This is a genomic window from Variovorax sp. ISS6 (assembly GCF_056523145.1).
Genome location: NZ_JAWRZC010000001.1, coordinates 5405985 through 5459457 on the forward strand (window position 1 = coordinate 5405985; position 53473 = coordinate 5459457).

Here is a 53473-nt window from a genome sequence, read left to right on the forward strand (position 1 = left end):
CGGCCCGTCTCGCCGACAAGCTGCGCGACGGCAGCGTCGGTGCCTGGGGCCGCGTCATCATGCCGCGCCAGCGCCACATGAGCCTCGACGAATCGCGCCGGCTCGCGCAGTGGGTGCTGTCGCAGCCCTCCCCGCCCTGAATGTCCGCACCACCATGACCGATGCACTGCTGATCTGCGACGCGCTGCCCGAATCCCGCGACGCGGTGAAGTTCGAGGCGCCGGGCCGCGGGCCTGCCTTCGTCGTGCGCTGGCAGGGCCGGGTCCATGGCTACCTCAACCAGTGCGCGCACGTGGGCGGCCCGATCGATTTCGAGGGCCAGGTGCTCGAGCGCTCGGGCCGCTACCTGATGTGCGCGCGGCACGGCGCGATCTACGAGCCCGACACGGGCTTGTGCGTGGGCGGCCCCTGCAAGGGTGCGCGCCTGGTTCCCCTGGCGGTGGAAGAGTCGGCCGACGGCAAGGTCTGGCTGCGCGCGGCCTGAGCCGGAGCGGGCGCCCCGGCATCGAGGATCTAATGCGCGGCCACGCCGCGTTCGCCCCCCGACCCGTCGGCGCCGGCCCAGAAGTTGTCCGGGACGCCGCGCGGCTGCCGCTCCTCGATCTCGACCGTGACGCTGACCGAGATGTCGGCCGCCTGTTCGCGGCGCTTCAGAAAGCTTTCGAACTGGTCGAGGTAGTGATGTTCTTCATTCACGGATCGGGCCTCCATCTGGTTTTCGATACCGGAGGTTTTAATCCGTCGCAGCGTGTCGCCAAAGGTTGCGGATGCCGCCGCCGCGTGCAGGACAAGAGGCCATCGCCGCCGCCGTGCCGCGCTGGCAAGGCCTACGACCTTCCGTAGTTGTCAGGCCGCCTTCGCCGCGCGCGCGCCGGTCAGCGTCGGCATCTCGGTCGCGCTCGAGTTCACGTTCACGCTGCGGTCGAGCCGCAGGTAGCGCGAGGCGAAGCGGCAGGTCACGGTATCGCGGAAGGCCGATTCGACGAAGGTCCAGCTCATCACGAAGGTGCGCTCGTCGAGCCATTCGCCGCTCGCGACCACGCGCATCACCGCGGGCTGGTACTCGTGGTGCAGGCGGTTGCCGGTCATGGTGGTGTCGCCCTCGATCGGCTTCTTCAATCCCACCTGCACCGTGTGCGTGCCGCGTTCGTCCTCGAGCGTGAAGCTGCAGGCCTCGGCGCCGAAGTCCAGGCGCGCGGCCTTGATCCTGTCGGGGTTGTCGGGAAACTCGTAGCGCTGGCCCGACACGGCCGCGGCCACCGGCGACGCGGTCGGCCGCACCGGCGGCAGCAGGCGCAGGCCCGCCATGCGCCGGCGCAGCGCGGCGCTGGCCCGGCCGCCATCGGCGGGCGCGTTCTCGAACGCGGCCGGGAAGTGCTTGTAGAGCAGCCCCGCGTTGAAGCCGGCCTTCGGCGGCAGCGCCGCGTTGATCGCGAGCACCGCGTCGTGCGCGGGAAACACCACCGCGTACTGGCCGAACAGCCCGTCGGCGTTGTAGGCGCCGTTCGGGCCCAGCCACCACTGGTAGCCGTACTTGTCCTTGGTGTGCGGCTGGTGCACCGCGTCGACCCATTCCTTCGTGAGCACCTGCCTGCCGTTCCACAGGCCGTTCTGCGCATGCAGGATGCCGAGCTTGAGCGAATCGACGGTCTTCCAGCTCAGGCCGTTGGCGCCCGGCGAGATGCCCTCGGGCCCGACCTCCCATTCGTAGCCCGTGATGCCCAGCGGATCGAAGAAGCGCGGCTTCAGGTAGTCGGCCACCGGCTGGCCCGTGGTCCTGGTGACGATGGCCGACAGCATGTAGGTGGCGGCGCTGGTGTAGACGAACTGCGTGCCGGGCGGATTCACCACCGGGATCTTGAAGAACTCGGCGATCCAGCTGGTGCGGATCTGCCGCCACACCGAGCCCGAGGTCATGGCGGCGTGGCCGGTGCGCATGGTCAGCAGGTCGCGCACCGTCATCGCCGCGAGGTTCGGGCTCACCACCGGCGGCAGGTGCTCGGGGAAGAAGGACACCACCTTGTCGTCGAGCCCGAAGCGCCCCTCGGCCACCGCCATGCCGACCGCGCAGACGGTCACGCTCTTGGTCAGCGAATGCGTCATGTGGCGCCGCTGCGGGCCGTAGGGCTCCCACCAGCCCTCGGCCAGCACCTGGCCGCGGCGCCACAGCATGAAGCCGTGCAGCTCGAAGGCGCCGCGCTCGGCCTCGTCGAGGAAGGCCAGGATCGCCGACGACGACACGCCCTGCGCCTCGGGCACGCCGCGCGGCAGGCCATCGGCGGGCACGGGCGCGGCCAGCCCGGTGGCGGCCCAGCCGAGGCCGGGCACCGAGGCCATCGCCATGCCGCCGAGCGACAGGCGCAGCGCGCCGCGGCGCGAGAGCGCGGGGAGAGAAGAAGAGGAAGAAAGTGCGGGCATGGCGGTGGTCTCGGATGCTGTCGTTGTTCTTCTTCCGAGTGTGGTCCGCGCAACTGTCATTCGCCTGTCGGCTCCGCCAGGGGAAACCCGTCGGAGGTTCCTACTACACGCGTCGCGCACGCGACAGTGCCACTTTGGTCCGACGGGAAAACGCTAGGCGCCCTGCCCCGTTTCGTTCCTACAGTCCACGGGCCGGCATCGGCGCAATCGAAGAAGAAGCAGGAAAGGACGCGGGGCGATGGAGTTCGACTACGTGATCGTCGGAGGCGGCTCCGGGGGCGCCACGCTCGCCGCGCGGCTCAGCGAGGATGCGCGCGTGCGCGTGTGCCTGATCGAGGCCGGCGGCGACGGCCGCGGCATCCTGGTGCGCGCGCCGGCCGCCACGGTGGCGATGCTGCCGGGCCGCCCGCCGATCAACAACTACGCGCTGCGCACCGAGCCGCAGCCGGGCCTGGACGGGCGCCGCGGCTACCAGCCGCGCGGGCGCTGCCTCGGCGGTTCGAGCGCGATCAACGCCATGCTCTACGTGCGCGGCCACCGCGAGGACTACGACGACTGGGAGCGCGCCGGCTGCGGCGGCTGGTCCTTCGGCGACGTGCTGCCCTGGTTCCGCCGCGCCGAGGGCAACCAGCGCGGCGCGAGCCCGCTGCACGGCGCCGACGGTCCGCTGCAGGTGGCCGACCAGCAGACGCCGCGCGCCATCAGCGAGGACTTCGTGCGCGCCGCGGTGCAGTCGGGCGTGCCCTTCAACGACGACTTCAACGGCATCGAGCAGGAAGGCGCGGGCCTCTACCAGGTCACGCAGTTCCATGGCGGCGCGAGGAACGGCGAGCGCTGCTCGGCCGCGGCCGCCTACCTGCACCCGGCGATGACGCGCCCCAACCTCGCGGTGCTCACGCACACGCAGGCGCTGCGCGTGGTGATCGAGCATGGCCGCGCCGTGGGCGTGGAGGTGCGCCGCGGCGGCAACGTCGAGCGCATCCATGCGCGGCGCGAGGTGGCGCTGTGCGGCGGCGCCTTCCATTCGCCGCAGCTGCTGATGCTCTCGGGCATCGGCGATCCCGCGCAGCTGCAGCAGCACGGCATCGCGGTGCAGCAGGCGCTGCCCGGCGTGGGGCGCAACCTGCAGGACCACCTCGACTTCATCCTCGCCTACCGCTCGAAGCACCGCGACCTGTTCGGCATCGGCCTCGGCGCGAGCTGGACCCTGCTGCGCCAGGCGCTCCTGTGGCGCAGGACCGGCACCGGCCTGGTCGCCACGCCCTTCGCCGAGGGCGGCGCCTTCGTCAAGTCCTCGCCCGAGCTGCGCCGGCCCGACCTGCAGCTGCACTTCGTGATCGCCATCACCGACGACCATGCGCGCAAGCTGCATGCGGGCTACGGCTTCTCGTGCCACGTCTGCGTGCTGCGGCCGAAGAGCCGCGGCGAGGTGCGGCTGGCCGATGCCAACCCGGCCTCGGCGCCGCGCATCGATCCGCGCTTCCTGTCCGACCCCGAGGACCTCGCGCTGCTGCTGCAGGGCGTGAAGAAGACGCGCGAGATCATGGAGGCGGCGCCGCTCGCGAAGTACCGTCAGCGCGAGCTCTACACGGCCGATGCGCGCGGCGACGAGGACCTGGTGCGCCAGATCCGCGCGCGCGCCGACACCATCTACCACCCGGTCGGCACCTGCCGCATGGGCGCGCCCAACGACGCGGGGGCGGTGGTCGACCCACGGCTGCGCGTGCGCGGCATCGAGGGCCTGCGCGTGGTCGATGCCTCGGTGATGCCGACCTTGATCGGCGGCAACACCAACGCGCCCACGGTGATGATCGCCGAGCGCGCGGCCGACTGGATGCGCGGGCCTGCGCGCTTCGCGGCCGAAGCCGACCCGGCTACGCGGGGACAGGCGCCTTCGACGAGCCCCGCACCTGCAACTGCCCCGGCAGCAGCAACTGCCGCGGCGGGCTTTCGAGCCCCCGCAGCCGGTCGATCAGGCAGCTAGCGGCGGCGCGGCCGATGTCGTCGGTGGGCTGGGCGACGGTGCTGAGGCCCGGGCCGATCAGCGAGGCCCATTCGGGATCGTCGAAGCCGACGAAGCCGAGGTCGGCGCCGAACTGCCAGCCCAGCCGCGCCATCGCCTGCGCCACGCGCAGCGTGACGACCGCGTTGCCCGCCACCACGGCGGCGCGTCGGCCGCGCCTGGCGCGCTTGCGCAGCGCCGCGAGCGCATCGTCGAGCGCCTGCTGTTCGCCCTCCACGCTCTCGAACACCTCGCCGGCCATGCGCGGGCCGTTCGCGGTCACGCAGGCGCCGAAGGCCGCGGTCCGCTCGCGCCGCGAGCTCACGCCCGCGAGCGGCTCGGTCACGTAGAGCAGCTCGCGAAAGCCGCCTTCGACCAGGTGGTCGCAGGTGGCCTTCATCGCGGCCTCGTTGTCGAGCGAGACGAAGTCGGTGTGCATGCCCGCGTGGCGCCGGTCGACCAGCACCGCGGGCTTGCCGTGCAGCGCGACCGCGTCGAACACGCCGCTGCCGCGGCCCAGGGTGTTGAGGATGAAGCCGTCGACCTGGTAGCCCGCGAGCGCGTCGATGGCCTCGCGCTCGCGTTCGCTCTCGTTGCCGAGGTTGAACAGCATCACGAGGTAGCCGGCGTCCTGGCAGGCCTTCTCGGCGCCGCGCAGCACCGCCACCGAATAGGGGTTGGTGATGTCGGCCACGATCAGGCCGATGAGGCGCGAGCGGCCGTGGCTCAGCGCCTGCGCCATCGGGCTCGGCGAATAGGCGAGCTGCGCGATCGCGGCCTCGACGCGCGCCGCGATGTCGGGGCTCAGCAGCCGCTCGCGGTGGTTGAGGAAGCGCGAGACCGTGGCCTTGGAGACGCCCGCGGCCTGCGCCACGTCGGCGATGGTGGCGCGGCCCGTGGGTTTCATGCGCTGGCCGTGTCGTAGGGCGCGGTCGGCCTCTCCCCGGCCAGCACCTGCAGCAGGTTGGTGGTCGCGAGCTCGGCCATCGCATGCCGGGTCTCGTGCGTGGCCGAGCCGATGTGCGGCAGCGGCGTCACGCGCGGATGGGTGCGCAGCGGCGAATCGGCCGGCAGCGGCTCCTTGGCGAACACGTCGAGGCCGGCCGCGCGCAGCATGCCCTTGTCGAGCGCGTCGAGCAGCGCCTGCTCGTTCACGGTCGCGCCGCGGCCGCCGTTGATGAAGGCGGCGCCGGGCTTCATGCGCGCGAAGAAGGCGGCGTCGGCCATGCCGCGCGTGGCCTCGGTCAGCGACAGCATCGCGAGCACGATGTCGGCGCGCGCCAGCAGCTCGTCGAGCGGCGTGTGCGTGGCCCGGCCCTGCAGCTCGGGCGCCTGCGCGGCCAGGTCGACCGCGCGGCGCGCGTGGTAGAGCACCGGCATGCCGAAGCCCAGGGCGGCGCGGCGCGCTACCGCCTGGCCGATGCGGCCGAAGCCGAGGATGCCGAGCGTCTTGCCGTGCACGTCGGTGCCGAACAGGTCCTCGCCGATGTTCTTCGTCCAGCGGCCCTCGCGCACCAGGGTCGAGAGCTCGACCACGCGGCGCTGCGTGGCCATGAGGATCGCGAACATGGTGTCGGCCACGGTCTCGGTCAGCACGTCGGGCGTGTGGCACAGCACGATGTTGCGGCGGCGCAGCTCGGTCAGCGGGTAGTTGTCGACACCGACCGAGACGCTCGAGATCACCTCGAGCCGGGGCGCCGCGTCGAGCATCGAGGCATTGAAGTTGACGCTCGAGCCGATCAGGCCCTGCGCCGCGGGCAGCGCGGCCGCGAAGGCCTCGGGCGACTGGCGCGCGTCGGCCACGACGACCTCGTGCGCGGCCTGCAGGCGCGCGAGCTGGTCCTCGGGCAGGGTGCGGAAGACGAGGACGTTCTTGCGGGTGGAGGAAGACGAAGAGGAAGCCATGGCGTTCACAGCCCCGCCGCTTCGAGTTCGGCCCGCGTCGGCAGGCCCTCGGTGTCGCCGAGCACCTGCACCGCGCGCGCGCCGATCCAGGCGCCGCGGCGCACCGCCTCGGGCACGCTGCGGCCCTCGAGCAGCGCGCTGACCACGCCGGCCGCGAAGCCGTCGCCCGCGCCCACGGTGTCGATCACTTCCTTCACCGGGAAGCCCGCGACGCGGCCGGTGCCGGCCACGTCGCTGTCGTAGTAGGCGCCCTCGGCGCCGAGCTTGACCACCACCAGCTTCGCGCCGCGCTCGCGGTAGAAGCGCGCCACGTCCTCGGGCTGGTCGTGGCCGGTGAGCAGCAGGCCCTCCTCGATGCCGGGCAGCACCCAGTCGGCGCGCGCGGCCAGCTCGTTGATCCAGTGGCGCATGGTCTCCTTCGAGGACCACAGCGTCGGGCGCAGGTTGGTGTCGAAGGAGATGGTGCGGCCCGCGGCGCGCATCACGTCCATCGAACGCAGCGCGGCCTGCAGGCTGGTCTCGGAGATGGCCGCGAACACGCCGGTGGCATGCAGGTGGCGCGCCGAGCGCAGCCAGGGCTCGTCGATGTCGGCCGGGCCCATGTGGCTCGCGGCCGAGCCCTTGCGGTGGTATTCGATCGGCGGGTCGCTGCCGTCGGTGACGCGGCCCTTGAACTGGAAGCCGGTGCGCTGGGTGGCGTCGGCGATCACATGCGAGCAGTCGATGCCCTCGGCGCGCATCGCGTTGAGCAGCGCGCGGCCCATCGAGTCGGTGCCGAGCCGGCTGGCCCAGCCCACCTTCAGGCCCAGGCGCGACAGGCCGATGGCCACGTTGGTCTCGGCGCCGGCGGTGCGCTTGTGGAAGGACTGCGCATCCTCGATCGGCCCCGGCCGGTCGGCCACGAGCAGCAGCATGGCCTCGCCGAACAGGGCGACGTCGAAGGCGGTGGGTTCTGTCATCGGTGTGAGTGGTTTCGCTACGCGCGCGCGGCGCGGATGAAGTCGATCTGCGTGCGGACGACGGCCTCGAGGTCGTCGCCCACGAGCGGGTATTCGATGGCATGCGGCACGTCGGCCGGCAGCGCGCGCAGCACGGCGCGCCAGGGTGCCACCGAGTCGCCGAGCGGCACCGCCACCCACTTGTGCGGCAGGCGCTGCGCGCCCTTGCAGTGCACGTAGCGCACGCGCGGGCCGAGCGCCTGCGCGGCCTGCAGCGGGCATTCGCCGACCCAGTGCCAGTTGCCCATGTCGAAGGTCATGCCCAGCGACACGCCCGCGCGGTCGGCGGCTTCGAAGAAGGCCTGCAGCGCGGGCACGCTGCCGGCGCGCACGCTCTGGTCGTTTTCGATCACGAGCTCGACGCGGGTTTCGGCGAGTTCGACCTTGAGGCCCCAGAGCGAGCCGTGCGAGGACGGCTGGAAGTCGCCGATCGACATCTTCAGCCGCTTCGCGCCCACGCGCGTGGCGGCCGCGATGCCGCGCTTGAGCGCGGCGCTGTCGAGCCAGCCGCCCTGGGCCCACAGGCCCTCGGGGCTGGAGTAGACCGAGGCCAGGCCGTTGAGCACAGGCAGTTCGGCCTCGGCGTCGCGCAGCATCTCGCCGCGCACCTCCACCGAATCGGCGCCCGCGCGCTTCGACAGCTGCGAGCACCAGAGCTGGCCATGGCGTCCCACCTCGGCCGCGCCGAAGGAGGACAGGGAAATCAGGACCTCGAAGGACATCAGTGGGCCTGGTGCGAGCTGAGGATCTGGCCCAGGAACTGCCGGGTCTTCTCGTTCTGGGGGTTGCCGAAGAACTCCTCGGGCGGCGCCTGCTCCACGATCCTGCCCTCGGCCATGAAGATCACGCGGTCGGCCACGCTGCGCGCGAAGCCCATCTCGTGCGTCACGCACAGCATGGTCATGCCGTCCTCGGCCAGGCCGATCATGGTGTCGAGCACTTCCTTCACCATCTCGGGGTCGAGTGCGGAGGTGGGCTCGTCGAACAGCATGATCTTGGGCGTCATGCACAGCGCGCGCGCGATCGCCACGCGCTGCTGCTGGCCGCCCGAGAGCTGGCTAGGGTACTTGTTGGCCTGCTCGGGAATGCGCACGCGCGTGAGGTACTTCATCGCCACCTCCTCGGCCTGCGCCTGCGTCATGCCGCGCGAGCGCATCGGCGCCAGCGTGCAGTTCTGCAGGATCGTGAGGTGCGGGAACAGGTTGAACTGCTGGAACACCATGCCGACCTCGGCCCGCACCGCGTCGACGTTCTTGCCGCCGGCCGTGAGATCGATGCCGTCGACCTCGATGCGGCCCTTCTGCACCGTCTCGAGCCGGTTGATGCAGCGGATCAGCGTCGACTTGCCCGAGCCCGAGGGCCCGCAGATCACGATGCGCTCGCCCGCGCGCACGCTGAGGTCGATGCCGGTCAGCACCTGGAAGTCGCCGTACCACTTGTTGACGGCTTCCATGCGGATGATGGGGTCGGTCATGGAATGTTCACTCGTTGGAATCAGGGAAGGAAATCGGGTTGACCGGACGCGAAGGACGCGAAGGTTTCGCAAAGGTCGCGAAAGACCGCCAGGAAAAATTTTCAGGTTTTCCTTTTGCGTCCTTCGCGAAACCTTCGCGTCCTCTGCGTCCGGCTGTCCGCTCCCGCATTACTGCATCTTGGGCAGGTCGGCCTGCAGCCACTTCTGGTAGAGCTTGTTGAGCTCGCCGTTGGCGGTGTTCTTCGCCACGAAGTCGTTGACGGCCTTGGTCAGCTCGTCCTGGCCCGGGCGCAGCGCGATGCCCATCGACTGCTGCACCAGCGTGAACTTGTTTTCGTAGGTGCCGGCGGGCACGCGCTTGGCGATCTGGGCCGCCACGGTCACCGAGCAGCCGATGGCGTCGACCTGGCCCGAGATCAGTGCCTGCATGGCCGAGGCGTCGTCGTCGAAGCGGCGGATCTCGGTGCCTTCGGGCGCGGCCTTGGTCACGGCCACGTCCTGGGTCGACGCACGGGCCACGCCCACGCGCAGGCCCTTGAGGTCGCCGGCGGCCTTGATCGGGGTCTTGGTCGCGCCGTACAGCACGATGGTGGCGGCCGCGTAGGGCTGCGAGAACTGCACCTGCTTCGCGCGCTCGGGCGTGATGGCCAGCGAGGCGACCAGCAGGTCGACCTTGTTGGTCAGCAGGAAGGGAATGCGGTTCGGGCCGGTCACCGGCACGATGTTGGCCTTCACGCCCCAGTCCTTGGCCAGGAGCTTGGCCACGTCGGCGTCGTAGCCGTCGGGCTGGTTCTTCGCATCGGTGGTGCCGTAGGGCGGGAAGTCGACCAGCATGCCGATGGTGATCTCGCCCTTCTTCTTGATGTCGGCCACGCTCTGCGCCGAGGCGAAGGGGGCGAACACGGTGAGGGCGGCGCCGAGGCCGAGGGCTGCGATCGCCGCGCGGCGGGTGGTGGTGCGGGTCATGGGATGTGTCTCCTGAAAAAGAAAGGAAGCGACGGAAAAAACGAAAGCGACGGGGAAGATGGCGAACGGGGAAATCAGCGGGCCAGCGCGCGTGCGCGCTTGCGCTCCATGCGCGCGGCCAAAAGCGACAGCGGCCAGCAGATGACGAAGTAGATGGCGGCCACCACCGAGAACACGATGAGCGGCTGAAAGGTGGCGTTGTTGACGATCTGGCCGGCGCGCGTGACCTCGACGAAGCCGATGATGGCCGCGAGCGAGGTGCCCTTGATGATCTGCACCAGGTAGCCCACGGTAGGCGCGAGCGCGATCCTGAAGGCCTGCGGCAGCACCACGTCGCGCATGCGCGCGCTGTAGTTGAGGCTCAGCGCCTGCGCCGCCTCCCACTGGCCGCGCGGGATGGCCTCGATGCAGCCGCGCCAGATCTCGCCGAGGAAGGCCGCGCTGTTGAGCACCAGCGCCACGCCCGCGGCGACCCAGGGGTTGATGTCCAGCCCCAGCACCGGCGCGCCGAAGAACACCAGGAACAGCTGCAGCAAGAGCGGCGTGCCCTGGAAGATCTGGATGAAGGTGGTCGAGACGCCGCGTGCCCACGCCGATTCGGACGTGCGCATGAGCGCGATCGCGAGCCCCAGGATCGCGCCGCCCACGAAGGCGATGGCCGACAGCGCGAGCGTCCACTGGGCCGCTTCGAGGATGAACAGGAATTCGGGAAAGCCGAAGGTGCGCATGGTGTGGTGGTCTCCGTCGGTCGACGCTTACCGGCGGTCCGGGTAGTTGAGCGTGCGCTTGTAGATCAGCTTGAACATCGCCGAGAAGGCGAGCGCCAGCGCGAGGTAGATGGCCGCGACCACGATGTAGATCTCGAAGCTGCGGAAGGTCTGCGACTGCAGGTTGGCGGCCACCGAGGTCAGGTCGTCGGCCGAGATCACCGAGACCACCGCCGAGCTCAGCATCAGCAGGATGAACTGGCTGGTGAGCGCCGGGTAGATGGCCTTGAGCGCGGGCTTGATGATGATGAAGCGGAAGATCTCCCAGGACTTGAGGTTGAGCGCGCGGCCCGCCTCGATCTGGCCCTTGGGAATGGATTCGATGCCGGCGCGGATGATCTCGGTGGCGTAGGCGCCGAGGTTCACCACCATCGCCACCAGCGCGGCCGTCTGCGGCGACCAGCGCAGGCCGATGGCCGGCAGCGCGAAAAAGAAGAAGAACAGCTGTACCAGGAACGGCGTGTTGCGGATCACCTCGATGTAGGCGTTGATCACGAAGCGCAGCCAGCCCGGCCCCGAGGTCTTGCCCCAGGCGCAGAAGATGGCCACCACCAGCCCGAGCACGGTGGCGACCAGCGACAGCTGGACGGTGATCCACGTGCCCTTGAGCAGCAGCGGCCAGGCGGCGAAGACGGCGTCGAATTGAAACTGGTAGTTCATGGTCCGGCTGCGGCGCGGGTGCACGCGCACAGTGGAAAAGCAATGCTTGCAGCTTATATGAAACCGGTTTCACGATGACCGAGGGATTACCCTAGTCGGTCTTTGCGGGGGGCCGCTGCCTACACTTCCGCGATGCTCACACCCCTGGCCGACCCCACGACCGCGCAGCTGGACGACATGGCCGAAGACCCCGGCGCCAGGCTCGCCGAGACCTCCGCCCATGCCCCCGCCGTGAAGCACCTGCGCCAGGCCCTGCTGTGGCCCGTGCGGCTGATGCCGGCGCGCGATGCGAAGTCCGCGCACCAGGCGCCGTGGCACCTGCTGCGCGAGATGGGCGAGGCCTCGCCCTGGCGCGAGGAGATCGACGAATACACCGGCGACAGCAGCCGCTTCCACCAGCGCCACTACAACGAGTTCGTGAGCTTCCTGCCTTATGTGCAGCGCTTCCTTTACGGCGAGGGCCGCTCGCGCGCGCAGGCCGGCGGACCCGAATCCGGCAGCGACGGCGATTCGCCGATGCGCATCTTCCGCCGCCACGACATCGCCGCGGTGCGCGTGGTCACGCGCGCCGGCGAGGCACCGATCACGCTCGAGGTGGTGCACTGCGACCTCTACTTCTTCTTCGACGTCGACGTGGTGCTGCTGAACCTCGAGGTCGGCGCGAACGACCTGAGCCTGGCGCAGGCGCAGGAGCTGCTCTACCGCTTCGGCCGCGCCTATCCCGCGGGCTGGGATGCCGAGGGCGGCGCGCTGCACTGCATGGCCAGCGTCGAATGGCTGGCGGCCGACGGCCGCATGCTCGCCAGCTCCGACGCGCAGCACAGCGAGGCCTTCATCTCGCACGTGGCGCAGCATCGCGCGCCGCGCATCGCCGCCCACTGGGCCTACCTGATGCAGCCGCTGGTGAGCGACCATTCGGAGGACCAGGGCGCGCTGCGCTACCGGCAGATCGAGTACTACCGCATGCCGGTGATGGCCTACCTGTCGCTCGACGATCCGAAGCGGCTCACGCGCAACGACTTCGTCCGCCTCGGCCTGGTCACGGGCGCGGGCGAGGCCGAGGCGGCGCTCGCGGGACGCCAGGCTCACCTGCCCTATGCCGACCACCACCTGGCCGACTTCGAGAGCCGCTACTGCTACGACCGCTTCTGGGTCGATGCCGGCGCGGCCCCCAACACGCGCTACCTGTGCAACGGCCATGCGCTGATCGTGGTGGGCGATGCGCGCTCCGAGTTCTTCTGCTGCCGCGACCGCGGCGTGCTCGCGCAGTTCCGCCACCAGCACTTCCTGCTGTTCCTGATCGCACACTTCCAGAAGGCCTCGCTGCTGATGTTCTCGGACCAGCTGGTGGAGGCGCTCAAGCGCCTGGACATCCGCAGCACGCCGAGCGTGAAGCGCTTCAAGCGCGCGATCCGCGCCAGCTTCGAACGCTTCCTGCGCTTCACGCACCGCTACTGGTTCCACGAGATCTCCGAGCAGGCGCAGGTGCGCGCGCTGTCGCACCTGTGCGCCACCCACCTCGGGCTCGATCCGCTCTACGACGAGGTCAAGGAGCGCATCGCCGACATGAACACCTACCTCGACGCCGACAGCCTGCGGCGCCAGGCCAACACCGTGGTGCGGCTCACCGTCGTGACGCTGTTCGGGCTGATCGGCACCATCACCACCGGCTTCCTCGGCATGAACCTGCTGGCCGAAGCCGAGGCGCCGCTGTGGCGCAAGGCGGTCTGGTTCGGCGTAGTGCTGGTGTTCACGACCTGGCTCACGGTCTACACCATGGTCAAGTCGCAGCGGCTGTCGGACTTCATCGACGTGCTGTCGAACGACCGCATGAGCTTCCGGGAGAAGCTCGGGGCGCTGGTGCGGGTGTGGCGGCCGGGGGCGGATTGAAAGCGGGATCGGGCAGCCGAACTTCCGGACGCAGAGGACGCGAAGAATTCGCGAAGAACGCGAAAGGAAACCAGAAGACCTTTTTGAATTCTTTCGCGCCCTTCGCGTAACCTTCGCGTCCTCTGCGTCCGGCTGTCCGCTTTCCTTTCAGCCGTCGAAGGACACATCGGCGCTGTCGACCGCGCGGATCGGCACGCCGAAGCTCGTGATGTCCGCGAGCGTGGCGTTGTGGTGCGCGCGGATCCGCGCGCCCGTGGCATGCGGCTTGTCGTGCGAGGTGTGGGCGTCGGCCGCGAGCGTCACCTCGTAGCCCAGCCCGGCCGCGCGGCGCACCGTGGTGTCGACGCAGAACTCCGACGAATAGCCGCAGACCACCACGCGCTTCACGCCGCGCTCCGAGAGCCAGGCATCGAGCGGCGTGCGCAGGAAGGAATCGGGCGTGGTCTTGCGCAGCCGTGCGTCGCGCGTGTCGGTGTCGAGCGCGCCGGCGAGTTGCCAGCGCTCGGAGTCGAACGCGAGGTCGATCTCGTTCTCGTGCTGGATGAAGGCCACCGGCACGCCGGCCGCGCGGGCACGCTCGGTGAGCGCGTTGATGCGCTCGATCACCGCGGCGGCTTCGTGCGGACGCGGGGCGTCGTCGACGAGGCCGCGCTGCATGTCGATGACGAGGACGGCGAGAGTCATGGGGAACCCTTTCTGGTGCGCGGACGGTGAGGCCGAAGGATCGCACAGGACGCCGCCAATGCCCCTGCCCGGCGAATGTTTCTGGCGTTGAAACCATTGCCCGCGCACCCGCCGCTAAGCTCGCGCCGCCCGCAGAACCACACAACACCGCCATGACCGACGCCATCGCTCCTTCTCTCCCGCAGCGCCTGCGCCGGCGCGCCGCCGCCGCCTTCGCGGCCGCCTGCGCGCTGCTGGCCGGCTGCAGCAGCAACAGCGGCTGCGAGGCCCGCTACGACGCCTCGCCGCAGTTCAAGGGCTGCACCTTCCAGAACATGGACAACCCCGACGTGCTGCCCAACCAGAGCGGCTGGAAGATCTGGACCCGTTTCTTCTTCGAGACCAAGACCGACTCGGTGCCCACCGACGCGATCCCCGTGAAGCCGCTGGCGCCGGCCGCGCTCGAAGCGCTCGACGCCCAGGCCAACCACGTGGTGCGCCTGGGCCATTCCTCGCACCTGCTGAAGCTGCGCGGCAAGTACTGGCTGATCGACCCGGTGTTCGGCGAGCGCGTGTCGCCGTTCTCGTTCGCGGGGCCCAAGCGCTTTCATCAGCCGCCGATCGCGCTGCAGGACCTGCCGCCGATCGAGGGCCTCATCCTCTCGCACGACCACTACGACCACCTCGACGTCTACACCATCGAGTACCTGGCGAAACGGGTGCAACGCTACTTCGTGCCGCTGGGCGTGAAGGCGCGGCTGGTGGCGATGGGCGTGCCGCCCGAGCGCATCAGCGAGTTCGACTGGTGGCAGGCCGGCGAGCACGACGGCGTGAAGCTCACGGCCACGCCGGCGCAGCACTTCTCGGGCCGCTCGCTGACCGACCGCGGCCGCACGCTGTGGGCCTCGTGGGTGGTGCAAAGCGGCGAGCAGCGCATCTTCTACAGCGGCGACTCGGGCTACTTCCCGGGCTTCAGGCAGATCGGCGAGCGCTTCGGCGGCTTCGACCTCGCGCTGATGGAGAACGGCGCCTACGACGCCTACTGGCCCGCGGTCCACATGACGCCCGAGCAGAGCGTGCAGGCCTTCGAGGACCTGCGCGGCAAGGTGCTGTACTCGGTGCACAACAGCACCTTCGACCTCGCCTTCCACACCTGGCACGACCCGCTGGACCGCATCGCGAAGCTCACGCGGGAGCGCAAGATCGAGCTGGCCACGCCGGTGATCGGCGAGGTGCTGACGGTGGGCCAGGCGCGCACCAACGTGCGCTGGTGGGAAGGCCTGAAGTAGCGACTTCCTAGCCGCGCTCGCGCCGCTCGCGCGCGCGGCGCTGCTGACGCGTCTCGAGCGCCTGCGCCGCCACGCGGTCCTTCGCGCGCTTCTTCTCGGCGCGCTTGCCGCGGAAGTGCCGGCCCACGAGAAAGCTCCCGATGCCGGTCACGACCGCGATGACGAAGCCGATGGTGCTGATGTCGAGGCCGCCCATCAGAGCACCCGCACGATGCTGGCCGGCTTGAAGCCCAGGTCGGCCGCCTTGCCCTTGCGCGCGCGGGTGCCGCGCGCGTTGTTCAGGGTGCGGATCTCGAGCGTCTCGTCGCGCTCCTTGCCGCCGCGGCCGATGCCTTCGATCCTCACGCTGCGCGTGTAGGCCGCGGCACCCGCGAGGGTGTCCTTGGGTTCGAGGTCGATCAGCGTGAGGCCGCGGCCGCCCTTGGGCAGGCTCTTGAGCTCGGCGATCTCGAAGGTCAGGATGCGCCCGCCCGTGGAGGCGCAGGCCACGTGCGTGGCCGCGGGCATGGGCTCGGCACCGCCGGCACCGCCCACCAGCGAGGGCCGGCACAGCTGCTCGCCCTCGCCCACGTCGATGAAGGCCTTGCCGCCGCGCTGGCGCGACATCATGTTCTCGACCGCGGCGATGAAGCCGTAGCCGCCCGAATTGGCCAGCAGCAGGCTGGCCGCGACCGGGCCCGCGAAGTAGTGCGTGACGTGCGTGCCCGCATCGAGGTCGATCAGCGTGGTGACCGGCTGGCCGTCGCCGCGCGCGCCCGGCAGCGAGGCCACGGGTACGGTGTAGACGCGCACGCTCTTGTCCTTGGCGCTGCCGAACACCAGCAGCGTGTCGACGCTGCGGCATTCGAAGGCGCCGTAGAGCGAGTCGCCCGACTTGAAGCTGTACTCGGGCGCGGCACCGCCGTTGGCCGTGGGCCAGCCCTTCTGCGCGCGCACCCAGCCCTTCTGCGAGACGATCACCGTGACCGGTTCGTCGACCACCTTGACCTCGGCCACGGCGCGCTTCTCGGCCTGGATCAGCGTGCGGCGCGGGTCCTCGAAGGTCTTGGCGTCGGCCTCGATCTCCTTGACCATCAGGCGGCGCAGCGCGGCCGGGCTGCCGAGGATCTCCTCGAGCTTCTTCTGCTCCTCGCGCAGTTCCTTGAGCTGCTGCTCGATCTTGATGGCTTCGAGCCGCGCGAGCTGGCGCAGCCGGATCTCGAGGATGTCCTCGGCCTGCACCTCGCTGAGGTTGAAGCGCGCGATCAGCGCGGCCTTCGGATCCTCGGCCGCGCGGATGATGGCGATCACCTCGTCGATGTTCAGCAGCACCAGCTGCCGGCCCTCGAGGATGTGGATGCGGTCCTGTACCTTGCCCAGGCGGTGCTTCGAGCGCTTCTCGACCGTGGCGGCGCGGAACTCGATCCATTCCTCGAGCATCTGGCGCAGCGACTTCTGCGTCGGCTTGCCGTCGATGCCCACCATCGTGAGGTTGATCGACGACGAGGTCTCGAGCGAGGTCTGCGCCAGCAGCGTGGTGATGAACTCCTCCTGGCTGATGCGCGAGGTCTTGGGCTCGAACACCAGGCGCACGGCGGCGTCCTTGCTCGACTCGTCGCGCACCACGTCGAGCACCGAGAGCATCGCGGCCTTGACCTGGGTCTGCTCGGTGCTCAGCGCCTTCTTGCCGGCCTTGACCTTGGGGTTGGTGATCTCCTCGATCTCCTCGAGCACCTTCTGCGTGCTCACGCCCGGCGGCAGCTCGTTGACCACCAGCTGCCACTGGCCGCGCGCGAGATCCTCGATCTTCCAGCGCGCGCGCACCTTGAGCGAGCCGCGGCCGCTGCGGTAGGCATCGGCGATGTCGCCCGCGCTGCTGATGATCTGCGCACCGCCCGGATAGTCGGGGCCGGGCACGATGGCGAACAGCTCTTCCTCGCTGAGCTTGCCGTTCGACTTGATCAGCGCCACGCAGGCATCGGCGATCTCGCGCAGGTTGTGGCTCGGGATCTCGGTGGCCAGGCCGACCGCGATGCCGCTCGCGCCGTTGAGCAGCGTGAACGGCAGCCGCGCGGGCAGGAGGCGCGGCTCCTCGGTGCTGCCGTCGTAGTTGGGGATGAAGTCGACCGTGCCCTCGTCGATCTCGTCGAGCAAGAGGCTGGTGATGCGCGCGAGGCGTGCCTCGGTGTAGCGCATGGCCGCGGCGCCGTCGCCGTCGCGGCTGCCGAAGTTGCCCTGGCCGTCGACCAGCGGATAGCGCTGCGAGAAGTCCTGCGCCATGCGCACCAGCGCGTCGTAGGCGGCCTGGTCGCTGTGCGGATGGAAGCGGCCGAGCACGTCGCCGACCACGCGCGCGCTCTTCACGGGCTTGGCGCCCACGGTGCCATTGGTGCCGCCGAAGCCCAGGCCCATGCGCGACATCGAATAGAGGATGCGCCGCTGCACCGGCTTCTGGCCGTCCGACACGTCGGGCAGCGCGCGGCCCTTGACCACGCTCAGCGCGTATTCGAGGTAGGCGGTCTGGGCATAGTCGGCGAGCGTGAGCGAGGTGCCGTCGCCGCCGTCGTTGTTGTCGTCGCCGGGAGGCAGGAGATCGAGCGGGGGTTGGGAGTCCATGGAAGAGCGGGTGAGAAAACGAAAAAAGGGGTGGCTTGCAGGGGCGCTCAGCCCAGCGTGAAGGCCTCGTGCACCGCCGACTGCACCGAGCCGCCGAGCACGGCGCCGCCGCCGGCCACGTAGATCCAGTCGCCGATGACGGCGGCACCGACGGCGTGGCGCGGCGTGGTCATGGGCGCATGGCGCTGCCAGCTGTCGGCCACCGGATCGTAGCTTTCCATCTGGCCGAAGACCTTGGCCTGGCGCGGCACGCCGCCGACGAGGAAACCGCCCTCGCCGCCCATGGCGAAGAAGCGGTCGCGATAGACCACCAGGCCATGGCCCGAGCGCGCGGTGGGCAGCGGCGCACGCGGCTCCCAGGTGTCGCGCGCGGGAAGGTAGACGTGGTGCAGGTCGGTGTTGTATTCGAAGGTGTTGAAGCGCCCGCCGACCACGTGGATCAGGCCGCCGTGCGCCACGCAGCCCACGTGATCGCGCGCGCCGGGCAGCGGCTTGCGCGCGCTCCAGCGGTCGGCCTTCGGGTCGTAGACCTCGTGCCAGCCCACGCTGGCGCGCTCGGCCGCGGGCTCGGAGGCGCCGCCGATCAGGTGCAGCTGCCCGTCGAGCACCACCGCGGCGGCCGCGCCGCGCGGACGCGGCAGCGGCGCGATGGGGGTCCAGCGGTTGGCCGCGATCTCGTAGACGTAGGCGTTCGTGTCGGAGCGCCGGTTCTGCTCGACGAAGCCGCCGAGCGCGTAGACCCGGCCGCCGTCGGCCGCCACGGCCACGTGGTTGGCGCCGCGCGGCAGCGGCGCGCCGTCGAGCCAGCGGTCGGCCTGCGGGTCGTAGATGTGGTGGTAGTCGCGGTTGACCGCGCCCTCGCCGTAGCCGCCGACCACGTGCATGCGGCCCTGCGCGGCCGTGGCCCAGGCCATCTCGCTGCGCGGGAGCGGCAACGCCGCGCGTGCCGCCCAGCGCCCCTGCGGGCCGCGCGGCGCGGGGCTGTCGGTGACGCGCTGCGACTCCTGCTCGGGCGTCATGTGGTGCGGCACGCCGCCCTGCAGCCGCGCGTAGGGCTCGGCCGAGGACGGCACGGGCTGCGGCGCCGCGTGCGAGGCGGGATGCTGCGCGCGCGCGGCACCGCTCAGGGCGGCGGCGCCGGCCAGGACGAAATCTCGACGTTGCATCGCGGTCTCCTCGTTCTTGGGGTGGTCGGGGCGGGCGAAGGCGCTCGCTCGCGGGACGCCGTGTTCACGACAGCGGCGAAGCGGGGAGATCGCCGGTGCCGGCATCGGCCGCGGGCGGCGCGGCCGACTCGGGCACGGCCGGCATCGACGGCAGGCCGCGCGGCGCATCCGGGGGCATGTTGCCGCGGCCGATCGCGCCGCCGGCGGGCACCGTCATCTCCATGCGGATGCGCCCCGGCGTCTTGCCGCCGCGCAGGCCGCCGCCCCGGGCCACCGAAGGCTTGAGGTAGGCATAGAGCTGCAGCACCGTCTGCACGTAGTTCTGCGTTTCCTTGTAGTTCGGGATCTTGTTGCCCGCGCGCTGCACCGCGCCCTCGCCCGCGTTGTAGGCGGCCAGCGCCAGCTCGATCTGGCCCGGGAACATCGCGATCAGGTCGCGCAGGTAGTGCGAGCCGGCGGCGATGTTGATGCGCGGGTCGAACAGCTTCTTCTCGAGGCTCGCGCGCTTGTCGCCCGCCACGCCGTAGCGCTGCGCGGTGCCGGGCATCAGCTGCATCAGCCCGCGCGCGCCCTTGGGCGAGACGGCCTGGGCGTCGAAGCCCGACTCGGTGGCGATCAGCGCCTGCAGCAGTTCGTAGTCGATCGCGTGCTTGTTCGCGGCATCGCGCAGCGCGCTCTTGGCGATCTTGTAGCTGGGCGAGGCCTCGAACATGGCCAGCAGCGTCTGCGAGGCCGGCGACACCTTGCCGTCGAGCTTGCGGTCGCCGCGGCCCAGGCGACCGAGCGGCGAGATGCCCTGCGTGGTGTCGAAGCTCTGGCCGTCGCGGAAGAACACCTGGTAGCGCTCGTCGACCTTCTCGGCCGCGAAGTGCGCCACGCCGTTGGCGTCGATGTAGCCGTAGACGTCAGCGGCGCGCGCCGGCCCCTGCAGCGCGAGCAGCAGGAAGGCCAGGAGCAGCGAAGGCTTGAGGAGGGACATGCGGGGTGGAATCAAACATCGATGTCGACGTCGTCGGCGCGCAGTTCCATTAGTTCGCGCCGCGCCGCCGCTTCGCCCTTGCCCATGAGCTTGGTGATCTCGCCCTGGGTGGCGCTGAAGTCGAAGCGGCCCAATTGGACCTGCATCAGGCGCCGGGTGTCCGGATTGAGCGTGGTTTCCCACAATTGTTCCGCGCTCATTTCGCCCAGGCCCTTGAAGCGGCTGATGCTCCAGGCGCCTTCGCGCACGCCGTCCTTGCGCAGTTTGTCGAGCGTGGCGGTCAGTTCGCCCTCGTCGAGCGCATAGACCTTGGAGGCCGGCTTCTTGCCGCGCGCGGGCGCGTCGACCCGGAACAATGGCGGCTTCGCGACATACACGTGGCCGGTTTCGATCAATTTGGGGAAGTGGCGGAAGAACAGCGTGAGCAGCAGCACCTGGATGTGCGAGCCGTCCACGTCGGCATCGGAAAGGATGCAGATCTTGCCGTAGCGCAGGCCGCTGAGGTCGGGCGTGTCGTCGGGGCCATGCGGATCGACGCCCACGGCCACCGAGATGTCGTGGATTTCGGTGTTGGCGAACAGCCGGTCGCGCTCGACCTCCCAGGTGTTGAGCACCTTGCCGCGCAGCGGCAGGATGGCCTGGCTTTCCTTGTCGCGGCCCATCTTGGCGCTGCCGCCGGCCGAGTCGCCCTCGACCAGGAAGACTTCGTTGTGGCCGATGTCCTTGCTCTCGCAGTCGGTCAGCTTGCCGGGCAGCACGGCCACGCCCGAGCCCTTGCGCTTCTCGACCTTCTGGCCCGCGCGCTGGCGCGTCTGGGCTGCCTTGATCGCCAGTTCGGCGAGCTTGCGGCCGTAGTCGACGTGCTGGTTGAGCCACAGCTCGAGCGCCGGGCGCACGAAGCTCGACACCAGCCGCACCGCGTCGCGCGAATTCAGGCGCTCCTTGATCTGGCCCTGGAACTGCGGATCGAGCACCTTGGCGCTGAGCACGTAGGAGGCGCGCGCGAACACGTCCTCGGGCAAGAGCTTCACACCCTTGGGCAGCAGCGAGTGCAGCTCGATGAAGCCCTTGACCGCCGTGAACAGGCCGTCGCGCAGGCCGCTCTCGTGCGTGCCGCCGGCGCTGGTGGGAATCAGGTTGACGTAGCTCTCGCGCACAGGCTGGCCGTCCTCGGTGAAGGCCACGGCCCAGTCGGCACCCTCGCCCTCGGCGAAGTTATCGGCGTTCTTGTCGGCATGGCCGCTGCCCTCGAACAGCGGGATCACCGGATCGCCGTTGAGCGTCTGCATCAGGTAGTCGCTCAGGCCGCCCTTGTAGAGCCACTGCTGCGTTTCCTTGGTCTTCTCGTTGACCAGCGTGACGCCCACGCCGGGCATCAGCACCGCCTTGCTGCGCAGCAGGTGGGTGAGCTCGGCCATGGGCAGCGCGGAGGACTCGAAATACCTGGCGTCGGGCCAGGCGCGCACCGTGGTGCCCTGCTTGCGCTCGCCGGCCTCGAGCCTGCGCACCTCGAGCGGCTCGATCACGTCGCCGCCGCTGAAAGTCAATTTGGCCACCGAGCCTTCGCGGTGCGTCGCCACCTCGAGCCGCTTCGACAGCGCATTGGTCACCGACACGCCCACGCCATGCAGGCCGCCCGAGAAGCTGTAGGCGCCGCCCGAGCCCTTGTCGAACTTGCCGCCCGCGTGCAGCCGGGTGTAGACCAGCTCGATCACGGGCGCCTTCTCTTCGGGATGCAGGCCGAACGGGATGCCGCGGCCGTCGTCCTCGATGCTGACCGAGCCGTCGGCGTGCAGCGTGACCTTGATCTTCTTGCCGTGGCCCGCGAGCGCTTCGTCGGCCGCGTTGTCGAGCACTTCCTGGATGATGTGCAGCGGGTTGTCGGTGCGGGTGTACATGCCCGGGCGCTGCTTGACGGGCTCGAGGCCCTTGAGCACGCGGATCGAGCCTTCGGAGTAGCCGGAGGCGTCGGAGGAACTGGTTGGAGTCTTGGGGGGAGTCGCCATGGGGGCGGATTGTAGTCAGTCGCCGCCAAACAACTGGATGCCCGTACAGGGCAACCCTCGCGCGTGGCGGCAGGCTCGGGGAGCGCCGGCGCGCGAGGCGGGTCCGGCACGGGGCGCGATGCCCGCCGGACCCGGGGGATGGGAAGCTACTTGGCCGCTGCGACGGTGCCGGTGTAGCTCAGCGATTGCAGCTCGGCCTTGGCCTTGTCGGGCGACTCGAGCTCGACGACGATGCGGCCCACCATCAGGCCCATGCTCGGCGAGGTACGCAGGTACTTGATCTCGTTGGGCGCGAGCGTGAAGCTGGCGGTCTTCTCGGTCTCGGTCGCGGCCGCCGCGACGTAGTTGCCGGCCGGCCGATCGACGTAGAAGAAGCCGCCCGGCTTGGAGGTGCCGACCACCGTGTCGTTGAGACGGATGTCGGGCTGGATCGCGGCGCCGAACATCGACGACGAACGGAAGAAATAGATGCGGCCCTCGCCGGCCTTGACGCTGGGCATCGAGGCGGCCATGTCCTGGTACTTGACGCCGCTGGCGCAGCCCGCGGCAAGCACGACGACGGCCGCGAGCGCGGCGAATTTCAGAACGGTTCTTCTCACGGTTGAGTTCCTTTTGGAAGTTGTACTGGGGGATCGAGCAGGGAGAAGCGCGCCTCGGCAGGCAGGTAGAAGCCTTGCAGCACGCCATTGCGAACGACCAGCCAGGCCTCGTGGACCTGCTGGCCTTCGATGCTGAACACGAGATCGACGGGGCGATACACCTGGCCTTCGCTCAGGCGCCCGGCCGGCACCCAGCGGCTGCTGGCGGGGATCTGGCGCCCGTAGCCGGTCGGCAGACGGATCTCCAGCGGCGCGGTGAAGCGCAGGTCGGCCGGCCGGCTCGACGGATCCACCGCCGAGAGTTGCGTCGGCACGCTGCGCACCGCGGGCGCGCAGGCGGGAAGCAGGCTCGCCGCCACGGCGGTCGCGGCAAGGGCCAGCAGCGCGCGCAGGGCACGCCGGTTCGTTCTTTCCATGGGAATCCCTCCCCCTCGTCTTTTTGTGTCGGCTGCAAATGTAAACAATTGCGACTTCGGGTAACTACGGAGAAGCGTGAAGTATTTGGCGCTTTGATGCCGTTCGGGCATTGAAACGCCGCCGATAAATCATCAATGGCTGTCGCCGCCGGCGCGCATGCCAAAGCCGGCTCTTGGCTACAGTCGCCGCATGCAATCGCCTTCCACTCCCACCCTCTCGATCAGGCAGGTGCTGTTCTGCGGCGCCATGATCGTCACGCTCTCGATGGGCATCCGCCATGGCTTCGGGCTCTGGCTGCAGCCGATCACGCAGGCGCAGGACTGGAGCCGGCAGACCTTCTCGTTCGCGCTGGCGATACAGAACCTCTCGTGGGGCATCTTCGGGGTGTTCGCGGGCATGCTGGCCGACCGCTTCGGCGCGTTCCGGGTGCTGATCGGCGGCGCGGTGTTCTACGCACTGGGCCTGCTGGGCATGGCGCATTCGCCGACGCCGCTGCTGTTCACCTTGAGCGCCGGCCTGCTGATCGGCGCGGCCCAGGCCGGCACCACCTACGCGGTGATCTACGGCGTGATCGGGCGGCAGATCCCGGCCGAGCGGCGCTCGTGGGCAATGGGGGTGGCGGCCGCGGCCGGCTCCTTCGGCCAGTTCCTGATGGCGCCGGTCGAGGGCCGGCTGATCGGCCAGTTCGGCTGGCAGACCGCGCTGGCCGTGGTCGCCGTGCTGGTGCTGGTGATCGTGCCGCTGGCCTTCGGCCTGCGCGAGCCCCGGAGCGAGGCCGCGACCGCGCACCGCGAGCAGTCGGTGCTGCAGGCCGTGGGCGAGGCCTTCCGCTACCCGAGCTTCGGCCTGCTGATGGCCGGCTATTTCGTCTGCGGCTTCCAGCTCGCCTTCATCGGCATCCACATGCCGACCTACCTGCGCGACAAGAGCCTGCCGGCCGACGTGGCCGGCTACGCGCTGGCGCTGATCGGCCTGTTCAACGTGTTCGGCACCTACACCGTGGGACTGCTGGGCCAGAAGCTGGCCAAGCGCAAGATCCTGGCCGCGATCTACTTCGCGCGGGCGGTGTCCATCGCGCTGTTCCTCGTGGTGCCGACCTCGCCGCTGAGCGTCTACCTGTTCTCGGCCGCGATGGGCTTCCTCTGGCTCTCGACCGTGCCGGCCACCAACGCGATCGTGGCGGGCATCTTCGGCGTGGCCCATCTCTCGATGCTCAGCGGCTTCGTGTTCCTGAGCCACCAGGTCGGCTCCTTCCTCGGCGTCTGGCTCGGCGGCTACCTCTACGACACCACGGGCAGCTACGACGTGGTCTGGTATCTCGCGATCGCGCTCGGCGTGTTCGCGGCGCTGGTCAACCTGCCGGTGCGCGAGAGCGCGATCGCGCGCCCGGTGGGCCGGCCCGCCGCGCATGCGGGCTGATACGCGGGCTGAGCCGGGATCACAATGGCGGCCATGACACCCCTCTCGCGCCAACGGCTCGCACGCACCGGCTGGTTCGCCGCCGCGGCGCTGGCGCTGGCGGGCGTGTTCAGCCTCTACACCCACCCTGAATTCGCGGTGATGCTGGTCGACCAGATCTGGTCGTGCTTCTGACCAATCGCGCGCCCGGCGGGCGCAAGGCGCCATGAAAGATGTAACCAATCCCCCTTCGCCGGTCCACGGCCTGTCGGCGCCCTCGGAATGGATCGTGCGCTGGAGCCACCTGCTCGCGCCGGGCGCCACCGTGCTCGACGTGGCCTGCGGCGCCGGCCGCCACATGCACTGGTTCGCGCAGCGGGGGCACCCGGCCACGGGCGTCGACCGCTCGGCCGAAGCCACGGCGGCCTCGGCCGCCTTCGGCACGGCCGTCACCGCCGACATCGAGGACGGCCCCTGGCCCTTCGCCGGCCAGGGCTTCGGCGCGGTGGTCGTCACCAACTACCTGTGGCGGGCGCGGCTGCCCGACATCGTCGCGGCCGTGGCGCCCGGTGGCGTGCTGCTCTACGAGACCTTCGCGGCGGGCAACGAGAGCGTGGGCAAGCCCTCGCGGCCCGACTTCCTGCTGCGCCCGGGCGAACTGCTGGCTGCCTGCGACGGGCTGCGCGTGGTGGCCTACGAGGACGGCTTCTTGAGCGAGCCGGCGCGCTTCGTGCAGCGCATCGCGGCGGTGCGGGTGCCCGCCGCCGCGGCGGACCTGCCGCCGCGCCATCCGCTGAAGGCCGCCTGACCACCCCCTCGGGACCCGGGGCCGCCCGGGTGGCGGGCAGGGGGTGCGCTATTAGAATGCGTGCTTTCGTCCACGACAAAGAGATTCCCCCTTGGAGCAACTCACAGGCAGCATCGTCGCGCTGGCCACGCCGATGCACGACGACGGCAGCGTTGACTATCCCGCGCTGCGCCGGCTGATCGACTGGCACATCGACGAAGGCACCGACTGCCTCGGCGTCGTCGGCACCACCGGCGAATCGCCGACGGTCGACGTGGAAGAGCACTGCGAAATCATCCGCGTGTCGGTCGAGCAGGCCCGGGGCCGCGTGCCCGTCATGGCCGGCTGCGGCGCCAACTCGACCAAGGAGGCGATCGAGCTCGCCAAGTTCGCCAAGGGCGTGGGCGCCAATTCCCAGCTCCAGGTCGTCCCCTACTACAACAAGCCCACGCAAGAGGGCCAGTACCAGCACTTCAAGGCCATCGCCGAAGCCGTGGGCGACCTGCCCACCGTGCTGTACAACGTGCCCGGCCGCACCGTCGCCGATATGGCGCACGACACCGTGCTGCGCCTGGCCCAGGTGCCCGGCATCATCGGCATCAAGGAAGCCACCGGCAACATCGAACGCGCCCAGTGGCTGATCCGCGACCTGCCCGAGCGCTTCGCCGTCTATTCGGGCGACGACCCGACCGCCGTGGCGCTCATGCTGTGCGGCGGCAAGGGCAACATCAGCGTCACGGCCAACGTGGCGCCGCGCAAGATGCACGAGCTGTGCGTGGCCGCGCTCGCGGGCGACGTGAAGCGCGCGATGCAGATCCAGTTCGAGCTGATGCCGCTGCACCGCAACCTGTTCGTCGAACCCAATCCGATTCCGCTCAAGTGGGCCATGTCCCGCCTCGGCCTCTGCGGCGGTGCGCTGCGGCTGCCGCTGACCGAGCTTTCCGAGGCCAGCCGTCCGGCGGTCGAGGCCGCGCTGCGCGCGACCGGGCTGCTCAAGGACTGATGCGCGCCTGCGCGCCCTCGCCCCTCCACATTCCCTCCACGATCTTCTTTTACCCTGCCGCGTTCGAGGTTAAGCAACCTTTTGCCTGAACCGAGCTCAGAACGGGCGGGCACAGCGGCCCATCGATTGACCGAACCATTCCAACAAGGAAGACGACGTTGAAGTACCTCTCGCGATTCGCACTCCTGGCCCTCGTCGCCAGCCTCGCCGCCTGCTCCGTTCTCGAGAGCGACAAGATCGACTACAAGAGCGCCGGCAAGGCCCCGACGCTCGAAGTGCCGCCCGACCTGTCGCAGCTCTCGCGCGACAACCGCTACGCGATCCCCGGCGGCGCCGTGACCGCCAATGCCTACCAGACCGGCGTCGCCAACGCGCCGGGCGTGCCCACCGCCGTCTCCAACCTCGGTGACGTCCGCCTGGAGCGCACCGGCTCGCAACGCTGGCTGGTCGTCAACCGTTCGCCCGACCAGCTCTGGGATCCGGTCAAGGACTTCTGGCAGGAAAGCGGCTTCCTGCTGACCACCGAGCAGCGCAACCTCGGCATCATGGAAACCGACTGGGCCGAGAACCGCGCCAAGCTGCCGCAGGACATCATCCGCGGCACGCTGGGCAAGCTGGTCGACTCGATCTACTCCACCGGCGAACTCGACCGCTTCCGCACCCGCATGGAGCGCACGCCCACCGGCACCGAGATCTACATCAGCCATCGCGGCATGCAGGAGGTCTACACCAACACGCGCCAGGACCAGACCGTCTGGCAGCCGCGTCCGTCCGACCCCGAACTCGAGGCCGAATTCCTGCGCCGCCTGATGGTCAAGCTCGGCGTCTCGCAGGAGCAGGCCAAGCAGGTCGCGGCCACCGCCGCCGCGGCACCGGTGCAGACTGCCCGCGTGTCCAACGTCGGCGGCCAGCCGATCGTGCAGCTCAGCGACGGCTTCGACCGCGCATGGCGCCGCATCGGCCTCGCGCTCGACCGCACCGGCTTCACCGTCGAAGACCGCGACCGCAGCGCCGGCGTCTACTTCGTGCGCTACGTGCCGCCGAACCCCGACAAGAAGGAGCCCGGCTTCTTCGGCAAGCTGTTCAGCTCGAGCAAGACCGAGGCACCGCTCAAGTTCCGCATCCTGGTCAAGAGCCAGGGCGAGAGCAGCACGGTGTCGGTGCAGAACGAGGCCGGCGCGCCCGAGACCTCGGCCAATGCCGAGCGCATCGTCAAGGTCATCGCCGACGACCTGAAGTAAGTCCCATGCTCCGCTTCCGAAGCCTCGGCAGCGGCAGCACGGGCAATGCCGCGCTGGTCGAGGCGACCAGCGGCGGCCGCACCTCCCGGCTCCTGATCGACTGCGGCTTCGGCATCCGCCAGCTCGATCAGCGGCTGGCCCGCGCCGGGCTCGCCGCGAGCGACATCGATGCCGTCTTCGTCACGCACGAACACGGCGACCACATCGGCTGCGCCCACACCCTCTCGCGGCGCAACCGCATTCCCGTCTGGATGAGCGAAGGCACCTGGCTCGCCACGGGCGCGCGCGACTTCGAAGGGCAACTGCGCCTCGCGCGCGACGACGAGGACTTCGCGGTCGGCGAACTCTCGGTGCACCCCTTCACCGTGCCGCACGACGCGCGCGAGCCGCTGCAGCTGCGCTGCACCGACGGCCATCGCACGCTCGGCGTGCTGACCGACCTCGGCCATGCCACAACCCACGTGCTCGCACGCCTGGCCGGCGCGCATTCGCTGCTGCTGGAGTTCAACCACGACAGCGAGCTGCTGGCCAACTCAGCCTATCCGCCCTTCCTGAAGATGCGCGTGGGCGGCAACTACGGCCACCTCTCGAACCAGGCCGCCGCGGACATCGCGCGCGCACTGCTGCACGACGGGCTGCGCCACGTGGTCGCGGCGCACCTGAGCGAGCAGAACAACCGGCCCGAGATCGTGCGCCGGCTGATGGCGCAGGCCCTGGGCGGCGACGAGGCCGAGATGCTGACCGCGAACGCGGCCGAGGGATCGCCCTGGCTCGACGTCTGAGTTGAAAGGCGATTGAAAGCCGCATGAAGAAAGCCGCCCTGGAGGCGGCTTTGCTTCGTGTGCGGCGACGGCTTACTTGCTCGGCGCTTCGCCCTTCTTCGCGGCTTCGGTCGCGGCATTGGCCGCATCGAGTGCCGACGATGCGGCCGCCGAGGGTGCCGAGGCACCCGCCGACGGCGCCGATGCGGCAGGTGCGGGCGCGGGGGCCGGTGCCGGCTCGGTCACGGGCGCGGGCGGCGGCGTGGTCACGGCGGGCGCCGCATCCTCCTTCTTGCCGCAGGCCACCAGGGCGGAAGCGGCGAGCAGCGAGGCGAGCAGGACGGACGTTGTCTTCTTCATGAAAAGGCTCCTTTGGCAATGAAGGTCTTGAGGGACAAAAAAAATTCTAGACCCGCATGCTGTCCCTCTTGTGTCTGGCCGCGGGATTCGCGGCATTGGCTTACAAGCCCAGCGTGCTCGCGGGAAAGGCGGGCCGGGCCTGGCGCCAGCATTCCTCGATCGACTCGCGCAGCGCGCTGCGCGTGCGCGCATCGGTACCGCTGAGACCGCGGCCATGCTCGATGTCGATGCGATGCAGGAACCACGAGGGCGTCCACCACGCGCTCGGCACGCCGCTGCCGGCTTGCGCATGCGGCGTGCGCAGCGCACGGCATTCGACGATGTGGTCCCAGGTGCGGCGCCAGCCGACGAAGCGCGCATGCCGGCGCTCCACGCCATCGAAGCGCTCGGCCAGCAGCACCAGCCTGCGCCCGCTGGCCGACCAGGCCTGCAGCGCCTCGATGCTCGCGCGTTCGCCGAGCGGCCAGTCGGCGAAGTCGGGGTCGCTGAGGATCAGTTCCTTCCAGCCCTCCCGCGCGGCCGATGCGAGCGCGGCGCGCAGCAGCCCGTCGAACGCTTCGCGGCCGTCGAAGCGGCCCTCGGGCAGCGGCGACGGCAACGCGGTGTCACTCGGCATGCAGCCAGCCCGCCTCGCACCATTCGGCCAGCAGCGACAACGCATCGTCGCTGGCCTTCGCGAGCTCGCGCGGCCCGAGCGCGCGCCGGTCGGCGAGGCGCCGCATCAGCGTGGCATCGGCACCGCCCGCGCGGAAGCTCTCGCCGTTGATATAGAGATGGCGCGCGTCGTAGAGCATGCGCGTGCGACGGTCCAGCCGCACCGCATGCAGCGCGTCGGGCGCCTCGCCGCCATCGTCGAACCAGGTGCTGGCCTTGGGCTCGGTCAGCGATTCGCCGAGCGCGCGATCGATCGCGTCGGGATCGCGCAGCGCCATCTCGACCGCCTTGCGCGCGAAGGCCTGCAGCGCGGCGGGCATGGCGCCGGGCGCCTCGACCGCGGGCTGCGCGGGATCGCGATAGCGCACGGCGGCCGACGGGCCCGCGTCCTCGAGTTCGTCGGCATGGGCCTGCGCGATGCGCGCCAGCAGGTCGGCGCCGAGCTCGCCCGCGGAGGGCGAACGCAACCCGATCGAGAAGGTCATGCAGTCGCCGCCGACCGCCACGCCGTCGTGCGCATAACGCGGCGGCAGGTAGAGCATGTCGCCGGGCTCGAGCACGAAGCTCTGCTCGGGCTCGAAGCGCTCGAGGATCTTGAGCGGCACGTCGGGCTGCAGCCGCAGGTCGCCCTGCTTGCCGATGGACCAGCGGCGCCGGCCCTGCGCCTGCAGCAGGAACACGTCGTAGCTGTCGAAATGCGCGCCCACGCCGCCGCCGTCGCTCGCGTAGCTGATCATCAGGTCGTCGAGCCGCGCGTCGGGCAGGAAGCTGAACTGCCGCAGCAGCGCATGGATGCCCTCGTGGTGCAGGTCCACGCCCTGCACCAGCAGGGTCCAGGCGGCCTGCTTCAGCGAGGGCAGCGAGCGACGTGGCAGCGGGCCGTGTTTCAGGCTCCAGCCGGTCTTGCCGTGGCGGATCAGCCGGGATTCGACCTCTTCGCGTTCGGCCAGCGCGAACAGCGCGGAACGGTCGATGGGTGGCACCATGTCGGGTACCGCCTGTCGCACCAGCAGCGGTTTCTTCTGCCAGTGCCGGCGCATGAACTGCGCGGCGCTCAGGCCGCCCAGCAGGGGCAGCGGTGTTGTGATCTCCATGGGAGAATTCTGCAATGGAAATCTCTGAACAATGCGTGGTCGGCCTGACCTGGACCCTGAAAGACACGCTCGGCGATGTGCTGGACGTGCTCGACGAACCGGTCGAATTCCTGATCGGTGGCGACGATCTGTTCGACGTGATCGAGGCGGCCCTGCAGGGCCATGAGCCCGGTGATCGCATCCAGCTGCAGGTCGAGCCCGAACAGGGCTTCGGCGACTTCGACGACCAGTTGCTCTTCCTCGAGCCGCGCGCCCTCTTCCCCGAGGGCACCGAAGAGGGCATGACCTTCGAGGGCAGCGCGCTGCCCGCGGGCGTGAGCGAGAACATCCCGAAGGATGCGATGTACACGGTGTCCGAGATCTACCCCGAGCACCTCGTGCTCGACGGCAACCACCCGCTGGCGGGCATCGCGATCCGGCTCGACATCCTCGTGCGCTCGGTGCGCGAAGCCACCGAGGAAGAAATCGGCCGCGGCACCGCGGGCACGGCCTTCTTCAAGGTGCAGCCGGTCTCGCCGGGCAACGACACGCTGCACTGAGTCCCTCGACGCATCAACGACAAAGCCGGGCATTGCCCGGCTTTTCCTTGGCTGGCGCGACGCGCCGATGCCGATTTACATGCGCGAGAGCTGGCCGTTGTCGATGCGCACGCGGTCGCCGATGCGCAGGTCGCCCGGGTGCTGCACGTCGAAGGCACGGTAGCCGCCGCGGTCGGTCTGCACCGAGATGCGATAGCTCTCGTAGGCACGCGGACCGTTCTGCTGCGCCTCGATGGTGTTGCCCAGCAGCGCGCCGCCGATCACGCCCAGCGCGGTGGCGGCCGCGCGGCCATTGCCGCGGCCGAACTGGTTGCCCACCACGCCGCCGATGACGCCACCGGCCACGGCACCGCCACCGGTGGTGCCGGTGCCGGCGGTCTCGCTGCGCAGCACCTCGATGTTCGCCACGTGGCCGTACTCGACGTAGGCGGCCTCGCGGTAGGGCACGGCCTGCGGCGGCGGCTGGTAGGGATAGCGGGAGGTCTGGTAGACCGGTGCGGGTGCCACGCAGGCGGTGAGCGTGGCCAGGGCCAGCACGGATGCGGTGACGGAAACGAAGCGCATTGAGATCTTCATGTTGAAAGGCTCCTCGGAAAGAACGGTGCGCCATCCGTGATGAGCGGCGCACCCGCCTGAGTGTTCAACGCCGCAGTTGCCACGGCGATGACGCAAGGACACAAGCTGAAACCTGTGAGCCCCGCCCCGCTTCCGAGGTTCCTTTCTTTACCGCCGCGATACGCGCCGTTGCGCGCGGTTGCGGGTCGTCGCGGTCAGCTCCCGGTCAGTGCTTGCCGGTGGAGCCGTAGCCGCCCTCGCCGCGCTGGGTGGGCGCGAACTCGGTGACGACATGGAACTTCGCCTGCACCACCGGCACGATGACCAGCTGCGCGAGCCGCTCCATCGGCTGCAGCACGAAGGGCGTGTCGCTGCGGTTCCAGGCGCTGATCTTGAGCTCGCCCTGGTAATCGCTGTCGATGAGCCCGACCAGGTTGCCCAGCACGATGCCGTGCTTGTGGCCCAGTCCCGAGCGCGGCAGGATCATGGCCGCATAGGCCGGGTCGCCGAGGTGGATCGCGATGCCGGTGCCCACCAGTTGCCAGGCATTGGGCTCCAGCGTGACGGGCGCATCGATGCAGGCCCTGAGATCGAGCCCCGCGCTGCCGGGCGTGGCGTAGGTGGGCAGTTGCTCCACCATGCGGGGATCGAGGATGCGGACGTCGACTTTCACTTGCTTGCTTTTCCTTGTTGAGATTCGGTCCCGCGGCGGTTCGCCTCCTCGAGCACCTGCTGCCACTTGGCGGCGCCGGGGAAGGCCAGCGACTTGAGCTTGCCGGCAAACCAGAAGGCCAGGCCGGCCAGCACCACCAGCACGTAGATCGGCACGCCGATCGACCACAGGATCACGAAGGCCACGCCGGCCGCGCCGAGCAGGGGCTTGGTGAGCGCGCCGAAGGGTCCGCCCTGCGCGGATTCGGATTTGGCGGCCTTGGCGGCCGCGGCGCGCGCGCGGGCCTGCGCCGGCGGCACCGCCGCGCCCGGCCCCGCGCTCGGCGTCATGCCGACGTCGAGCCCGTGCTCGCCGGTCACGTCCGTCTGGCCGCGCCCGAGGTTCCTCGCGGCCTGGGCCGTCAGCCCCTCGACATAGCGCACGAAGTCGCCATTGGGCGGGGTGTTCCATTCAGCCTTCATCAGACCCTCCAGTCGGGCAGCCGCGCCGCGATCTCCGTCATGAGCTCGCGCGCCAGCGTGAGCTTGGGCGCGCGAGGCAGTTCGCGCACGCCATCGGCGTCCACGAGCAGCAGCGCATTGTCGTCCTGGCCGAAGGTCAGCGGGCCGATATTGCCCACCAGCAGAGGGATGCCCTTGCGCTCGCGCTTGGCCTTGGCATGCGCGACGAGGTTCTCGCTCTCGGCCGCGAAGCCCACGCAGAACAGCTTCTTCGCCTGCGCGCGCTCGCTGCGCGCCACGGTCAGCAGGATGTCGGGGTTCTCGACGAACTCGAGCACCGGGGTCTTGCCGCTGCCGTCCTTCTTGATCTTCTGGTCGCTCTGGGTCGCGGGGCGCCAGTCGGCGACCGCCGCCGTTGCTACGAAAACGCTAGCACGCGAGGATGCACCGACGGTCGCCGCGAGCATCTCCTGCGCCGAGCGCACGTCGATGCGGGTGACGCCGCGCGGCGTCGGCAGGTGCACCGGCCCGGCCACCAGCGTGACCTCGGCGCCGGCTTCGCGCGCGGCGCGGGCGATGGCGAAGCCCATCTTGCCCGACGAATGGTTGGTGATGCCGCGGATCGGGTCGAGCGCCTCGAAGGTCGGCCCGGCCGTCACCAGCAGGTGCTGGCCCGCGAGCAGCTTGGGATGGAAGAAGGCGGTGATGTCCTCCAGCAATTGGGCCGGCTCGAGCATGCGGCCGTCGCCGGTCTCGCCGCAGGCCTGCCAGCCGTTGCCCACGCCGAGCACGGTGGCGCCGTCGGCCGCCACCTGCGCCAGGTTGCGCTGGGTCGCGGGATGCATCCACATCTCGCGGTTCATGGCGGGCGCGAGAAGAAGCGGCACGCGGTCGCGCGGGCGCGCCAGGCACAGCAGGCTCAGCAACTCGTCGGAGCGGCCCTGCACCAGGCGCGCGATGAAGTCGGCGCTGCAGGGCGCGAGCACGATCGCGTCGGCCTCGCGGCTCAGGTTGATGTGCGGCATGTTGTTGGGCTCGCGCGCGTCCCACTGCGAGGTGTAGACGGGGCGGCCCGAGAGCGCCTGCATCGTCACCGGCGTCATGAACTGCTCGGCCGACTCGGTCATGACGACCTGGACCGTGGCCCCCGCCTTCACGAACAGCCGGCACAGCTCGGCCGATTTGTAGCAGGCGATGCCGCCCGTGAGTCCCAGAACGATGTGTTTGCCGGCGAGGTCTTGCATGGTGGGGCGGAGTGTAATGACCCGCGCATCCCCGCCGCGCCCTGGGGCGAACGGTCGTTCGCCGCGGCCCCGATGTCCCGCGCCGGGCGAGGTAACAGTGTCCACCCGCGCCGGGTGTCGCCGGGGGCACACCTATAATCTCAATTTCCCACTGCCCGGTCCTTGCGTCCGGAACTGGCATGACCAAATTTGTCTTCGTCACCGGTGGTGTGGTGTCTTCCCTCGGCAAGGGAATCGCCTCCGCCTCGCTGGCCGCGATCCTCGAATCCCGCGGCCTCAAAGTCACCCTCATCAAGCTCGATCCCTACATCAACGTCGACCCCGGCACGATGTCGCCGTTCCAGCACGGCGAGGTGTTCGTCACCGACGACGGTGCGGAAACCGACCTCGACCTCGGCCACTACGAGCGCTTCATCACGACGCGCATGCGCAAGGCCAACAACTTCACGACCGGCCAGATCTACAAGACCGTGCTCGAGAAGGAACGCCGCGGCGACTACCTCGGCAAGACGGTGCAGGTGATCCCGCACATCACCAACGAGATCCAGGAATACGTCAAGCGCGGCGCCGGCATCGGCACCGCGCACGAGGTCGACGTGGCCATCGTCGAGATCGGCGGCACCGTGGGCGACATCGAGTCGCTGCCCTTCCTCGAGGCCGTGCGCCAGATGAGCCTGCGCATGGGCCCGAACAATTCGGCCTTCGTGCACCTGAGCTACGTCCCCTGGATCGCCGCCGCCGGCGAGCTCAAGACCAAGCCCACGCAGCACACGGCGCAGAAGCTGCGCGAGATCGGCATCCAGGCCGACGCCCTGCTGTGCCGCGCCGACCGCCCGATCCCCGACGACGAGCGCGCCAAGATCTCGCTGTTCTCGAACGTGCCCGAATGGGGCGTGATCTCGATGTGGGACGTGGACACCATCTACAAGGTGCCGCGCATGCTGCACGAGCAGGGCCTCGACGGCCTGATCTGCGACAAGCTGCGCATCAACACGCCGCCGGCCAAGCTCACGCGCTGGGACGAACTGGTCTACGAGGTCGAGCATCCGCAGCAGGAAGTGGCGATCGCCATGGTCGGCAAGTACGTCGACCTGTCGGACAGCTACAAGTCGCTCAACGAGGCGCTGCGCCACGCCGGCATGAAGAACCATGCGCGCGTGAAGATCGACTACGTCGACTCCGAGACCATCACCGCGCAGGACGTCTCGCGCCTGGCCAAGTACGACGCCATCCTCGTGCCCGGCGGCTTCGGCCAGCGCGGCGTCGAGGGCAAGATCCTCGCGGCCCGCTTCGCGCGCGAAGGCAAGGTGCCCTACCTCGGCATCTGCCTGGGCATGCAGGTCGCCACCATCGAGTACGCGCGCCACGTGGCCGGCCTGCCCGATGCCAACAGCACCGAGTTCGACCCCGAGACCTCCTGCCCCGTGATCGCGCTGATCACCGAGTGGAAGGACGCCGACGGCACGATCAAGGTGCGCAACGAGAAGTCCGACCTCGGCGGCACCATGCGCCTGGGCGCGCAAAGTTCCGACGTGACCGACGGCACGCTGGCCCACAGCATCTACGGCGACGTGGTCACCGAGCGCCACCGCCATCGCTACGAAGCCAACGTCAACTACCTCGACCAGCTGCGCAAGGCCGGCCTCGTGATCTCCGCGCTCACGCAGCGCGAGCAGCTCACCGAGATCGTCGAGCTGCCGCAGGACGTGCATCCCTGGTTCATGGGCGTGCAGTTCCACCCCGAGTTCAAGTCCACGCCGTGGAGCGGCCATCCGCTGTTCAACGCTTTCATCAAGGCCGCGCTCGACCACAAGGGCCAGGGCGCCGGCAATGCGGGCAAGACGCTGAAGGCAGTGGCATGACCAGTGCCTACATCATCGCCAACGTCGAGGTGACCAATCCGACCCAGTACGAGGAGTACAAGAAATGGTCGACCGCCGCCATGCAGGCGCATGGCGCCGAGGTCTGCGTGCGTGGCGGCAAGGTCGAGGTGCTCGAGGGCGACTGGGCGCCGCAGCGCATCGTGATCCTCAAGTTCCCGAGCGTCGAGGCCGCGAAGAAGTTCGACAGCTCGCCCGAATACGGCAAGGCGCGCGAGGCGCGCCAGGGTGCCGCGATCATGCGCATGATCGTCGTCGAAGGTCTGTGATCCGTTTTTACTGGAGAAAGAAAAGAAGATGAGTGCAATCGTTGACATCGTCGGCCGCGAGATCCTCGACAGCCGCGGCAATCCCACCGTCGAGTGCGACGTGCTGCTCGAGTCGGGCACCATGGGCCGCGCGGCCGTGCCCTCGGGCGCATCCACCGGTTCGCGCGAAGCCATCGAGCTGCGCGACGGCGACAAGAAGCGCTACCTCGGCAAGGGCGTGCTCAAGGCGGTGGAGAACATCAACACCGAGATCTCCGAAGCCGTGCTCGGCCTCGATGCCAGCGAACAGGCCTTCCTCGACCGCACGATGATCGACCTCGACGGCACCGACAACAAGGGCCGCCTGGGTGCCAACGCCACGCTGGCCGTGTCGATGGCCGTGGCCCGCGCGGCCGCCGAGGAATCGGGCCTGCCGCTGTACCGCTACTTCGGCGGCATGGGCGGCATGCAGATGCCGGTGCCGATGATGAACGTCATCAACGGCGGCGCGCACGCCAACAACAGCCTGGACCTGCAGGAGTTCATGATCATCCCCGTGGGCGCGCCGAGCTTCCGCGAAGCCGTGCGCTACGGCGCCGAGGTGTTCCACGCGCTCAAGAAGATCCTGGGCGACCGCGGCATCAGCACCGCCGTGGGCGACGAAGGCGGTTTCGCGCCGAGCGTCGAGAGCCACGAAGCGGCGATCCAGCTGATCCTCGAAGCCATCGACAAGGCCGGCTACGTGGCCGGCGAGCAGATCGCGCTGGGCCTGGACTGTGCCGCCAGCGAGTTCTACAAGGACGGCAAGTACGTGCTGTCTGGCGAGAACCTCACGCTGTCGGCCGAGAACTGGACCGACATGCTGGCGACCTGGGTCGACAAGTACCCGATCATCAGCATCGAGGACGGCATGCACGAAGGCGATTGGGACGGCTGGAAGCACCTGACCGAACGCCTGGGCAAGCGCGTGCAGCTGGTGGGCGACGACCTGTTCGTCACCAACACCAAGATCCTGCAGGAAGGCATCGAGAAGGGCATCGCCAACTCGATCCTGATCAAGATCAACCAGATCGGCACCCTGACCGAGACCTTCGCCGCGATCGAGATGGCCAAGCGCGCCGGCTACACGGCCGTGATCTCGCACCGCTCGGGCGAGACCGAGGACAGCACCATCGCCGACATCGCCGTGGGCACCAACGCCGGCCAGATCAAGACCGGCTCGCTCTCGCGCTCGGACCGCATCGCCAAGTACAACCAGCTGCTGCGCATCGAGGAAGACCTCGGCGACATCGCCGTCTACCCGGGCCGCGGCGCGTTCTACAACCTCAAGTGATGCCCCCTCCCCGGCCCGAAGAGCCGCGCGCATTGCCGCTTTTTCCGCATTTCGCGGATCGGCACTGCGCCGCCCCCGGCGGGCCGTGCGGAGAGCGCGGGTAAAGTCCGCGGACCATGCGCGCGCGCTTCATTCCTCCCATCGTCCTGCTCGTGCTGCTGGCCATCCTCCAGTGGCAGCTGTGGAACGGGCGCGGCAGCGTGCGCGACGTGGCGCAGCTGCAGGCCAAGCTGGCCTCGCAGAAGGAGTCGAACGCCAAGGCCGCCATCACCAACGAGCGGCTGGCCTCCGAGGTCAACGACCTCAAGGACGGCCTCGAGATGGTCGAGGAACGTGCCCGCCAGGAACTCGGCATGGTCAAGCCGAACGAAGTCTTCGTCCAGATCGCCCACTGATCCACGCGGGCCGCTCTCGCCGAGCCCTCGGCGCGCCGTGCACGCCGCCCAGCCGATGCCCGAAATCCTTTCCGCCCCCGCCTTCGCGCTCTGGGGCTCTCCCGTCACCTGGCTCGAATGCGTGGCCGCCGTGCTGGCACTGGCCATGGTCGGCTGCAACATGCGCGAGATCCACTGGGGCTGGCCGCTCGCGATCGTCAGCTCGCTGCTCTACGTGGGCGTGTTCGCGCAGGCGAAGATCTATGGCGACGCCGCGCTGCAGGTCTTCTTCGCGGTCGTCGCCTTCTGGGGCTGGCTGCAATGGCTGCGCGGCCACCGGGCCGACGGCTCGGCGCTGCGCGTGAGCCGTCTCTCGCGTCGCGGCCTCGCGCTCGCGCTGCTGGCCTGCGCGCTGGCCTGGCCCGCGGTCGCCCTCTTCCTGCGCCGCTTCACCGACACCGACGTGCCCTGGTGGGACGGCTTCGCCACCGGCCTGAGCCTGGTCGGGCAGTTCCTGCTCGGGCGCAAGTTCATCGAGAACTGGGTCGTGTGGCTGGCCGTCAACCTGGTCAGCATCGGCCTCTTCGTCCACAAGGGCCTGTGGCTCACGGTCGGGCTGTACGCCGTGTTCGCGGCGCTCAGCGTGGCCGGCTACCTGGCCTGGCGCCAGCGGCTGCCGAAGGCGGCCGCCGCATGACGCCCGTGCTGCCCACCGGCTGCATCGTCGCGCTGCTCGGCGCCGAGAGCACCGGCAAGACCGAGCTCGCGCGCGCCCTCGTGCAGCGCATGCACGAGCGCGGCATCCACGCCACCTTCGTCGGCGAGTACCTGCGCGAATGGTGCGAGCGCGAAGGCCGCACGCCGCGTGCCGACGAGCAGCAGGCCATCGCCGAGGAGCAGACCCGCCGCATCGATGCCGCGGCCGCGCTCGGCGTGGCGGTGGCCGACACCACGGCCGTCATGACCGCCGTCTACAGCGAGCTGCTGTTCGCCGACACCACCCTCTACCCCGATGCGCTCGCGGCCCAGCAGCGCTGCGCGATCACCCTGCTGACCGCGCTCGACCTGCCCTGGGTGGCCGACGAAATGCGCGACGGCCCGCACGTGCGCGAGCCGGTCGACGCGATGGTGCGCCGCGCGCTCGCCAGCGCGGGCGTGGCCTACACCGTGGTGCATGGCAGCGGCAGCGAACGGCTGGCCGGCGCCTGGCGCGCGATCCAGAGCGTGGCCGACCGCGGCGGCCTGTTGCGCGACGGCGGACGCGATGCCGTGGTGCCCGACCGCGGCGCGGCCACGGCGGGCGAAGGCTGGACCTGGTCCTGCGACAAGTGCTCCGATCCCGAGTGCGAGCACCGCCTGTTCACCGACCTGCTCGCGCGCCGCGAGTGAGGCCGCCGCGCCCGCGCGGTGCCCTCCGACATGGCGCCGTCCGGCGCTGCGCCATCCTCTAAGCTTCGGCGTTCGTTGCCCGTTGCCGTTGTTTCCCCTCTTCCTCTTGCCTGGAGACCCGATGCCTCTTCGCCGCCGCTTCCGCACCGCCGCCCTCCTCGCCACCGCCCTCGCGGCCTCGGTGCTGGTCGGCGCCGCCGCCAGCGCGGCCCCGTTGCGCGCCACGGTCGAGAACGGCACCACGCCCACCGCCTGCGCCGAGGAGGACAACGTCTCGCTGGTGCTGCGCGGCGAAGGCATACGGCGGCTGCGCATCGAGGCGCTGCAGCCGTCCTACCTGGCCAGCATCGGCAACGACGTCACCGCGCCCGACTTCTCGGGCTGCAACTTCGACGGCGGCGAACACCCCACCGACCCCGCGCACCGCTTCGACCCGCGCACCGTGGTGCTGCTCGACAACGCGCAGTGGCGCATCGTCGGCATGACGCTCGCGAGCTTCTGGCGGCCGCAGCGCGTGCCGGTGCGCGTGGGCACCGTCAGCGACCGCGGCTTCCACCTGCTGCAGGTCTTCCGCAAGGAAGACGGCAAGGCGCTCGAGGCGCTGGTGCTCTACCCCTCCGACGGCTACTGGCGCATCAAGCCCCTGCCCGAGGCGCGCTTCGGCGACGGCGTCTACGGCTCCTCGTTCCTGCTCGGCCCGGTCGAGCAGGCCGGCCGGCCGGTGGTCGACATCGCCTCGATCCGCATCGTGCCGAAGCCGCTGTCGATCCACCTGCGCTTCGCGCGCGGCGGCAGCGCGGTCGCCAATGTCGAGGAGATCAGCCGCGAACGCACCGCGCTCGACGTGCGCTTCTCGGCCCCCACGCGCGAGGCAAGGCCCTTCGCGGTGCTGCGCTCGATGTACGTGACGCCCGACAACGCCGACGTCAGCGAGGTGCGCTGGCAGGCCGCGCCCGAGGCACCGCCGGTCGCGACACCGCTGCCCGAAGTGAAGACGCTCGAGGGCACGCAGTTCCGCTTCGGACGCAGCCTGCCGTCGAAGCACAACACGAGCGCACCGGACATCTTCTTCGGGGGTTTCGACAGCGCGAACCCGCGCGAAGCCAAGGCGCGCTGAGCGCCTCGTTCAACCCGCGCGCCGCACCTCGCCCGGCGTCACGCCGAGCACGCGCCGCATGCAGCGCGCCATGTGGCTCTGGTGCGAGAAGCCGCTCTCCAGCGCCACCTGGCTCGCGGGCAGGTCGCTGCGCAGCAGCAGGCCGCGCGCGCGGTCGACGCGGCGGTGCACCACGTACTCGTGCACCGGCAGGCCGGTCGAGCGCTTGAACAGGGTCTTGAGGTGCGAGGCGCTGAGGCCCGCCACGTCGGCCAGCGAGGACAGCGAAAGATCGCCGTCGAGGTGGGCCTCGATGTGCTCGGTCACGCGGCGCAGCTGCGGCCGCGTGAGGCCGCGCGCGGGCACGGGCTCGGGGCGGCGCTGGCCGCTCAGCAGGTGCGCGGCGAGCGCGGTGCCGAGGCTGTCGGCATACAGGGTGCCATTGGCAAAGCCCGCGCGGCGTTCGGCGTCGAGGGCCCAGGCGATGTGCTCGATGTGGGCATCGCGGAACTGGTGGCGCTGCGCGAGCGTGGCGCATTCGGCGGGCAGCCCCATCTCGTCGGCCGTGCGGCGCAGCAGCGCGGTCGACACGCGCAGCATCAGCGAGGTGCTCGCGGCCTCCTCGTGCCACACGTCGCTCACGCCCGCGGGCACGATGTCGAGGTCGCCGCGCGTGTAGAGGAAGCGGTGGAACTGGCAGGCACCGGCCACCGGCGCGCCCGTGTGGAGCTTGATGCGGTGCTCGGGCAGCGGCTCGTAGCCGACGATGCCGGCGGGCGTCTGCCGCAGGTCGGTGTCGCTCATCGGGCCATTATCGGCCGCGCGCCGTCGTCCGTTCGTGCTCGGGGCTGCCCGATCGTGCGCGACCGCGCGCCATGCGCGCGGAATCATCGCGGCCATGAACACCACTCTCCACCAAGACAGCAACACCCGCTACCGCGGCAAGACCGCCGTCATCACGGGCGGCACCATCGGCATGGGCCTGGCCACGGCCCAGGCGCTGCTCGCGGGCGGCGCCCGCGTGATCCTGACCGGGCGCAATCCGAGGAACCTCGAGGCCGCGCGCCACGCGCTGGGCCCGCAGGCGCAGGTGCTGGCGAGCGACGCCGCCTCGCTGGCCGACATCGATGCGCTCGCGGCCACCGCGCGCGAAGCGCTGGGCCATGTCGACCTGCTGCACATCAACGCCGGCATCGCCACGCTCGAGCCCTTCGAGCAGGTCACGGAGGCCGGCTACGACCGTGCCTTCGCGATCAATACCAAGGGCGCCTTCTTCACGGTGCAGAAGCTCGCGCCGCTGATGAAGCCCGGCGCGTCCATCGTCTTCACCTCGTCGATCGCCGACAAGGGCGGCATGCACGGCATGGGCGTCTACAGCGCGACCAAGGCCGCGCTGCGCTCCTTCGCCTCGGGCTTCGCGGCCGAGCTGGTCGGGCGCGGCATCCGCGTCAACGTGGTGAGCCCGGGCTTCATCGACACGCCCACGCTCGGCGTGGCCGATGCCACGCCCGCCGAGCGCGCGGAGTTCGTGCGCCTGGGCGACCAGATCACGCCGATGCGGCGCCACGGCAGCGCCGAGGAAGTGGCGCGCGCGGTGCTGTTCCTGGCCTTCGACGCCACCTTCACCACCGGCGCGCGGCTCACGGTCGACGGCGGCCTGGGGCAGAACCTCAGCCCGGCGCAGGAGTGACCATGCACACTACCGACGTCTCCCTCATCGGCCTCGGCCCGATGGGCAGCGCGCTCGCGCGCGCCCTGCAGCGTGGCCACACGCTCACGCTGTGGAACCGCACGCCGAGCCGCGCCGAAGCGCTGCTCGGCCAGGGCACCGTGCTCGCCGCCGATGCACGCGCCGCCGTTGCAGCGAGCCCCATCGTGCTGGTCTGCGTGGCCGACTACGCGGCCTGGCGCGCGATCCTCGCGCAGCCGGGCGTGGCCGATGCGCTGCGCGGCAAGCTGCTGGTGCAGCTGAGCACCGGCACGCCGCAGGATGCGCGCGACGACTGGGCCCGGCTCGACGGCGTGGGCTACCTCGACGGCGCGCTGCTCGCCACGCCCTCGCAGATCGGCCGGCCCGACACGCCGCTGTTCGTCTCCGGCGAGGAGCGCGCGCTCGCGGCCTGCCGGCCGGTGCTCGAGGCCATCGCGGGCCACATCGCCTACCTGGGCGAGCCGATCGGCAACGCCGCCGCCTGGGACCTGGCCACGCTCTCGTGCATGTTCGGCGCGATGGCCGGCTTCTTCCACGGCGTGCGCATCTTCGAATCGGAGCAGTTGCCGGTGCGGGACTTCGCACGAATGATCGGCACCATCTCGCCCGTGATCGGCGAGATGATCCGCGCCGAAGGCGAGGACATCCATGCCGAGCGCTACGGCGAACCCGAGAGCTCGATGGCGACCTGCGCGGGCTCGGGCCGGCTGTTCGTGCGGCAGGCGCGCGAGGCGCGGCTCGACGCGGGCTTTCCCGATTTCCTGATGGGCTGGTTCGACCGCGCGCTCGCGGCCGGCTATGCGAACGAGCGGCTCGCGGCGATGGTCAAGGTGCTGCGGCAGCCGGGCTGAACGCCCGGCACCGGCTTACTGCACCACCGGCGTGCCGGGAATCTGGTCGCCCGGCGGACGGAATATCTGCGCCGCATCGACCGCGTCGAAGCGGTACTGCTTGCCGCAGAAGTCGCAGCCCACCTCGATGTCGCCGCGCTCGGCGAGGATGCTCTCGGCCTCCTCGGCGCCGAGGCCGCGGATCATCTGCGCCACGCGCTCGCGGCCGCAGGTGCAGGCGAAGTGCGGGCCCAGCATGCCGCGCTGCGGCTCGAAGCGCAGCAGCTTCTCTTCCCAGAACAGGCGCCGCAGGATGGTCTCGACGTCGAGCGTGAGCAGCTCCTCGCGCGTGAGCGTCGAGGCCAGGATCGAGATCCGGTTGTAGTCCTCGTTGCGGCCGATCTGGTCCTCGTTCGCCTGGTCTCGGTCGGCCGGCGCCGTGCCTTCGAGGTTGCCCTCGCCCTTGACCGGCAGGCGCTGGATCAGCAGGCCCGCGGCCACCTTGTCGTCGGCCGCCAGTACCAGCGTGGTGTCGAGCTGCTCGCTCTGCAGCATGTAGTGCTGCAGCACCTCGCTGAGCTTGCCGAGCTTCTCGCCCTCGTCGCCGAACAGCGGCACCACGCCCTGGTAGGGCTGCTGGCCCGGCAGCTTGTCCTTGGGGTCGAGCGTGATCGCGCAGCGGCCCTTGTTGTTCACGTTGACCATGTCGGGCAGCCGCGCATCGGCCGGCAGCTCGCCGATGGTCTTGGCGGTGGCGCGCAGGCTCAGGTCGGGCTTGACCTCGGCCACGGCCACCTTCACCGGGCCGTCGCCGAAGATCTGCAGGATCAGCGCGCCGTTGAACTTGATGTTGGCCTGCATCAGCGTGGCCGCGGCCGTCATCTCGCCGAGCAGCTCGACCACCGGCGGCGGGTAGGCGCCGGTGGCGGTGTTGGAGGCGCGCCGCGCGAGGATCTCCTGCCAGGCATCCGTCAGGCGCACGATCATGCCGCGCACTGGCAGGCCATCGAACAGGAATTTATGCAGCTCGCTCACAACGGGGTTCTTTCTTCGGGTGCCCTCGCGCGCAGGCTCAGGCGATCTTCTTCAGGCCGGCCGCAAAGCGGCGGGCGTTCTTGACGTAGTGCTCCGCGCCCTGGCGCAGCTTGGCGGCGGCCGCTTCGTCGAGCGTGCGCACCACCTTGGCGGGCGATCCCAGGATCATCGAGTTGTCGGGGAATTCCGAGCCCTCGGTCACGAGCGCACCGGCGCCGACGATCGAGTTGCGGCCGATCTTCGCGTTATTCAAGACCACCGCCTGCATGCCGATCAGCGTGTTGTCGCCGATGGTGCAGCCGTGCAGCATGACCTGGTGGCCCACCGTGACGTTCTCGCCCACCGTCAGCGGGCAGCCGATGTCGCAATGGAGCACCGACAGATCCTGGATGTTGCTGTTGCGCCCGATGGTCATGGCCTCGGTGTCGCCGCGCAGCACGGCGCCGAACCAGACGTTCGCGTTCTCGGCCAGCGTCACGCGCCCCATCACCTCGGCGCTGTCGGCGACCCATGCGCCGTCGCCGAGTTGCGGCGCCACGCCGTCGAGTTCATAGAGGGCCATCGTGGGAGTCTCCGGAAAGGGAAAGAGGGGTGAAACCTAGAATTGTAGGGATGCACCCCCGATTGAGCGCCCTGGCCGCGCTGCGCCTCACCGACCCCGACGAGAAAGTGGCGGCAACCCGCGCGCTGGCAACGCACATCGCTAGCGAAACCATAGCAGACGAACCCGTGCGCGTGCCCGGCGACGAGCTCGGCGTGCCGGGCCGGCCCGAGCGCCCGCTGCGCGTGTCGGCCATGGCGGTGGGCAAGCGCTCGCCGTTCAACACCGAGGGCCGCGCGGCGCTGGTCCATTCGATCTGCCACATCGAGTTCAACGCCATCAACCTCGCGCTCGACGCCGCCTGGCGCTACGACGGCATGCCCGCGCGCTACTACCAGGACTGGCTGCGCGTGGCCGACGAGGAGGCGCAGCACTTCACGCTGCTGCATGCGCACCTGCGGACCATGGGCTGGCGCTACGGCGACTTCACGGGCCATGACGGCCTGTGGAGCATGTGCGAGAAGACGCGCGACGACGTGCTCGCGCGCATGGCGCTGGTGCCGCGCACGCTCGAGGCGCGCGGGCTCGACGCCACGCCGCTGATCCAGGCCAAGCTCAAGCGCGTGAACACGCCCGATGCGCTGCGCGCGGTCGAGATCCTCGACATCATCCTGCGCGACGAGGTGGGCCACGTGGCGATCGGCAACCACTGGTACCGCTGGCTCTGCGAGCGCGCGGGCATCGACGCCGAGGCCGCCTACCCCGAGCTCGTGGCGCGCTACGAGGCGCCGCGGCTCAAGCCGCCGTTCAACCTCGAGGCGCGCACGCGCGCGGGCTTCAGCGACGAGGAGCTCGAGGCGCTGGGCGGCGGCAGCGCCGCCTGACGCCCGAAGTCAATCCGGCTTCTTCATCACCACCAGCTTCGGCGAGAAGTGCTGCAGCACCTCGCCGCGCTGGTTGCGCGTCTCGCAGCGCACGCGGACCATGGCGCGGCCCGGCTTGGAACGCGAGGGCACGATCTCGACGATCTCGCTGACCACGTGCAGCACGTCGCCGGGCCGCGTGGGCTGCGGCCAGCGGATCTCGTCGCCGCCCGAACCGATGATGCCGTCGGCCAGCGGAATGCCGCTGTCGACCAGCAGGCGCATGGTCACGGCCGCCGTGTGCCAGCCGCTCGCGGCCAGGCCGCCGAAGAAGGTGCGCTTGGCGGCCTCCTCGTCGGTGTGGAAGGGCTGCGGATCGAACTGCAGCGCGAAGGCCTTGATCTTCTCGGCGTCGAGCGCGTATTCGCCGCTGGTGAAGCGGTCGCCCACGGCGAGGTCGTCGAGGTAGAGCTTGGCGCGGGGGGTGATGGTGTCGGTCATGGTGCGTTCCTCCTTCGCTGACGGCACGGCGGCATTGTCGCCACCGTGCCGCGTCGTGTCGCGTGGACGCTCAGACGCGCTCGAGGATGGTCGCGATGCCCTGCCCGCCGCCGATGCACTGCGTGGCCAGCGCATAGCGGCCGTTCTCGCGCGCCAGCAGCGACGCCGCCTTGCCCGTGATGCGCGCGCCGGTCGCGCCCAGCGGATGGCCGATCGACAGGCCGCCGCCGTCGAGATTGACCGTGGCCGGATCGAGCCCGAGGTCGCGGATGCAGGCCAGCGCCTGCGAGGAGAAGGCCTCGTTGATCTCGACCACGTCGAGGTCGGCCACGCTCAGGCCCGCGCGGGCCAGCGCCTTGCGCGTGGCGGGGATCGGGCCGATGCCCATGATCGCGGGATCGACGCCCACGGTGGCGAAGGACCTGATGCGCGCGAGCGCCTTCAGCCCATGGCGCGCGGCGAAGGCATCGCTGGTCACCAGCACCGCGGCCGCGCCGTCGGTCAGCGGCGACGAGGTGCCGGCCGTCACCACGCCATCGGCACGGAAGGCCGGCTTGAGCTTGGCCAGCGCCTCGGCCGAGGTGGTGGGACGGATGCAGCCGTCGGCCTCGACCAGCTCGCCCGAGGCCAGGCGCACCGGCACGATCTCGCCGGCCAGGCGGCCCTGCTCGCGCGCGGCCGCGGCCTTGCGGTGCGACTCGACCGCCAGCGCCTCCTGGTCGGCGCGGCTCACGTTCCAGCGCTGCGCCACGTTCTCGGCGGTCTCGCCCATCGAGATGTAGGCGTCGGTGTTCGCCAGCAGTTCCGGGCTCGGCGAGAAGTTGAAGCCGCCCTGCGGCACCATGCTCATCGACTCCACGCCCACGCAGAGGAAAGCCTCGCCCATGCCGGCCTCGATCTGCGCGGCGGCGATGTGCACCGCCTGCATCGACGAGCCGCAGAAGCGGTTGACGGTCATCCCGCCCACCTCGTGCGGCAGGCCGGCCAGCAGGCCGACGATGCGCGCGAGGTTGTTGCCCTGCGAGGCCTCGGGATAGGCGCAGCCCAGGACGATGTCCTCGAGCAGCGCGGGATCGAGGTCGGTGCGCTGCAGCAGGCCCCGGACCACGCCGGCGGCCAGCGTGTCGGGACGCACCTCGGCCAGCGCGCCCTTCTTCGCGAAATGGAACGGCGAACGGGCATAGGCGGAAATGACGGCTTTCATGGTGTGCTCCTAAAACTACCATCCAATCGGTAGGCTGACAGGTCAAAAAAAGAGGCACGCGGGGCGTGCCTTCGGGCGGATGCCGGGGCGTCAGGCGGGCAGCGAACTCCTCAGTTGCGCGACCGCGTCGTCGAAATCCTCCACGCGGCCGGTCATGCGCGCCGCGATCAGCGCGCCCTGGCAGACCGCGAACACATAGGCCGCGAGCGCCGCGGCGCCCCCGCCCTGGAGCCGCTCGGGCGCCAGCGCGCCGAGCACGCCGCTCAGCCACAGCACCTGCTTCTCGCGGAGCTCCTGGACCGTGAGGCGCAGCTCCTCGTTGGTGCAGCCCCAGCCCGGCACCAGCGCCCCCGCGGGACAGACGGCCGAGCCGGCCTTCAGGCCATTGCGGTACATGCGGAAATAGGCGTCGAGCGACTCGCGCGGCGTGCGCGACTTGGCCTCGTCCCAGCGGCGGAAACCCTGGATCGCGTCGCGCAGCACGGCCACGCCCAGCGCTTCCTTGGACGGGAAGTGGTGGTAGAGGCTGGCCTTGCGGATGCCGACCGCGTCGGCCACGTCCTGGAAGCTGAAACCCAGGTACGAGCGCGTGGTGATGAGCTCGCGCGCCGCGCCCAGGATCTGGTCGCGCGTGCTGCCGGTGGCGAGTGCCGCTGAGGAGACGCTGCTCATGATGTTGCCTACTATAAGGTAGGGGAAAAGGAGGGCCTATCGCGTGGGCGACAAGCCCGCGTCGCCGCCGGGGTTCTCAGTCCGCCTTGATCCCGGCCGCCTTCACGATCCTGCCATTGCTCTCGAACTCGCTGGCGATCTCCTTCGCGAAGTCGGCCGCGGGCCCGCCCGTGGGCACGTTGTCGGTGGCCGTGAGCTTGGCGCGCAGCTCGGGGCTGGCCAGCGCCTTGTTGATCTCGGCGTTGTAGCGCGCGAGCAGCGCCGGCGGCGTGGCGGCCGGCGCGAACACGCCGAACAGCGAGTTGATGTTGGCCGCCTTGTAGCCCAGCTCGCCCAGCGTGGGCACCTGCGGCAGGCTCTCGAGCCGCGCCGGCGCGCCCACCGCGAGCGGGCGCAGCTTGCCCGACTGGATGTGCGCGCCCAGCGTGGGGCTGGCGTTGGTCGAGAGGATCTCGAACTGCCCGCCCAGCGCATCGTTGAGCTGCTGGCCGCCGCCCTTGTAGGGCACGTGCGTGATGTCGACGTTGGCGGCCGAGCGCAGTTGCTCGAGCACGATGTGGCCCAGCGACGCCGGCCCCGAGGTGGCCCAGCGCACCGCGCCCGGATGGGCCCTGGCATCGTCGAGCAGCGCGCGGAAGTCCTTCGCCTTGCTCGCGGGCGTGGCGATCAGCAGCACCGGCGAATACATCACGCTGGCCACCGGCGCCACGTCCTTCAGCGGATCGAAGGGCAGCTTGCCCAGGTGCGGGCTCAGCACCAGCGGGCTGATGGCCGAGAAGCCCAGGGTCGCGCCGTCGGGCGCGGCCTTGGCCACCGCGTCCATGCCGATCGCGCCGCTGGCGCCCGCGCGGTTCTCGACCACCACCGTGGTGCCGAGCTGCGCCGCGAGCCGGTCGCCGAGCGCGCGCGCGACCACGTCGCTGACGCCGCCGGCCGGATAGGCCACGATCAGCCGCAGGGTCTTGGGCACGGCCGGAGTCTGGGCCGCCGCGGTGCCGCAGAGGAAAGCGCCGGCCGCGGCCAGCGAGGCGAGCACCGCGGTGCGGCGCGTCGGGAAGAAGAAGGAATGCATCGGATTCGTCATGGCCCTCGAGTCTGCCTCCATCAGTCGAGCTGCAGCTTGCGCTCGCGGATCAGCTTCGACCATTTCTCGTTGTCGGCCTTCACGAAGGCCGCGAACTCGGTCGGGCCCAGCGAATGGACCTCGGCGCCCGCCGCGGCGAACTTGGCGCGGATCGCCGGCTGCGCGAGCGCCTTGGCGAGTTCGCCCGCGAGACGGTCCACCACGTCCTTCGGCATGCCCGCCGGTCCCACCAGGCCCTGGAAGCCCACCGACTCCATGCCCGCAAGGCCCAGCTCCTTCACGGTCGGCACGTCGGGCAGCTGCGGATCGCGCTGCGGCCCGGTCACGGCCAGCGCCTTGAGCTTGCCGCCCTTCACCTGCGGCAGCAGCACGCTGCCCGCGTCGATCAGGATCTGCGTCTGCCCGCCTATCAGGTCCTGCACCGCGGGCGCGCTGCCCTTGTAGGGCACGTGCGTCATGTCCAGGCCCGTGACCTGGTTCATCAGCTCGCCGTTGAGGTGCGTCGAGGTGCCGTTGCCGCCCGAGGCGAAGTTGACCTTGCCGGGCTGGCCCTTGGCCCAGGCCACGAATTCCTTCAGGTCCCTGGCCGGATGATCGGGCCGCGTCACCGCGATGTAGCTGCCCTGGCTGATCTGGCCGATGTAGGTGAACTGCTTGATGGGGTCGTACGGCGGCTTGCTCTGCAGGTACGGCGCGATCGCGAACGGCCCGGTGTTGGCCAGCAGCAGCGTGTAGCCGTCGGCCGGCTGGCGCATGAGTTCGGTGGCCGCGATCATGCCGCTCGCGCCGGGCTTGTAGTCGACCACCAGCTGCTGCTTGAGCGCCTCCTGCAGCGGCACCTGCACCGTGCGCGCCGCGAAGTCGATGCCGCCGCCGGGCGGATAGCCGACGATCAGGCGGATGGGCTTGGCGGAGGGGTAGCCCTGGGCCAGGGCGGGGCCGATGGTGGCGGTCGCGGCCAGCGCGAGGCCGGCCAGGAAGACGCGGTGGATCCTCATGTCGATGTCTCTCGTGTTCGAAAGCCGCCGATTCTGCGGCAAGCCGCGGCACGGCCTCGAAGCACGAGAGACAGGGCGCGCGGCCCGCCGCGGCCTCAGGAACGGCTGCCCTGCTGGATCCAGGCGCGCAGCCGGGTCGAGAGGTAGTCGGCGGTCATCACCATGACGACGATGACCAGGATGCAGGTCGCCGTGTCCTGGTACTGGAACAGCTTCATGCTGCCCACCAGCTCGAAGCCGATGCCGCCCGCGCCCACCATGCCCAGCACCGTGGCCTGGCGCAGGTTGGTCTCGAAGCGATAGACGATGACGCCGATCCATGCCGTCACGACCTGCGGGATCACGCCGAAGACGATGGTCTGGATCGGGCCCGCGCCCGTGGAGCGCAGCGCCTCGATCGGCCCGTGGTCGATCTCCTCGATCGACTCGGCGAAGAACTTGCCGAGCATGCCCGCGCCATGCAGCGCCAGTGCCAGCACGCCCGGAAAGGGCCCGAGGCCGACCGCCGCCACGAAGATCAGCGCGAGGATGATCTCGTTGATGCCGCGCGTGATGTTGAGCACCTGCCGCATCGCATGGAACACCGCCGGGTTCGGCGAGATGTTGCGCGCCGCGAAGAAGCACAACGGCACCGCGAGCACCACCGCCAGCAGCGTGCCCCAGAGCGCGATCTGCACCGTCTCGATGGCGGGCTTCACCAGCTTGCCCATGAACTCCCAGTTGGGCGGCAGCATGCGGCCGAGGAAGTCGGCGATCCACGGCATGCCCTTGGCGAGCTCGCTGAAGCTCACCTGGGCGCCGATCGCGGCCCACCAGAGCACGCCGAGCCCGGCCGCCGCGGCGACCAGGTACTTCCACCAGCCGGGGTTGCCGTCGCTGCGGGCGATCAGCAGGTTGTAGCGTCCGATCGCGATCATGGCTGCTCCAGGGCGAGTTGCTGGACCGGCGGCAGCGCCGGCGCGTGCGCCGCGGCCAGGGCCGCGTCCTCCTTCGGTTCCCCCGGGTCGGGCTCGAGGCCGCCCGGATAGATGCGCTGCAGCACCTCGTCGGTCAGCGCGTCGGGCCGGCCCTCGAACACCACGCGTCCGCCCGCTACGCCGATCACGCGCTGCGCGAACTCGCGCGCGTAATCGACCTGGTGCAGGTTGCAGATCACGGTGATACCGTCCTCGCGGCTGGCCTGCCGCAAATAGTTCAGCACCTTGCGCGAGGTCTTCGGATCGAGGCTGGCCACCGGCTCGTCGGCCAGGATCACCTTGGGCCGCTGCGCCAGCGCCCGCGCGATGCCCACGCGCTGCTTCTGGCCGCCCGAGAGCGTGTCGGTGCGCAGCTCGGCCTTGTGGTCGAGCTCGACGCGGCGCAGGCACTCGCGCGCGATCGCGATGTCGCGCGCCGGAAAGACCTGGAACCACGAGGCCAGCGCCGGCATCGAGCCCAGCCGCCCCGTCAGCACGTTCTTCAGCACCGACAGGCGCGGCACCACGTTGTAGTGCTGGAAGATCATCGCCACGTCGCGGCGCACGCGGCGCAGCCCCGCGCGATCGCGCCGCACCGGCTCGCCGTCCACCCGCACCTCGCCCTGCGTGGGCTCGGCGAGCTGGTTGATGCAGCGAAGCAGCGTCGACTTGCCGGCGCCCGAGGCACCGAGGATGACGACGAACTCGCCCTTGCCGACCGCGAGGTCGACCTGGTGGAGCGCGGTGAAGTCGCCGTAGCGCTTGCAAAGGCCGCGGATCTCGATCATTTCATCTTCCCCAGGTCGAGCTTCAGGATCCTGGCCGTGTCGCGGATCACGTTGTAGGCCGCGTCGTTGGTCGGATGGAAGCCGTTGAGCAGGCCCTGGTCGGACCAGGGGATGTCCTTCACCTGCAGGAAGGCCGCCTGCACGCGCTGCTTGAGATCGGCGCCGAGGTCCTTGCGCCAGACCGTGGGCGATTCGGGGATCGGCTCGGAGCGCCAGACCTCGACCAGATCCTCGCGCTTGACCAGCCCCTTCGCCACCGCGGCATCGAGGATGCGGTCGGCGATGGCGGCCGCGTCGACCTTGCGGTTCTGCACCGCGATCGCGCTCGAGTCGTGCGAGCCCGAGAAGATCACGCGGCCGAAGTCCTTGTCGGGATCGAAGCCGGCCTTCATCAGCCCCGCCTTGGGGAACAGGTGGCCCGAGGTGGAACTGGGATCGACGAAGGCGAAGGTGCGGCCCTTCAAGTCCTTCACGCTCTTGATGCCGCTGTCCTTGTGGGCCACCACCTGGCTGTAATAGAAGGTGCGGCCGGCCTTCTTGGTCTCGGCGACCGCGAAGGCCTCGATGTCGGCCACCGTGGTGCCCAGCACGTACGAGAACGGGCCGAGGTAGGCCACGTCGAGCCGCTTCGAGCGCAGCGCCTCGATCACGCCGTTGTAGTCGGCCGCCACGAAGGGCTTGACCGGCATGCCGAGGCCCTGGGCCAGCATGTCCATCATGCGCTGGCTGTTGGCGATCATCGCGCGCGAATCCTCGGAAGGAATCAGCCCGACCGTGAGCGCCTGCTGCGCCCTCGCCGGTGGAAGGAAGGCCGCGCCCACGGCGGCGGCCGTGCCGAACAGCAAGCTTCTGCGTTTCATCATCTGTGTCTCCAGTCTTCTGCGGTTCCGGTCCCTCGCGCCGCCGTCGTGGCGGCCCGAGGATTCGTGGCGTTCCGGTCGTCTTTTTTCGTGCCGACCTGGAGCACCTGGCGGCGAGTACATCACCGGCCCATTCATCGATCCAATTCAAATTTTTTCGTCGATGTATTCAATGAACCTATAGTCGGGTTCATCGAGAATTCCCGCTTTTTCCGGAGCCGCCGCATGCGCCTGACCCAGCTTCGTTCCTTCTTCGCGGTGGCCCGCGAAGGCAGCTTCACGCGCGCCGCCGAGAGCCTGCACGTGAGCCAGCCCACCATCACGACGCAGGTGCGCTTTCTCGAGGAGGCCTACAAGGTCGAGCTGTTCCACCGCCGCGGCCGGCGCGTGCAGCTCACGGTGATGGGCGAGCAGCTGATGCAGCTCGCGCAGCAGATCTTCAGCCTCGAGGCCGATGCGGTGAACCTGCTGGGCGACGCGGGCGAGCTGCGCACCGGCCACCTGCGCGTGGCGGCCGTGGGGCCCTATCACGTGACGAAGATGCTGGTCGACTTCAACCAGCGCTATCCCGGCATCAAGGTGACGGTGAGCACCGGCAACTCGCAGGACGTGCTGAACCAGCTGCTCGACTACAGCGCCGACGTGGGCGTGCTCGCGCAGATGGTGCGCGACGAGCGCTTCCTCGCGGTGCCCTTCATGAAGCAGCCGGTGGTGATCTTCGTGCCCTCCTCGCACCGCTTCGCGCGCCGCCGCGCGATCCGGCTGGCCGAGCTCGAGGGCGAGCGGCTGATCATGCGCGAGCAGGGCTCGACCACGCGCAAGGCGCTCGAGCTCGCGCTCGACAAGGCACGCATCCGCGCCGACGTGGTGATGGAGATCGGCAGCCGCGAGGTGATCCGCGAAGCCGTGCTGCAGGGCCTGGGCATCGCCGCGGTGTCGGAGGTCGAGTACGTGCCCGCGCCCGACCTGCATCGCGTGGCGATCAGCGACACCGAGATCTTCACCTCGGCCCATGCGCTGTGCCTGGCCGAGCGGCGCGACATGCGCATGGTCAGCGCCTTCTTCGACACCCTCTCCCCCGCGCTCTCGGCCGCGCCCGAGGGCCGGCGGCGCAGGAGCCACTGAGCGCGGGCCTCAGCCGCGCGGATGGTGCTGCGCGTGCAGCTGCTTGAGCCGCTCGCGCGCCACGTGCGTGTAGATGGTGGTGGTCGAGATGTCGGCGTGGCCCAGCAGCATCTGCACCGCGCGCAGGTCGGCGCCGTGGTTCAGCAGGTGGGTCGCGAAGGCATGGCGCAGCGTGTGCGGCGACAGCGGCACGTGGATGCCGGCCGCGGCCGCCTGCTTCTTCACGATGACCCAGAACATCACGCGCGTCATGCCCGCGCCGCGCGCGGTCACGAACAGGTCGGGCGTCTGCTGGCCGTCGAGGATCACGGGGCGCGACTCCTCGATGTAGCGCTCGATCCAGCGCCGCGCCTCGCCGCCGAAGGGCACCAGGCGCTCCTTGCTGCCCTTGCCGAGCACGCGCAGCACGCCGTCGTTGAGGCTGATGTCGATCACCTTGAGC

The 53473-nt window shown here is 69.9% G+C and carries 60 protein-coding genes (2 of these 60 only partly in view); 23 read left to right on the forward strand and 37 right to left on the reverse strand.

Annotated elements, in window-relative coordinates:
• A protein-coding gene (locus AC1HIL_RS24940; RefSeq protein WP_479672783.1) for a c-type cytochrome crosses the window boundary here: on the forward strand, positions 1-140 show its 3' portion. Its footprint begins 67 nt before the window's first position; only the last 140 of its 207 coding nucleotides appear in the window; the start codon falls outside the window, past its left edge; the stop codon is at positions 138-140.
• A 14-nt stretch (positions 141-154) separates the two neighbouring features.
• Positions 155-484 (forward strand): Rieske (2Fe-2S) protein, encoded by a 330-nt coding sequence (locus AC1HIL_RS24945; protein ID WP_057595372.1) that lies wholly within the window; start codon positions 155-157, stop codon positions 482-484.
• Positions 485-513: 29 nt separating this feature from the next.
• Here AC1HIL_RS24945 and AC1HIL_RS24950 read toward each other — a convergent pair whose 3' ends face one another.
• Both AC1HIL_RS24950 and AC1HIL_RS24955 read right to left on the reverse strand, forming a co-directional pair.
• Positions 514-696 carry a hypothetical protein gene (locus AC1HIL_RS24950; RefSeq protein ID WP_057595373.1) on the reverse strand — a complete coding sequence of 61 codons (183 nt, stop codon included), beginning with the start codon at positions 694-696 and terminating at the stop codon, positions 514-516.
• A gap of 150 nt (positions 697-846) precedes the next feature.
• On the reverse strand, positions 847-2418 hold the full coding sequence (locus AC1HIL_RS24955) for a serine hydrolase domain-containing protein (RefSeq protein WP_479670282.1): 1572 nt from the start codon (positions 2416-2418) through the stop codon (positions 847-849).
• Positions 2419-2656: 238 nt separating this feature from the next.
• Here AC1HIL_RS24955 and AC1HIL_RS24960 point away from each other — a divergent pair, with 238 nt between their 5' ends.
• Positions 2657-4402, forward strand: a complete 1746-nt coding sequence (locus AC1HIL_RS24960; RefSeq protein WP_479670283.1) for a GMC family oxidoreductase — start codon at positions 2657-2659, stop codon at positions 4400-4402.
• On the opposite strand, the gene AC1HIL_RS24965 is transcribed toward AC1HIL_RS24960, so the two are convergent.
• The 8 genes from AC1HIL_RS24965 to AC1HIL_RS25000 form a co-directional block, all read right to left on the reverse strand.
• Positions 4293-5327, reverse strand: a complete 1035-nt coding sequence (locus AC1HIL_RS24965; protein WP_057595376.1) for a LacI family DNA-binding transcriptional regulator — start codon at positions 5325-5327, stop codon at positions 4293-4295. The two genes, AC1HIL_RS24960 and AC1HIL_RS24965, sit on opposite strands and share 110 nt — an antisense overlap.
• The gene (locus tag AC1HIL_RS24970) at positions 5324-6325 is read right to left on the reverse strand and encodes a 2-hydroxyacid dehydrogenase (protein ID WP_479670284.1); all 1002 of its coding nucleotides are present in this window, start codon (positions 6323-6325) and stop codon (positions 5324-5326) included. Before AC1HIL_RS24970 ends, AC1HIL_RS24965 begins: the two co-directional genes overlap by 4 nt.
• Before the next feature lie 5 nt (positions 6326-6330).
• Positions 6331-7284 (reverse strand): sugar kinase, encoded by a 954-nt coding sequence (locus tag AC1HIL_RS24975; protein WP_479670285.1) that lies wholly within the window; start codon positions 7282-7284, stop codon positions 6331-6333.
• 17 nt (positions 7285-7301) lie between these two features.
• The gene (locus AC1HIL_RS24980; RefSeq protein ID WP_479670286.1) at positions 7302-8045 is read right to left on the reverse strand and encodes a sugar phosphate isomerase/epimerase family protein; all 744 of its coding nucleotides are present in this window, start codon (positions 8043-8045) and stop codon (positions 7302-7304) included.
• Positions 8045-8797: an amino acid ABC transporter ATP-binding protein gene (locus tag AC1HIL_RS24985; protein ID WP_281080738.1), complete on the reverse strand. Its 753-nt coding sequence runs from the start codon at positions 8795-8797 to the stop codon at positions 8045-8047. Before AC1HIL_RS24985 ends, AC1HIL_RS24980 begins: the two co-directional genes overlap by 1 nt.
• A 168-nt stretch (positions 8798-8965) precedes the next feature.
• Positions 8966-9763 carry a transporter substrate-binding domain-containing protein gene (locus AC1HIL_RS24990; RefSeq protein WP_093354693.1) on the reverse strand — a complete coding sequence of 266 codons (798 nt, stop codon included), beginning with the start codon at positions 9761-9763 and terminating at the stop codon, positions 8966-8968.
• Positions 9764-9837: 74 nt separating this feature from the next.
• Positions 9838-10491 (reverse strand): amino acid ABC transporter permease, encoded by a 654-nt coding sequence (locus AC1HIL_RS24995; RefSeq protein ID WP_057595382.1) that lies wholly within the window; start codon positions 10489-10491, stop codon positions 9838-9840.
• A gap of 27 nt (positions 10492-10518) precedes the next feature.
• Positions 10519-11190, reverse strand: a complete 672-nt coding sequence (locus tag AC1HIL_RS25000; protein ID WP_057595383.1) for an amino acid ABC transporter permease — start codon at positions 11188-11190, stop codon at positions 10519-10521.
• A gap of 273 nt (positions 11191-11463) precedes the next feature.
• On the opposite strand from AC1HIL_RS25000, the gene AC1HIL_RS25005 reads away from it, so the two are divergent.
• On the forward strand, positions 11464-13080 hold the full coding sequence (locus tag AC1HIL_RS25005; protein ID WP_479672440.1) for a hypothetical protein: 1617 nt from the start codon (positions 11464-11466) through the stop codon (positions 13078-13080).
• Positions 13081-13227: 147 nt separating this feature from the next.
• Here AC1HIL_RS25005 and AC1HIL_RS25010 read toward each other — a convergent pair whose 3' ends face one another.
• Complete coding sequence (locus AC1HIL_RS25010) at positions 13228-13764, reverse strand: cysteine hydrolase family protein (RefSeq protein ID WP_057595384.1); 537 nt, start codon at positions 13762-13764, stop codon at positions 13228-13230.
• Positions 13765-13916: 152 nt separating this feature from the next.
• On the opposite strand from AC1HIL_RS25010, the gene AC1HIL_RS25015 reads away from it, so the two are divergent.
• Positions 13917-15032 (forward strand): MBL fold metallo-hydrolase, encoded by a 1116-nt coding sequence (locus AC1HIL_RS25015; RefSeq protein WP_479670287.1) that lies wholly within the window; start codon positions 13917-13919, stop codon positions 15030-15032.
• 7 nt (positions 15033-15039) lie between these two features.
• On the opposite strand, the gene AC1HIL_RS25020 is transcribed toward AC1HIL_RS25015, so the two are convergent.
• The 7 genes from AC1HIL_RS25020 to AC1HIL_RS25050 all read right to left on the reverse strand — a co-directional run bounded on the left by AC1HIL_RS25020 (position 15040) and on the right by AC1HIL_RS25050 (position 22793).
• Positions 15040-15228, reverse strand: coding sequence for a hypothetical protein (locus tag AC1HIL_RS25020; protein ID WP_057595386.1), 189 nt, complete (start codon positions 15226-15228; stop codon positions 15040-15042).
• Positions 15228-17627, reverse strand: a complete 2400-nt coding sequence (gene parC / locus AC1HIL_RS25025) for a DNA topoisomerase IV subunit A (RefSeq protein ID WP_479670288.1) — start codon at positions 17625-17627, stop codon at positions 15228-15230. Before parC ends, AC1HIL_RS25020 begins: the two co-directional genes overlap by 1 nt.
• A 47-nt stretch (positions 17628-17674) precedes the next feature.
• Positions 17675-18793, reverse strand: a complete 1119-nt coding sequence (locus AC1HIL_RS25030) for a Kelch repeat-containing protein (protein WP_057595388.1) — start codon at positions 18791-18793, stop codon at positions 17675-17677.
• Between the two features lie 64 nt (positions 18794-18857).
• Complete coding sequence (locus AC1HIL_RS25035; RefSeq protein WP_057595389.1) at positions 18858-19772, reverse strand: lytic transglycosylase domain-containing protein; 915 nt, start codon at positions 19770-19772, stop codon at positions 18858-18860.
• An 11-nt stretch (positions 19773-19783) separates the two neighbouring features.
• Entirely contained in the window at positions 19784-21778 is a 1995-nt protein-coding gene (locus AC1HIL_RS25040) for a DNA topoisomerase IV subunit B (RefSeq protein ID WP_057595390.1), read from the reverse strand.
• A gap of 146 nt (positions 21779-21924) precedes the next feature.
• Positions 21925-22377 carry a DUF2846 domain-containing protein gene (locus AC1HIL_RS25045; protein ID WP_057595391.1) on the reverse strand — a complete coding sequence of 151 codons (453 nt, stop codon included), beginning with the start codon at positions 22375-22377 and terminating at the stop codon, positions 21925-21927.
• Positions 22374-22793, reverse strand: a complete 420-nt coding sequence (locus tag AC1HIL_RS25050) for a hypothetical protein (protein WP_057595392.1) — start codon at positions 22791-22793, stop codon at positions 22374-22376. Before AC1HIL_RS25050 ends, AC1HIL_RS25045 begins: the two co-directional genes overlap by 4 nt.
• A 190-nt stretch (positions 22794-22983) precedes the next feature.
• Here AC1HIL_RS25050 and AC1HIL_RS25055 point away from each other — a divergent pair, with 190 nt between their 5' ends.
• The 6 genes from AC1HIL_RS25055 to AC1HIL_RS25080 all read left to right on the forward strand — a co-directional run bounded on the left by AC1HIL_RS25055 (position 22984) and on the right by AC1HIL_RS25080 (position 28005).
• Complete coding sequence (locus AC1HIL_RS25055) at positions 22984-24213, forward strand: MFS transporter (protein WP_057595393.1); 1230 nt, start codon at positions 22984-22986, stop codon at positions 24211-24213.
• A gap of 33 nt (positions 24214-24246) precedes the next feature.
• Positions 24247-24387 (forward strand): hypothetical protein, encoded by a 141-nt coding sequence (locus tag AC1HIL_RS25060; RefSeq protein ID WP_172705632.1) that lies wholly within the window; start codon positions 24247-24249, stop codon positions 24385-24387.
• A 31-nt stretch (positions 24388-24418) separates the two neighbouring features.
• The gene (locus tag AC1HIL_RS25065; protein WP_261216072.1) at positions 24419-25000 is read left to right on the forward strand and encodes a class I SAM-dependent methyltransferase; all 582 of its coding nucleotides are present in this window, start codon (positions 24419-24421) and stop codon (positions 24998-25000) included.
• A gap of 91 nt (positions 25001-25091) precedes the next feature.
• Complete coding sequence (gene dapA, locus AC1HIL_RS25070) at positions 25092-25982, forward strand: 4-hydroxy-tetrahydrodipicolinate synthase (RefSeq protein WP_082322177.1); 891 nt, start codon at positions 25092-25094, stop codon at positions 25980-25982.
• 158 nt (positions 25983-26140) lie between these two features.
• Positions 26141-27223 carry an outer membrane protein assembly factor BamC gene (gene bamC / locus AC1HIL_RS25075; RefSeq protein ID WP_422096543.1) on the forward strand — a complete coding sequence of 361 codons (1083 nt, stop codon included), beginning with the start codon at positions 26141-26143 and terminating at the stop codon, positions 27221-27223.
• Positions 27224-27228: 5 nt separating this feature from the next.
• On the forward strand, positions 27229-28005 hold the full coding sequence (locus AC1HIL_RS25080) for an MBL fold metallo-hydrolase (RefSeq protein WP_057595396.1): 777 nt from the start codon (positions 27229-27231) through the stop codon (positions 28003-28005).
• A gap of 72 nt (positions 28006-28077) precedes the next feature.
• Here AC1HIL_RS25080 and AC1HIL_RS25085 read toward each other — a convergent pair whose 3' ends face one another.
• From AC1HIL_RS25085 to AC1HIL_RS25095, 3 genes are all read right to left on the reverse strand, one after another.
• The gene (locus tag AC1HIL_RS25085) at positions 28078-28344 is read right to left on the reverse strand and encodes a hypothetical protein (RefSeq protein WP_208513330.1); all 267 of its coding nucleotides are present in this window, start codon (positions 28342-28344) and stop codon (positions 28078-28080) included.
• Between the two features lie 100 nt (positions 28345-28444).
• Positions 28445-28960, reverse strand: coding sequence for a hypothetical protein (locus AC1HIL_RS25090; protein WP_479670289.1), 516 nt, complete (start codon positions 28958-28960; stop codon positions 28445-28447).
• Positions 28950-30092, reverse strand: a complete 1143-nt coding sequence (locus AC1HIL_RS25095; RefSeq protein ID WP_479670290.1) for a JmjC domain-containing protein — start codon at positions 30090-30092, stop codon at positions 28950-28952. Before AC1HIL_RS25095 ends, AC1HIL_RS25090 begins: the two co-directional genes overlap by 11 nt.
• A 14-nt stretch (positions 30093-30106) precedes the next feature.
• On the opposite strand from AC1HIL_RS25095, the gene AC1HIL_RS25100 reads away from it, so the two are divergent.
• Positions 30107-30631: an FKBP-type peptidyl-prolyl cis-trans isomerase gene (locus AC1HIL_RS25100; protein ID WP_057595941.1), complete on the forward strand. Its 525-nt coding sequence runs from the start codon at positions 30107-30109 to the stop codon at positions 30629-30631.
• A gap of 75 nt (positions 30632-30706) precedes the next feature.
• On the opposite strand, the gene AC1HIL_RS25105 is transcribed toward AC1HIL_RS25100, so the two are convergent.
• The 4 genes from AC1HIL_RS25105 to coaBC form a co-directional block, all read right to left on the reverse strand.
• Positions 30707-31207, reverse strand: a complete 501-nt coding sequence (locus AC1HIL_RS25105; protein WP_057595940.1) for an outer membrane lipoprotein — start codon at positions 31205-31207, stop codon at positions 30707-30709.
• Positions 31208-31412: 205 nt separating this feature from the next.
• Positions 31413-31859 (reverse strand): dUTP diphosphatase, encoded by a 447-nt coding sequence (gene dut, locus AC1HIL_RS25110; protein ID WP_057595939.1) that lies wholly within the window; start codon positions 31857-31859, stop codon positions 31413-31415.
• On the reverse strand, positions 31856-32320 hold the full coding sequence (locus AC1HIL_RS25115; RefSeq protein ID WP_479670291.1) for a hypothetical protein: 465 nt from the start codon (positions 32318-32320) through the stop codon (positions 31856-31858). Before AC1HIL_RS25115 ends, dut begins: the two co-directional genes overlap by 4 nt.
• On the reverse strand, positions 32320-33543 hold the full coding sequence (gene coaBC / locus AC1HIL_RS25120) for a bifunctional phosphopantothenoylcysteine decarboxylase/phosphopantothenate--cysteine ligase CoaBC (protein ID WP_057595937.1): 1224 nt from the start codon (positions 33541-33543) through the stop codon (positions 32320-32322). The genes AC1HIL_RS25115 and coaBC overlap by 1 nt, the downstream gene beginning before the upstream one ends.
• Positions 33544-33722: 179 nt before the next feature.
• On the opposite strand from coaBC, the gene AC1HIL_RS25125 reads away from it, so the two are divergent.
• From AC1HIL_RS25125 to AC1HIL_RS25155, 7 genes are all read left to right on the forward strand, one after another.
• Positions 33723-35405 carry a CTP synthase gene (locus tag AC1HIL_RS25125; protein ID WP_057595936.1) on the forward strand — a complete coding sequence of 561 codons (1683 nt, stop codon included), beginning with the start codon at positions 33723-33725 and terminating at the stop codon, positions 35403-35405.
• On the forward strand, positions 35402-35692 hold the full coding sequence (locus tag AC1HIL_RS25130) for a DUF1330 domain-containing protein (protein ID WP_261216087.1): 291 nt from the start codon (positions 35402-35404) through the stop codon (positions 35690-35692). Before AC1HIL_RS25125 ends, AC1HIL_RS25130 begins: the two co-directional genes overlap by 4 nt.
• A gap of 28 nt (positions 35693-35720) precedes the next feature.
• Positions 35721-37004 (forward strand): phosphopyruvate hydratase, encoded by a 1284-nt coding sequence (gene eno, locus AC1HIL_RS25135; RefSeq protein WP_479670292.1) that lies wholly within the window; start codon positions 35721-35723, stop codon positions 37002-37004.
• Between the two features lie 116 nt (positions 37005-37120).
• Entirely contained in the window at positions 37121-37399 is a 279-nt protein-coding gene (gene ftsB / locus AC1HIL_RS25140) for a cell division protein FtsB (protein ID WP_093354631.1), read from the forward strand.
• A gap of 55 nt (positions 37400-37454) precedes the next feature.
• Positions 37455-38075 (forward strand): nicotinamide riboside transporter PnuC, encoded by a 621-nt coding sequence (pnuC, locus tag AC1HIL_RS25145; RefSeq protein WP_479670293.1) that lies wholly within the window; start codon positions 37455-37457, stop codon positions 38073-38075.
• Complete coding sequence (locus AC1HIL_RS25150; RefSeq protein ID WP_479670294.1) at positions 38072-38767, forward strand: AAA family ATPase; 696 nt, start codon at positions 38072-38074, stop codon at positions 38765-38767. The genes pnuC and AC1HIL_RS25150 overlap by 4 nt, the downstream gene beginning before the upstream one ends.
• Positions 38768-38888: 121 nt before the next feature.
• Positions 38889-39884, forward strand: a complete 996-nt coding sequence (locus AC1HIL_RS25155; protein WP_479670295.1) for a hypothetical protein — start codon at positions 38889-38891, stop codon at positions 39882-39884.
• 9 nt (positions 39885-39893) lie between these two features.
• On the opposite strand, the gene AC1HIL_RS25160 is transcribed toward AC1HIL_RS25155, so the two are convergent.
• Positions 39894-40667, reverse strand: a complete 774-nt coding sequence (locus tag AC1HIL_RS25160; RefSeq protein WP_479670296.1) for a helix-turn-helix domain-containing protein — start codon at positions 40665-40667, stop codon at positions 39894-39896.
• A gap of 94 nt (positions 40668-40761) precedes the next feature.
• On the opposite strand from AC1HIL_RS25160, the gene AC1HIL_RS25165 reads away from it, so the two are divergent.
• Entirely contained in the window at positions 40762-41553 is a 792-nt protein-coding gene (locus AC1HIL_RS25165) for an SDR family oxidoreductase (protein ID WP_479670297.1), read from the forward strand.
• 2 nt (positions 41554-41555) lie between these two features.
• Positions 41556-42425 carry an NAD(P)-dependent oxidoreductase gene (locus AC1HIL_RS25170; protein WP_479670298.1) on the forward strand — a complete coding sequence of 290 codons (870 nt, stop codon included), beginning with the start codon at positions 41556-41558 and terminating at the stop codon, positions 42423-42425.
• Positions 42426-42440: 15 nt separating this feature from the next.
• Here AC1HIL_RS25170 and hslO read toward each other — a convergent pair whose 3' ends face one another.
• Together hslO and AC1HIL_RS25180 are read right to left on the reverse strand one after the other, a co-directional pair.
• The gene (gene hslO / locus AC1HIL_RS25175) at positions 42441-43439 is read right to left on the reverse strand and encodes an Hsp33 family molecular chaperone HslO (protein ID WP_261216095.1); all 999 of its coding nucleotides are present in this window, start codon (positions 43437-43439) and stop codon (positions 42441-42443) included.
• Between the two features lie 37 nt (positions 43440-43476).
• A complete protein-coding gene (locus AC1HIL_RS25180) occupies positions 43477-44001 on the reverse strand; it encodes a gamma carbonic anhydrase family protein (RefSeq protein ID WP_057595925.1) in 525 nt (174 codons plus the stop codon).
• Positions 44002-44051: 50 nt separating this feature from the next.
• Between AC1HIL_RS25180 and AC1HIL_RS25185 the strand changes: the two genes are divergently transcribed.
• Positions 44052-44864: a ferritin-like domain-containing protein gene (locus AC1HIL_RS25185; RefSeq protein ID WP_479670299.1), complete on the forward strand. Its 813-nt coding sequence runs from the start codon at positions 44052-44054 to the stop codon at positions 44862-44864.
• A 9-nt stretch (positions 44865-44873) separates the two neighbouring features.
• On the opposite strand, the gene AC1HIL_RS25190 is transcribed toward AC1HIL_RS25185, so the two are convergent.
• The 8 genes from AC1HIL_RS25190 to phnD form a co-directional block, all read right to left on the reverse strand.
• Complete coding sequence (locus AC1HIL_RS25190) at positions 44874-45344, reverse strand: MaoC family dehydratase (RefSeq protein ID WP_296777256.1); 471 nt, start codon at positions 45342-45344, stop codon at positions 44874-44876.
• 70 nt (positions 45345-45414) lie between these two features.
• On the reverse strand, positions 45415-46548 hold the full coding sequence (locus AC1HIL_RS25195; protein WP_479670300.1) for a thiolase family protein: 1134 nt from the start codon (positions 46546-46548) through the stop codon (positions 45415-45417).
• Positions 46549-46638: 90 nt separating this feature from the next.
• Positions 46639-47220 (reverse strand): TetR/AcrR family transcriptional regulator, encoded by a 582-nt coding sequence (locus tag AC1HIL_RS25200; protein WP_479670301.1) that lies wholly within the window; start codon positions 47218-47220, stop codon positions 46639-46641.
• Between the two features lie 76 nt (positions 47221-47296).
• Positions 47297-48304, reverse strand: coding sequence for a Bug family tripartite tricarboxylate transporter substrate binding protein (locus AC1HIL_RS25205; protein WP_172705653.1), 1008 nt, complete (start codon positions 48302-48304; stop codon positions 47297-47299).
• Positions 48305-48324: 20 nt separating this feature from the next.
• A complete protein-coding gene (locus tag AC1HIL_RS25210) occupies positions 48325-49302 on the reverse strand; it encodes a Bug family tripartite tricarboxylate transporter substrate binding protein (protein ID WP_479670302.1) in 978 nt (325 codons plus the stop codon).
• A 95-nt stretch (positions 49303-49397) separates the two neighbouring features.
• On the reverse strand, positions 49398-50219 hold the full coding sequence (gene phnE / locus AC1HIL_RS25215) for a phosphonate ABC transporter, permease protein PhnE (RefSeq protein ID WP_296723632.1): 822 nt from the start codon (positions 50217-50219) through the stop codon (positions 49398-49400).
• Complete coding sequence (gene phnC, locus AC1HIL_RS25220; RefSeq protein WP_057595919.1) at positions 50216-51046, reverse strand: phosphonate ABC transporter ATP-binding protein; 831 nt, start codon at positions 51044-51046, stop codon at positions 50216-50218. The genes phnE and phnC overlap by 4 nt, the downstream gene beginning before the upstream one ends.
• A complete protein-coding gene (phnD, locus tag AC1HIL_RS25225) occupies positions 51043-51906 on the reverse strand; it encodes a phosphonate ABC transporter substrate-binding protein (protein WP_057595944.1) in 864 nt (287 codons plus the stop codon). The genes phnC and phnD overlap by 4 nt, the downstream gene beginning before the upstream one ends.
• Before the next feature lie 225 nt (positions 51907-52131).
• Between phnD and AC1HIL_RS25230 the strand changes: the two genes are divergently transcribed.
• Complete coding sequence (locus AC1HIL_RS25230) at positions 52132-53031, forward strand: LysR substrate-binding domain-containing protein (protein WP_057595918.1); 900 nt, start codon at positions 52132-52134, stop codon at positions 53029-53031.
• 9 nt (positions 53032-53040) lie between these two features.
• Here the strand turns inward: AC1HIL_RS25230 and xerD are convergent, their stop codons facing one another.
• A protein-coding gene (gene xerD, locus AC1HIL_RS25235; RefSeq protein ID WP_479670303.1) for a site-specific tyrosine recombinase XerD crosses the window boundary here: on the reverse strand, positions 53041-53473 show its end. The gene runs 479 nt beyond the window's last position; the window shows 433 of its 912 coding nt (coding positions 480-912); its start codon lies beyond the right edge, outside the window — the gene reads right to left on this strand; it ends in the stop codon at positions 53041-53043.

Bases quoted from the DNA above. Each gene is read 5' to 3' on its own strand.
- AC1HIL_RS24945 (WP_057595372.1), top strand. From the start codon at position 155: ATGACCGATGCACTGCTGATCTGCGACGCGCTGCCCGAATCCCGCGAC.
- AC1HIL_RS24955 (WP_479670282.1), bottom strand. From the start codon at position 2,418: ATGCCCGCACTTTCTTCCTCTTCTTCTCTCCCCGCGCTCTCGCGCCGC.
- AC1HIL_RS24960 (WP_479670283.1), top strand. From the start codon at position 2,657: ATGGAGTTCGACTACGTGATCGTCGGAGGCGGCTCCGGGGGCGCCACG.
- AC1HIL_RS24965 (WP_057595376.1), bottom strand. From the start codon at position 5,327: ATGAAACCCACGGGCCGCGCCACCATCGCCGACGTGGCGCAGGCCGCG.
- AC1HIL_RS24970 (WP_479670284.1), bottom strand. From the start codon at position 6,325: ATGGCTTCCTCTTCGTCTTCCTCCACCCGCAAGAACGTCCTCGTCTTC.
- AC1HIL_RS24975 (WP_479670285.1), bottom strand. From the start codon at position 7,284: ATGACAGAACCCACCGCCTTCGACGTCGCCCTGTTCGGCGAGGCCATG.
- AC1HIL_RS24980 (WP_479670286.1), bottom strand. From the start codon at position 8,045: ATGTCCTTCGAGGTCCTGATTTCCCTGTCCTCCTTCGGCGCGGCCGAG.
- AC1HIL_RS24985 (WP_281080738.1), bottom strand. From the start codon at position 8,797: ATGACCGACCCCATCATCCGCATGGAAGCCGTCAACAAGTGGTACGGC.
- AC1HIL_RS24990 (WP_093354693.1), bottom strand. From the start codon at position 9,763: ATGACCCGCACCACCACCCGCCGCGCGGCGATCGCAGCCCTCGGCCTC.
- AC1HIL_RS24995 (WP_057595382.1), bottom strand. From the start codon at position 10,491: ATGCGCACCTTCGGCTTTCCCGAATTCCTGTTCATCCTCGAAGCGGCC.
- AC1HIL_RS25000 (WP_057595383.1), bottom strand. From the start codon at position 11,190: ATGAACTACCAGTTTCAATTCGACGCCGTCTTCGCCGCCTGGCCGCTG.
- AC1HIL_RS25005 (WP_479672440.1), top strand. From the start codon at position 11,464: ATGCCGGCGCGCGATGCGAAGTCCGCGCACCAGGCGCCGTGGCACCTG.
- AC1HIL_RS25010 (WP_057595384.1), bottom strand. From the start codon at position 13,764: ATGACTCTCGCCGTCCTCGTCATCGACATGCAGCGCGGCCTCGTCGAC.
- AC1HIL_RS25015 (WP_479670287.1), top strand. From the start codon at position 13,917: ATGACCGACGCCATCGCTCCTTCTCTCCCGCAGCGCCTGCGCCGGCGC.
- AC1HIL_RS25020 (WP_057595386.1), bottom strand. From the start codon at position 15,228: ATGGGCGGCCTCGACATCAGCACCATCGGCTTCGTCATCGCGGTCGTG.
- parC (WP_479670288.1), bottom strand. From the start codon at position 17,627: ATGGACTCCCAACCCCCGCTCGATCTCCTGCCTCCCGGCGACGACAAC.
- AC1HIL_RS25030 (WP_057595388.1), bottom strand. From the start codon at position 18,793: ATGCAACGTCGAGATTTCGTCCTGGCCGGCGCCGCCGCCCTGAGCGGT.
- AC1HIL_RS25035 (WP_057595389.1), bottom strand. From the start codon at position 19,772: ATGTCCCTCCTCAAGCCTTCGCTGCTCCTGGCCTTCCTGCTGCTCGCG.
- AC1HIL_RS25040 (WP_057595390.1), bottom strand. From the start codon at position 21,778: ATGGCGACTCCCCCCAAGACTCCAACCAGTTCCTCCGACGCCTCCGGC.
- AC1HIL_RS25050 (WP_057595392.1), bottom strand. From the start codon at position 22,793: ATGGAAAGAACGAACCGGCGTGCCCTGCGCGCGCTGCTGGCCCTTGCC.
- AC1HIL_RS25055 (WP_057595393.1), top strand. From the start codon at position 22,984: ATGCAATCGCCTTCCACTCCCACCCTCTCGATCAGGCAGGTGCTGTTC.
- AC1HIL_RS25060 (WP_172705632.1), top strand. From the start codon at position 24,247: ATGACACCCCTCTCGCGCCAACGGCTCGCACGCACCGGCTGGTTCGCC.
- AC1HIL_RS25065 (WP_261216072.1), top strand. From the start codon at position 24,419: ATGAAAGATGTAACCAATCCCCCTTCGCCGGTCCACGGCCTGTCGGCG.
- AC1HIL_RS25080 (WP_057595396.1), top strand. From the start codon at position 27,229: ATGCTCCGCTTCCGAAGCCTCGGCAGCGGCAGCACGGGCAATGCCGCG.
- AC1HIL_RS25085 (WP_208513330.1), bottom strand. From the start codon at position 28,344: ATGAAGAAGACAACGTCCGTCCTGCTCGCCTCGCTGCTCGCCGCTTCC.
- AC1HIL_RS25090 (WP_479670289.1), bottom strand. From the start codon at position 28,960: ATGCCGAGTGACACCGCGTTGCCGTCGCCGCTGCCCGAGGGCCGCTTC.
- AC1HIL_RS25095 (WP_479670290.1), bottom strand. From the start codon at position 30,092: ATGGAGATCACAACACCGCTGCCCCTGCTGGGCGGCCTGAGCGCCGCG.
- AC1HIL_RS25100 (WP_057595941.1), top strand. From the start codon at position 30,107: ATGGAAATCTCTGAACAATGCGTGGTCGGCCTGACCTGGACCCTGAAA.
- AC1HIL_RS25105 (WP_057595940.1), bottom strand. From the start codon at position 31,207: ATGAAGATCTCAATGCGCTTCGTTTCCGTCACCGCATCCGTGCTGGCC.
- AC1HIL_RS25115 (WP_479670291.1), bottom strand. From the start codon at position 32,320: ATGAAGGCTGAATGGAACACCCCGCCCAATGGCGACTTCGTGCGCTAT.
- coaBC (WP_057595937.1), bottom strand. From the start codon at position 33,543: ATGCAAGACCTCGCCGGCAAACACATCGTTCTGGGACTCACGGGCGGC.
- AC1HIL_RS25125 (WP_057595936.1), top strand. From the start codon at position 33,723: ATGACCAAATTTGTCTTCGTCACCGGTGGTGTGGTGTCTTCCCTCGGC.
- AC1HIL_RS25130 (WP_261216087.1), top strand. From the start codon at position 35,402: ATGACCAGTGCCTACATCATCGCCAACGTCGAGGTGACCAATCCGACC.
- eno (WP_479670292.1), top strand. From the start codon at position 35,721: ATGAGTGCAATCGTTGACATCGTCGGCCGCGAGATCCTCGACAGCCGC.
- ftsB (WP_093354631.1), top strand. From the start codon at position 37,121: ATGCGCGCGCGCTTCATTCCTCCCATCGTCCTGCTCGTGCTGCTGGCC.
- pnuC (WP_479670293.1), top strand. From the start codon at position 37,455: ATGCCCGAAATCCTTTCCGCCCCCGCCTTCGCGCTCTGGGGCTCTCCC.
- AC1HIL_RS25150 (WP_479670294.1), top strand. From the start codon at position 38,072: ATGACGCCCGTGCTGCCCACCGGCTGCATCGTCGCGCTGCTCGGCGCC.
- AC1HIL_RS25155 (WP_479670295.1), top strand. From the start codon at position 38,889: ATGCCTCTTCGCCGCCGCTTCCGCACCGCCGCCCTCCTCGCCACCGCC.
- AC1HIL_RS25160 (WP_479670296.1), bottom strand. From the start codon at position 40,667: ATGAGCGACACCGACCTGCGGCAGACGCCCGCCGGCATCGTCGGCTAC.
- AC1HIL_RS25165 (WP_479670297.1), top strand. From the start codon at position 40,762: ATGAACACCACTCTCCACCAAGACAGCAACACCCGCTACCGCGGCAAG.
- AC1HIL_RS25170 (WP_479670298.1), top strand. From the start codon at position 41,556: ATGCACACTACCGACGTCTCCCTCATCGGCCTCGGCCCGATGGGCAGC.
- AC1HIL_RS25180 (WP_057595925.1), bottom strand. From the start codon at position 44,001: ATGGCCCTCTATGAACTCGACGGCGTGGCGCCGCAACTCGGCGACGGC.
- AC1HIL_RS25185 (WP_479670299.1), top strand. From the start codon at position 44,052: ATGCACCCCCGATTGAGCGCCCTGGCCGCGCTGCGCCTCACCGACCCC.
- AC1HIL_RS25190 (WP_296777256.1), bottom strand. From the start codon at position 45,344: ATGACCGACACCATCACCCCCCGCGCCAAGCTCTACCTCGACGACCTC.
- AC1HIL_RS25195 (WP_479670300.1), bottom strand. From the start codon at position 46,548: ATGAAAGCCGTCATTTCCGCCTATGCCCGTTCGCCGTTCCATTTCGCG.
- AC1HIL_RS25200 (WP_479670301.1), bottom strand. From the start codon at position 47,220: ATGAGCAGCGTCTCCTCAGCGGCACTCGCCACCGGCAGCACGCGCGAC.
- AC1HIL_RS25205 (WP_172705653.1), bottom strand. From the start codon at position 48,304: ATGACGAATCCGATGCATTCCTTCTTCTTCCCGACGCGCCGCACCGCG.
- AC1HIL_RS25210 (WP_479670302.1), bottom strand. From the start codon at position 49,302: ATGAGGATCCACCGCGTCTTCCTGGCCGGCCTCGCGCTGGCCGCGACC.
- phnE (WP_296723632.1), bottom strand. From the start codon at position 50,219: ATGATCGCGATCGGACGCTACAACCTGCTGATCGCCCGCAGCGACGGC.
- phnC (WP_057595919.1), bottom strand. From the start codon at position 51,046: ATGATCGAGATCCGCGGCCTTTGCAAGCGCTACGGCGACTTCACCGCG.
- phnD (WP_057595944.1), bottom strand. From the start codon at position 51,906: ATGAAACGCAGAAGCTTGCTGTTCGGCACGGCCGCCGCCGTGGGCGCG.
- AC1HIL_RS25230 (WP_057595918.1), top strand. From the start codon at position 52,132: ATGCGCCTGACCCAGCTTCGTTCCTTCTTCGCGGTGGCCCGCGAAGGC.